Source organism: Pseudarthrobacter sp. NS4 (assembly GCF_024758005.1).
Classification (GTDB): Bacteria; Actinomycetota; Actinomycetes; order Actinomycetales; family Micrococcaceae; genus Arthrobacter.
In genome coordinates, this window is the sequence record NZ_CP103288.1 from 115,191 (window position 1) to 172,541 (window position 57,351).

At 63.3% G+C, this 57,351-nt stretch carries 50 protein-coding genes and 4 pseudogenes (2 of these 54 running past the window's edge); 18 read left to right on the plus strand and 36 right to left on the minus strand.

Going from position 1 to position 57,351, the window contains the following annotated elements; translation table 11 throughout:
- The 6 genes and pseudogenes from NXY83_RS00520 to araA form a co-directional block, all read left to right on the plus strand.
- Window positions 1-514, plus strand: partial view of a glycoside hydrolase family 1 protein gene (locus NXY83_RS00520; RefSeq protein WP_258804181.1) — the end only. The gene continues 917 nt to the left of window position 1, outside the view; the window shows 514 of its 1,431 coding nt (coding positions 918-1,431); its start codon lies off the left edge, out of view; its stop codon occupies window positions 512-514.
- A gap of 116 nt (window positions 515-630) precedes the next feature.
- A complete protein-coding gene (locus NXY83_RS00525) occupies window positions 631-1,473 on the plus strand; it encodes a PRD domain-containing protein (protein ID WP_258804182.1) in 843 nt (280 codons plus the stop codon).
- A 467-nt stretch (window positions 1,474-1,940) separates the two neighbouring features.
- Complete coding sequence (locus tag NXY83_RS00530) at window positions 1,941-3,539, plus strand: xylulokinase (RefSeq protein ID WP_258806376.1); 1,599 nt, start codon at window positions 1,941-1,943, stop codon at window positions 3,537-3,539.
- Window positions 3,536-4,273, plus strand: a complete 738-nt coding sequence (locus NXY83_RS00535) for an L-ribulose-5-phosphate 4-epimerase (RefSeq protein ID WP_258804183.1) — start codon at window positions 3,536-3,538, stop codon at window positions 4,271-4,273. The genes NXY83_RS00530 and NXY83_RS00535 overlap by 4 nt, the downstream gene beginning before the upstream one ends.
- Window positions 4,274-4,357: 84 nt before the next feature.
- The gene (locus tag NXY83_RS00540) at window positions 4,358-5,374 is read left to right on the plus strand and encodes a LacI family DNA-binding transcriptional regulator (protein WP_258804184.1); all 1,017 of its coding nucleotides are present in this window, start codon (window positions 4,358-4,360) and stop codon (window positions 5,372-5,374) included.
- Window positions 5,375-5,599: 225 nt separating this feature from the next.
- Window positions 5,600-7,122: pseudogene (gene araA / locus NXY83_RS00545) on the plus strand (L-arabinose isomerase).
- Here araA and NXY83_RS20955 read toward each other — a convergent pair.
- Complete coding sequence (locus tag NXY83_RS20955) at window positions 7,098-7,370, minus strand: FAD-binding protein (RefSeq protein ID WP_397427542.1); 273 nt, start codon at window positions 7,368-7,370, stop codon at window positions 7,098-7,100. The pseudogene araA and the gene NXY83_RS20955 overlap by 25 nt on opposite strands.
- Before the next feature lie 205 nt (window positions 7,371-7,575).
- Here NXY83_RS20955 and NXY83_RS00555 point away from each other — a divergent pair, with 205 nt between their 5' ends.
- The 6 genes from NXY83_RS00555 (at window position 7,576) to NXY83_RS00580 (ending at window position 14,662) form a co-directional block, all read left to right on the plus strand.
- The gene (locus tag NXY83_RS00555) at window positions 7,576-8,589 is read left to right on the plus strand and encodes a LacI family DNA-binding transcriptional regulator (protein ID WP_258804186.1); all 1,014 of its coding nucleotides are present in this window, start codon (window positions 7,576-7,578) and stop codon (window positions 8,587-8,589) included.
- 278 nt (window positions 8,590-8,867) lie between these two features.
- Window positions 8,868-10,214, plus strand: a complete 1,347-nt coding sequence (locus NXY83_RS00560; RefSeq protein ID WP_258804187.1) for an ABC transporter substrate-binding protein — start codon at window positions 8,868-8,870, stop codon at window positions 10,212-10,214.
- A 102-nt stretch (window positions 10,215-10,316) separates the two neighbouring features.
- The gene (locus NXY83_RS00565) at window positions 10,317-11,267 is read left to right on the plus strand and encodes a carbohydrate ABC transporter permease (protein ID WP_258804188.1); all 951 of its coding nucleotides are present in this window, start codon (window positions 10,317-10,319) and stop codon (window positions 11,265-11,267) included.
- A gap of 3 nt (window positions 11,268-11,270) precedes the next feature.
- Window positions 11,271-12,197 carry a carbohydrate ABC transporter permease gene (locus NXY83_RS00570; protein ID WP_258804189.1) on the plus strand — a complete coding sequence of 309 codons (927 nt, stop codon included), beginning with the start codon at window positions 11,271-11,273 and terminating at the stop codon, window positions 12,195-12,197.
- Window positions 12,198-12,245: 48 nt separating this feature from the next.
- Window positions 12,246-13,757 (plus strand): alpha-N-arabinofuranosidase, encoded by a 1,512-nt coding sequence (locus tag NXY83_RS00575; RefSeq protein WP_258804190.1) that lies wholly within the window; start codon window positions 12,246-12,248, stop codon window positions 13,755-13,757.
- Window positions 13,754-14,662: an aldose 1-epimerase family protein gene (locus tag NXY83_RS00580; protein WP_258804191.1), complete on the plus strand. Its 909-nt coding sequence runs from the start codon at window positions 13,754-13,756 to the stop codon at window positions 14,660-14,662. Before NXY83_RS00575 ends, NXY83_RS00580 begins: the two co-directional genes overlap by 4 nt.
- A gap of 705 nt (window positions 14,663-15,367) precedes the next feature.
- Here NXY83_RS00580 and NXY83_RS00585 read toward each other — a convergent pair.
- From NXY83_RS00585 to NXY83_RS00690, 23 genes and pseudogenes are all read right to left on the minus strand, one after another.
- Window positions 15,368-16,432, minus strand: coding sequence for a HoxN/HupN/NixA family nickel/cobalt transporter (locus tag NXY83_RS00585; protein WP_258804192.1), 1,065 nt, complete (start codon window positions 16,430-16,432; stop codon window positions 15,368-15,370).
- On the minus strand, window positions 16,432-17,334 hold the full coding sequence (locus tag NXY83_RS00590; RefSeq protein WP_258804193.1) for an urease accessory protein UreD: 903 nt from the start codon (window positions 17,332-17,334) through the stop codon (window positions 16,432-16,434). The genes NXY83_RS00585 and NXY83_RS00590 overlap by 1 nt, the downstream gene beginning before the upstream one ends.
- Entirely contained in the window at window positions 17,331-17,948 is a 618-nt protein-coding gene (gene ureG, locus NXY83_RS00595; protein ID WP_258804194.1) for an urease accessory protein UreG, read from the minus strand. Before ureG ends, NXY83_RS00590 begins: the two co-directional genes overlap by 4 nt.
- Window positions 17,949-17,961: 13 nt before the next feature.
- Window positions 17,962-18,627: an urease accessory protein UreF gene (locus NXY83_RS00600; protein ID WP_258804195.1), complete on the minus strand. Its 666-nt coding sequence runs from the start codon at window positions 18,625-18,627 to the stop codon at window positions 17,962-17,964.
- An 18-nt stretch (window positions 18,628-18,645) separates the two neighbouring features.
- Window positions 18,646-19,131 (minus strand): urease accessory protein UreE, encoded by a 486-nt coding sequence (gene ureE, locus NXY83_RS00605; RefSeq protein WP_258804196.1) that lies wholly within the window; start codon window positions 19,129-19,131, stop codon window positions 18,646-18,648.
- Window positions 19,132-19,156: 25 nt separating this feature from the next.
- Window positions 19,157-20,911, minus strand: coding sequence for an urease subunit alpha (ureC, locus tag NXY83_RS00610; protein WP_258804197.1), 1,755 nt, complete (start codon window positions 20,909-20,911; stop codon window positions 19,157-19,159).
- Complete coding sequence (locus NXY83_RS00615; RefSeq protein WP_258804198.1) at window positions 20,908-21,252, minus strand: urease subunit beta; 345 nt, start codon at window positions 21,250-21,252, stop codon at window positions 20,908-20,910. Before NXY83_RS00615 ends, ureC begins: the two co-directional genes overlap by 4 nt.
- Window positions 21,253-21,260: 8 nt before the next feature.
- Window positions 21,261-21,563: an urease subunit gamma gene (locus NXY83_RS00620; protein ID WP_258804199.1), complete on the minus strand. Its 303-nt coding sequence runs from the start codon at window positions 21,561-21,563 to the stop codon at window positions 21,261-21,263.
- A 90-nt stretch (window positions 21,564-21,653) separates the two neighbouring features.
- Window positions 21,654-21,930 (minus strand): annotated as a pseudogene (locus tag NXY83_RS00625) (cupin domain-containing protein); the annotation flags it as partial.
- Between the two features lie 14 nt (window positions 21,931-21,944).
- Window positions 21,945-22,037, minus strand: a pseudogene (locus NXY83_RS20960) (glycerate kinase); the annotation flags it as partial.
- A 23-nt stretch (window positions 22,038-22,060) separates the two neighbouring features.
- The gene (gene gcl / locus NXY83_RS00630) at window positions 22,061-23,851 is read right to left on the minus strand and encodes a glyoxylate carboligase (protein WP_258804200.1); all 1,791 of its coding nucleotides are present in this window, start codon (window positions 23,849-23,851) and stop codon (window positions 22,061-22,063) included.
- Between the two features lie 87 nt (window positions 23,852-23,938).
- Window positions 23,939-24,817 carry a 2-hydroxy-3-oxopropionate reductase gene (locus NXY83_RS00635; protein ID WP_258804201.1) on the minus strand — a complete coding sequence of 293 codons (879 nt, stop codon included), beginning with the start codon at window positions 24,815-24,817 and terminating at the stop codon, window positions 23,939-23,941.
- Between the two features lie 29 nt (window positions 24,818-24,846).
- On the minus strand, window positions 24,847-25,677 hold the full coding sequence (locus NXY83_RS00640) for a hydroxypyruvate isomerase family protein (protein WP_258806378.1): 831 nt from the start codon (window positions 25,675-25,677) through the stop codon (window positions 24,847-24,849).
- A 246-nt stretch (window positions 25,678-25,923) separates the two neighbouring features.
- Window positions 25,924-27,522, minus strand: coding sequence for a malate synthase A (gene aceB, locus NXY83_RS00645; protein ID WP_258804202.1), 1,599 nt, complete (start codon window positions 27,520-27,522; stop codon window positions 25,924-25,926).
- Window positions 27,523-27,534: 12 nt separating this feature from the next.
- Complete coding sequence (locus NXY83_RS00650) at window positions 27,535-28,938, minus strand: NAD-dependent malic enzyme (RefSeq protein ID WP_258804203.1); 1,404 nt, start codon at window positions 28,936-28,938, stop codon at window positions 27,535-27,537.
- Window positions 28,939-29,061: 123 nt separating this feature from the next.
- A complete protein-coding gene (aceE, locus tag NXY83_RS00655) occupies window positions 29,062-31,803 on the minus strand; it encodes a pyruvate dehydrogenase (acetyl-transferring), homodimeric type (RefSeq protein WP_258804204.1) in 2,742 nt (913 codons plus the stop codon).
- 299 nt (window positions 31,804-32,102) lie between these two features.
- Window positions 32,103-33,593: an NCS1 family nucleobase:cation symporter-1 gene (locus tag NXY83_RS00660; RefSeq protein ID WP_258804205.1), complete on the minus strand. Its 1,491-nt coding sequence runs from the start codon at window positions 33,591-33,593 to the stop codon at window positions 32,103-32,105.
- Window positions 33,594-34,204: 611 nt separating this feature from the next.
- On the minus strand, window positions 34,205-35,617 hold the full coding sequence (locus tag NXY83_RS00665; RefSeq protein ID WP_258804206.1) for an NCS1 family transporter: 1,413 nt from the start codon (window positions 35,615-35,617) through the stop codon (window positions 34,205-34,207).
- A 95-nt stretch (window positions 35,618-35,712) separates the two neighbouring features.
- Window positions 35,713-37,083: an allantoinase AllB gene (allB, locus tag NXY83_RS00670; protein WP_258804207.1), complete on the minus strand. Its 1,371-nt coding sequence runs from the start codon at window positions 37,081-37,083 to the stop codon at window positions 35,713-35,715.
- Window positions 37,084-37,261: 178 nt separating this feature from the next.
- Entirely contained in the window at window positions 37,262-38,005 is a 744-nt protein-coding gene (locus NXY83_RS00675) for an aspartate/glutamate racemase family protein (RefSeq protein WP_258804208.1), read from the minus strand.
- 10 nt (window positions 38,006-38,015) lie between these two features.
- Entirely contained in the window at window positions 38,016-39,584 is a 1,569-nt protein-coding gene (locus NXY83_RS00680; RefSeq protein ID WP_258804209.1) for an NCS1 family nucleobase:cation symporter-1, read from the minus strand.
- 124 nt (window positions 39,585-39,708) lie between these two features.
- Window positions 39,709-40,257, minus strand: a pseudogene (locus NXY83_RS21165) (potassium-transporting ATPase subunit B); the annotation flags it as partial.
- Window positions 40,258-40,473: 216 nt separating this feature from the next.
- Window positions 40,474-40,896: a hypothetical protein gene (locus NXY83_RS00690; RefSeq protein WP_258804210.1), complete on the minus strand. Its 423-nt coding sequence runs from the start codon at window positions 40,894-40,896 to the stop codon at window positions 40,474-40,476.
- A 438-nt stretch (window positions 40,897-41,334) separates the two neighbouring features.
- On the opposite strand from NXY83_RS00690, the gene NXY83_RS00695 reads away from it, so the two are divergent.
- Both NXY83_RS00695 and NXY83_RS00700 read left to right on the plus strand, forming a co-directional pair.
- Window positions 41,335-42,027, plus strand: coding sequence for a Helicase associated domain protein (locus NXY83_RS00695; protein ID WP_258804211.1), 693 nt, complete (start codon window positions 41,335-41,337; stop codon window positions 42,025-42,027).
- A gap of 316 nt (window positions 42,028-42,343) precedes the next feature.
- The gene (locus NXY83_RS00700) at window positions 42,344-42,796 is read left to right on the plus strand and encodes a plasmid pRiA4b ORF-3 family protein (RefSeq protein ID WP_258804212.1); all 453 of its coding nucleotides are present in this window, start codon (window positions 42,344-42,346) and stop codon (window positions 42,794-42,796) included.
- Window positions 42,797-43,357: 561 nt separating this feature from the next.
- On the opposite strand, the gene NXY83_RS00705 is transcribed toward NXY83_RS00700, so the two are convergent.
- Together NXY83_RS00705 and NXY83_RS00710 are read right to left on the minus strand one after the other, a co-directional pair.
- Window positions 43,358-44,356: an aldo/keto reductase family protein gene (locus tag NXY83_RS00705; RefSeq protein WP_258804213.1), complete on the minus strand. Its 999-nt coding sequence runs from the start codon at window positions 44,354-44,356 to the stop codon at window positions 43,358-43,360.
- Window positions 44,356-45,420: a LacI family DNA-binding transcriptional regulator gene (locus NXY83_RS00710; RefSeq protein ID WP_258804214.1), complete on the minus strand. Its 1,065-nt coding sequence runs from the start codon at window positions 45,418-45,420 to the stop codon at window positions 44,356-44,358. The genes NXY83_RS00705 and NXY83_RS00710 overlap by 1 nt, the downstream gene beginning before the upstream one ends.
- 986 nt (window positions 45,421-46,406) lie before the next feature.
- Between NXY83_RS00710 and NXY83_RS00715 the strand changes: the two genes are divergently transcribed.
- Window positions 46,407-47,081, plus strand: a complete 675-nt coding sequence (locus NXY83_RS00715) for a metal-dependent transcriptional regulator (RefSeq protein WP_258804215.1) — start codon at window positions 46,407-46,409, stop codon at window positions 47,079-47,081.
- Between the two features lie 251 nt (window positions 47,082-47,332).
- On the plus strand, window positions 47,333-47,941 hold the full coding sequence (locus tag NXY83_RS00720; RefSeq protein WP_258804216.1) for a hypothetical protein: 609 nt from the start codon (window positions 47,333-47,335) through the stop codon (window positions 47,939-47,941).
- Window positions 47,942-48,095: 154 nt separating this feature from the next.
- Here NXY83_RS00720 and NXY83_RS00725 read toward each other — a convergent pair whose 3' ends face one another.
- Together NXY83_RS00725 and NXY83_RS00730 are read right to left on the minus strand one after the other, a co-directional pair.
- Window positions 48,096-49,583, minus strand: coding sequence for a PepSY-associated TM helix domain-containing protein (locus NXY83_RS00725; protein WP_258804217.1), 1,488 nt, complete (start codon window positions 49,581-49,583; stop codon window positions 48,096-48,098).
- A 208-nt stretch (window positions 49,584-49,791) separates the two neighbouring features.
- The gene (locus NXY83_RS00730) at window positions 49,792-50,400 is read right to left on the minus strand and encodes a hypothetical protein (RefSeq protein WP_258804218.1); all 609 of its coding nucleotides are present in this window, start codon (window positions 50,398-50,400) and stop codon (window positions 49,792-49,794) included.
- 395 nt (window positions 50,401-50,795) lie between these two features.
- On the opposite strand from NXY83_RS00730, the gene NXY83_RS00735 reads away from it, so the two are divergent.
- Window positions 50,796-51,380 (plus strand): sigma-70 family RNA polymerase sigma factor, encoded by a 585-nt coding sequence (locus tag NXY83_RS00735; protein WP_258804219.1) that lies wholly within the window; start codon window positions 50,796-50,798, stop codon window positions 51,378-51,380.
- Window positions 51,381-51,409: 29 nt separating this feature from the next.
- On the opposite strand, the gene NXY83_RS00740 is transcribed toward NXY83_RS00735, so the two are convergent.
- The 6 genes from NXY83_RS00740 to NXY83_RS00765 form a co-directional block, all read right to left on the minus strand.
- Window positions 51,410-51,853 carry a cupredoxin domain-containing protein gene (locus NXY83_RS00740; protein WP_258804220.1) on the minus strand — a complete coding sequence of 148 codons (444 nt, stop codon included), beginning with the start codon at window positions 51,851-51,853 and terminating at the stop codon, window positions 51,410-51,412.
- Window positions 51,854-51,914: 61 nt separating this feature from the next.
- A complete protein-coding gene (locus NXY83_RS00745; protein ID WP_258804221.1) occupies window positions 51,915-52,556 on the minus strand; it encodes a hypothetical protein in 642 nt (213 codons plus the stop codon).
- Between the two features lie 48 nt (window positions 52,557-52,604).
- Entirely contained in the window at window positions 52,605-53,306 is a 702-nt protein-coding gene (locus tag NXY83_RS00750; RefSeq protein ID WP_258804222.1) for a class F sortase, read from the minus strand.
- Between the two features lie 24 nt (window positions 53,307-53,330).
- A complete protein-coding gene (locus NXY83_RS00755; protein ID WP_258804223.1) occupies window positions 53,331-54,098 on the minus strand; it encodes a CHRD domain-containing protein in 768 nt (255 codons plus the stop codon).
- 174 nt (window positions 54,099-54,272) lie between these two features.
- The gene (locus NXY83_RS00760) at window positions 54,273-54,731 is read right to left on the minus strand and encodes a hypothetical protein (RefSeq protein ID WP_258804224.1); all 459 of its coding nucleotides are present in this window, start codon (window positions 54,729-54,731) and stop codon (window positions 54,273-54,275) included.
- Between the two features lie 11 nt (window positions 54,732-54,742).
- Complete coding sequence (locus NXY83_RS00765) at window positions 54,743-55,135, minus strand: cupredoxin domain-containing protein (protein WP_258804225.1); 393 nt, start codon at window positions 55,133-55,135, stop codon at window positions 54,743-54,745.
- A 263-nt stretch (window positions 55,136-55,398) separates the two neighbouring features.
- Between NXY83_RS00765 and NXY83_RS00770 the strand changes: the two genes are divergently transcribed.
- Window positions 55,399-55,656, plus strand: coding sequence for a hypothetical protein (locus tag NXY83_RS00770; protein ID WP_258804226.1), 258 nt, complete (start codon window positions 55,399-55,401; stop codon window positions 55,654-55,656).
- A 50-nt stretch (window positions 55,657-55,706) separates the two neighbouring features.
- Here NXY83_RS00770 and NXY83_RS00775 read toward each other — a convergent pair whose 3' ends face one another.
- A complete protein-coding gene (locus NXY83_RS00775) occupies window positions 55,707-55,904 on the minus strand; it encodes a hypothetical protein (protein ID WP_258804227.1) in 198 nt (65 codons plus the stop codon).
- Between the two features lie 1,102 nt (window positions 55,905-57,006).
- Window positions 57,007-57,351 carry the 3' portion of a F510_1955 family glycosylhydrolase gene (locus NXY83_RS00780; protein ID WP_258804228.1) on the minus strand. The gene runs 546 nt beyond the window's last position, so 345 of the gene's 891 nt are visible here — the last part of the coding sequence; its start codon lies off the right edge, out of view; the stop codon is at window positions 57,007-57,009.

Consider the following 57,351-nt stretch of genomic DNA (forward strand, 5'->3'; position numbering starts at 1 on the left):
TTCCTTCAGCTACTACATGAGCATTTGCGAATCTGCGGACCCGTCTGCCGCTGCGGGCGAAGGCAACATTATGGGAGGGGTTCCCAATCCCACCCTGGAATCTTCGGAATGGGGATGGCAGATTGACCCGAAGGGCCTGCGCGTAGTGCTGAACGACTACTGGGAGCGGTGGCAGAAGCCGTTGTTCATCGTGGAGAACGGAATCGGCGCCAAGGACGTGCTGGTGGAGCTCGACGGTGAACTGACCGTGGAGGATGACTACCGCATCGAGTACATGAATGACCACCTGGTCCAGGTCCGGGAGGCCATCGCTGACGGTGTGCAGGTGTTGGGGTACACCTCGTGGGGCTGCATCGACGTCGTCAGTGCCTCCACCGCGCAACTGAGCAAGCGTTACGGTTTCATCTACGTTGACAGGAACGACGACGGTTCCGGCACCTTGGAGCGCTACCGGAAGAAGTCGTTCGGTTGGTACCGGGATGTGATCGCGAGCAATGGCGCCAGCCTTGGCTGACTGATGCTGCAATGATGTGGTGTGTGGCGGGACCCGTTCCCGCCCACACCACCCGTTGAAGGGTTTGAAGCATCGTTAGTCCAAGTTCTCAACACCAAGGCAGGAGAAACAACGACGTGGACATCCTGCGCGTCTTCAACAACAACGTGGTGCTCTCGCGCGATGCAAACGGCCGCGAAGTGATCCTCACCGGCCGCGGGTTGGGCTTCCAGGCCAAGCCGGGACAGGTAATCGACCCGGCAAAAGTGCTGCGGACCTTTGTTCCCGAGGACGGCCGCGATCCGGACAATCTGGGCGCCATGGTTGCGGCCATTCCGCCGGAGCACGTGCTCCTCGCCGAGGAAGCCCTTGATGCCGGTCGCAGCGAAATGCAGATTCCGGCTAGCACGGTGCTGTCGATCGCTCTCGCTGATCACCTGAGCTTTGCTATCAAGCGGCTGCGCCAGGGCGTGGTGTTTGACTACCCGCTACGGGCCGAGGTCTCCCACCTTTACCCGGCAGAGCTGCGCGCCGCGCGGCGCATTCTTGAATTCGTCAATGCCCGGCTGGAGGCTCCTCTGTCCGACGATGAGGCAGTGGCCATTGCGCTGCACCTGGTCAACGCAGGGTTCGCCACCGGGGATCTGTCCTACACCTACCAGATGACGGGAGTGTTTGCGCAGCTGTTCGAGGTGCTTGAGCAGGCATACAGCCGCCCTTTCGACCGGAACACCGTCAACGCCGCCAGATTCATCACGCATCTTAGGTACTTCTTTGTCCGCGCGAATTCCGGCCGGCAGCTCGAAGACGGCGCCGGCAAGCTGGCGGCGGCGATCAAGGGTTCCTACCCGGAGGCCTACTCAACGGCACTGAAGCTCCAGGCAGTCCTCGAGCTCCGGTTGGGCGAACCGCTGACGGAGGACGAAGTCACGTACCTCACCCTCCACGTGGCGCGGATGGTGGATGAGGACCGCGCGTAAACAGCGTGAGCCCGCCAGCCCCGAGTTCGTTCCTCGTCCGACAACCCGGGGCCGATATAACTGATCTTCCGTCAACCTGACTGGGCTCGGACAAGCTCGCTCCGGCGACTCTGATCAGTCCATGGCCGGGGTCAGTTCTGGTTATCCACGGCTGAGAATTGGGAGCCGTTGGGTAGCTCCCTGGCAGCAGTAGCGATGGATAACCTATGAGAACTGTCCCCAGCCATGGGCGGGCGGACCGGACTGCTCGTTAAACGTAGATGAAATCCGGTTGTTCCGAGGACCAGACAAGGAGTCGCGTGTCAGCTTTGGGTGTGCCCCAACTGGTCGGAGGGCTTTAGGAGCCGTCACAGTGCTATTTGGCTGGACCTCCCTAGACGTGGTTGCCGTCATCAAGTACTCTTGGGTAAACCTTGTTAGCGCTAACAAAATTAGGATCATCTGTGAATCTTCCTGGCACCGAAAATATGGCCGATGCCGTCCGCTCCGGACGAGGTCGTCTAGGAATCGAACTGGGCTCTACGCGAATCAAAGCCTGCTTGATCGGGGATGACCCTAGCAAGGTACTGGCGCTTGGGAGTTTTACCTGGGAGAACTCGTTTGAGGACGGGATGTGGACGTACTCGCTGCAGGAGGTCTGGTCCGGAGTGCAGGCGGCCTACGCCGATCTTCTGGACGACTCGGAGCGCCGACACGGTGTGCGACCCACGGCTCTCGAATCCATCGGCATTTCGGCGATGATGCATGGTTACCTCGCATTCGATGGCGAGGGTGACCTACTCGTGCCGTTCCGTACGTGGCGGAACACAACAACCGGGCCGGCAGCCGAAGAACTCACGAGACTTTTCGATGTGAACATCCCCCTTCGCTGGTCCATAGCTCACTTGCACCAGGCAGTTTTGGATCAGGAACCCCATGTTCCGCAGATCGACTTCATGACCACGCTAGCGGGCTACGTCCACTGGCGCCTGACCAGTCGAAAGGTCCTTGGAGTAGGTGACGCCTCCGGCATGTTCCCAATTGATTCAGCGACGCACGACTATGACGCGGCGCTGATGAAGCGCTACAACGCCCTCGTTGCCGAAACCGTTTCCGGAATGGATATCGCCCAGCTGCTTCCTGAAGTGCTCGTCGCAGGTGAGAAGGCTGGAAGGTTGACAGAAGCCGGAGCACGGCTGCTTGACCCCTCGGGTGTTCTGCAGTCCGGCGCGGTATTTTGTCCACCCGAGGGGGATGCGGGCACCGGTATGGTAGCCACGTGTTCGGTAGCTCCCCGGACTGGAAACGTCAGCGCCGGCACAAGCATTTTCGCGATGGTTGTGCTCGAGCGTCCGTTGGCACAGGTGCACCACGAGCTCGATCTCGTGACCACTCCGGCTGGCGCCCCCGTAGCGATGGTCCATTGCAACAACGGTGCCAGTGAACTCGCTGCATGGGTGCACCTTTTCACCCAGTTCGCCATCGCAGCAGGCGTGTCCGTTGATTCCGATACAGCATTCAATGCACTCCTGCAGGAAGCGCTGACGGGTGAAGCAGATGCAGGTGGCCTGCTGGCCTACAACTACCTTGCAGGGGAACCTATCGCAGGGCTCAGCGAGGGGCGCCCTCTATTCGTGCGGGCACCCGACAGCAGCTTTACCCTGGCCAACTTCATGCGGGCTCAACTCTATGGAGCATTCGCCACCCTCATCCTCGGAATGAGGGTGCTCGCCAGCGAAGAAGTCGCCATCGACAGGATGTTTGCCCACGGCGGCATGTTCCGAACCGCCGGCGTTGCCCAGCGCTTCTTGGCCAGCGCCTTGGACGCGCCTGTTTCAGTGGCGGAATCCGCTTCCGAGGGCGGCGCTTGGGGAATCGCCGTTCTGGCCGCCTTCGTTACCGACCCATCCGATGACCTCGATGAGTACCTTCGAAACTCTGTGTTCGGCGGCGCAGCCTTCGAGACCACCAATCCAGACCCGGCCGACACTGCCGGCTTCACGGAATACCTCGACCGCTACAGCGCCGGCCTGAGCATCCAGCGCACCGCTGTTGACACCCTCACCCTTAAAGGAGCAACCCCATGACCGATGTCAAAGAGAACCAGCCCATCAATCCCATTCCTGCCGACGTCGCCGAAGTCATCGACCAAGTCCGCGTCGAGGTCTCCAGGCTGCACGCCGAACTGGTCCGCTACAACCTTGTTGTGTGGACCGGCGGCAACGTGTCTGGCCGCGTTCCAGGCACCAACTATTTCGTGATTAAGCCAAGCGGCGTGCTGTACGACGAGCTGGCACCCGAGAACATGATTCTTTGTACCCTTGACGGCAAAGTCGTGCCAGGGTCCCTGGGCTCGGAAAGATCCCCCTCGAGTGACACGGCCGCCCATGCCTACGTCTATAGGCACATGCCCGATATCGGGGGAGTCGTCCACACCCACTCGCCCTATGCCGTGGCCTGGGCAGCACATGGTGAGCCCATCCCCTGCGTGACAACCGCTATTGCCGACGAATTCGGCGGCGAGATCCCGGTCGGCCCCTTCGCCATCATCGGCGATGATTCAATTGGCCGCGGCATTGTCGAAACCTTGAGAGGGCACCGCTCCCGCGCTGTACTGATGAAGAACCATGGTCCGTTCACCATCGGCAAGGACGCCCGTGATGCCGTCAAAGCAGCCGTTATGGTTGAAGACGTCGCCCGCTCCGTGTTGTTCTCACGGCAGCTCGGGAACCCCCATGAGATTGCCCCCGATGCAGTCGACTCCCTCTTTAACCGGTATCAGAATGTCTACGGACAGGACCCAACGGGAGCCCTGAACTGACACTAACCTTCACAAACGGCAGATCGCTGGCCAGTCTCATCGAGAGTGCCGGTGATTCTTGTGTCCCCTTCTGGGCTTAGTGGCATGACAAGAAGCAGCAATGGGCGAATGCCGCGGCTGAAAGATGTAGCTGATGTTGCCGGAGTTTCGCACCAGACCGTCTCCCGGGTGGTCAATAACCACCCTCATGTCAGTAGGGCGACCCGGGAGAAGGTGGAGTCCGCCATCACAGAACTCGGTTACCGCCGAAACACTGCCGCGCGGAGTCTTGTGACTCGGCGTTCACAGACCATAGGCGTACTGGCCAGCGAACTGTCTCAGTACGGCCCGGCCCACACCCTGTTGGGCATGGAACAGGCAGCCCGCGACGCCGGCTACTTCGTCAGCATCGCGGCGCTGCGTGAGGTGACCAAAGAGGGCATATTCAATGCTGTCAGGCACTTCACAGACCAGTCCGTTGACGGGATAGTGGCGCTGGTGCCGCATGCGGATACCGTCAAGGTGTTGGATGAGATGAACCTGGCCGTGCCTGTGGTGGCGGTCGGGTCCTCTGGAAACAGCAACGTCAGTGGGGCAATGGTTGACCAGCGCCACGGTGCCCGGCTCGCGGTCAGGCACCTGCTAGAGCAGGGCCATCGGCGTATAGCCCATGTGTGCGGTCCACCCGGCTGGACAGACAGCGGTGAACGCGCGGCCGGTTGGCGGGAAGCATTGCGCAACGCTGGCCTGCCTGACGAGCTTCTTCTGGAAGGTGACTGGAGCGCCGGCAGTGGCTACGAGATAGGCCGGAAGCTTGCTGCAGAACGCACGGTCACAGCCCTGTTCGTGGGCAACGACCAAATGGCTTTGGGAGTGCTGCGAGCCTTCGCGGAGATGCATGTCAGGGTCCCCTACGATGTCTCGGTTGTAGGCTTCGATGACCAGCCGGAGTCCGGCTACTTCACCCCGCCGCTCACCACGGTGCGGCAGGATTTTGAAGAGCTGGGTCGCCGATGTGTCGACGTCGTGCTGCGAGGAATCGAGGCAGGAGCGGGCGCAAGCTTCATCGTCGTTACCCCTCGGTTAGTACTGCGGGCAAGCACGGCCCCACCAGAAATTTAGCCACTCAATTCTGTTGGGAGAGAACATGTTGACTTCAGAATTGTTAGCGTTCACAATATATGTAGCTTGAGGCCGTGGCAGCTACGCGGTGTACTTCTACGCAGCTCCCAATGAGCGAGTCAGAGACAGCCGACTCGCCCTGTTGCCCGCTTCCATAACGCCTACGGCCAGAGGAGACACAGGCCACGAAATCGGCCCCGTCTCACAAATCTTCCAGGAGAACCCATGAGCAGCGCAGCAAACACCTCCCTCGACGGCTACGAGGTCTGGTTCCTCACCGGCAGCCAGCACTTGTACGGCGAGGACGTCCTCAAGCAGGTGGCCGCCCAGTCGCAGGAGATCGCCAACCAGCTGAACGCTTCGGCTTCAGTGCCGGTGCGGATTGTCTGGAAGCCGGTCCTGACGGATTCGGACGCGATCCGCCGCACGGCCCTCGAGGCCAACTCGAACGATTCCGTCATTGGCGTCACGGCCTGGATGCACACCTTCAGCCCGGCCAAAATGTGGATCCAGGGCCTGGACCTGCTCCGCAAGCCGCTCCTGCACCTGCACACCCAGGCCAACGTGGAACTGCCCTGGGCGGACATCGACTTCGACTTCATGAACCTTAACCAGGCCGCCCACGGCGACCGGGAGTTCGGCTACATCCAGTCCCGGCTCGGCATCGCCCGCAAGACAGTGGTGGGGCACGTTTCCAACCCCGAGGTGGCCCGCGAGGTGGGCTCGTGGCAGCGCGCCGCCGCCGGTTGGGCCGCCATCCGTACGCTGAAGCTGACCCGGTTCGGCGACAACATGCGCAACGTGGCCGTCACGGAAGGCGACAAGACCGAGGCCGAGCTGCGCTTCGGCGTCGCGGTCAACACCTGGTCCGTGAACGAGCTCGCCGACGCCGTGCACGGGGCCGCAGAGTCCGACGTCGACGCGCTGGTTGCCGAATACCAGGACCTTTACGACGTAGTTCCGGAGCTCCGTCAAGGTGCCGCTCGCCACGATTCACTGCGCTACGGTGCCAGGATCGAACTGGGCCTGCGCAGCTTCCTGGAAGCCAACGGATCCGCCGCCTTCACCACATCCTTCGAGGACCTGGGCGCCCTCCGCCAGCTCCCCGGCCTGGCCGTCCAGCGGCTCATGGCCGCCGGCTATACGGCTTCGGAGCCGAGGGTGACTGGAAGACCGCCATCCTGGTCCGCGCCGCCAAGGTGATGGGTGCTGGACTGCCCGGTGGCGCATCGCTGATGGAGGACTACACGTATCACCTTGAACCAGGGGCCGAAAAGATCCTGGGCGCCCACATGCTGGAGGTCTGCCCGTCCCTGACGGTCATGAAACCCCGCCTGGAAATCCACCCGCTGGGCATCGGCGGCAAGGAAGACCCGGTCCGCCTGGTATTCGACGCCGACGCCTCCCCGGGCGTCGTGGTGGCCCTGTCCGACATGCGGGACCGTTTCCGCCTGGTGGCCAACGCCGTTGACGTGGTTCCGCTGGACCAGCCGCTGCCGAACCTGCCGGTGGCACGCGCGCTGTGGCAGCCCAAGCCGGACTTCGCCACCTCGGCTGCGGCCTGGCTGACGGCCGGAGCCGCTCACCACACCGTATTGTCCACGCAGGTGGGCATGGACGTGTTCGAGGACTTCGCGGAGATCGCCAAAACCGAACTGCTCACCATCGACGACGGGACCACCATCCGCCAGTTCAAGAAGGACCTGAACTGGAACGCTGCCTACTACAAACTCGCGGGAGGACTGTGACCGAGGTTGTGGAGGGCGAAGCTGCGGCGCTGCAGGTGCTCGGCGAGGATTCCGTACCGGACACCCGCGCCAACCGTGACAGTGAGAGCTATCTCGTCAACCTTGCCGGGGTCGAGCATGTCAAGGGATACCAGTATCCCGGGACTGTCCGCAATGTCATTGAAGGAGTGGCGGGAGCCAAGGGCGCTAATACGTGTAGCTCCTGCCACCGAACGCCGAAGGTCGGTGAGTGAGGTCGGGTGCTCCATCGTCCGGGCACGGTACTCGTAATTACCCGCCAGTTTAGCCTGTCCTGTACTTGTTCCTCGATCATGGTCGTCCTTGTCCAGCCGATGTCGCGGCAATTCAATTGAAAGCCGCGGCAGGCGAAAGGGTGCCCTGCCGTCCTACAACGTTATAGACTGTCAACGCACGTGACGTATCGGGCATCACGGCGGGATACCAGGGAGCGGCATGGCGGTCACTATAAAGGACGTTGCGCTGGCGGCCGGCGTCTCGATAAAGACTGTCTCCAACGTCATCAACGATTACCAATACATCCGCGCGGACACCAAGCAGCGGGTCACGGAGGCCATCGCCAACCTCGGCTACAGCCCCAATCTGTCCGCGCGGAGCCTGCGCTTGGGCAAGACCGGCGTGATCGGGCTCGCGGTTCCCGAACTCTCGCTCAGCTACTTCGCCGAACTGGCGGACTCCGTCATCAAGGCCGCCGAACGGCGCGGCCTCAAGGTTCTGATCGAACAGACCGGCGGCGACCGCGCCCGCGAACTCGAGATACTCTCCAGCCCGCGGTTGCAATTGACCGACGGGTTGTTGTTCAGCCCATTAGGCGTGTCCAATGAAGACGCTCACCACCTCAACGTCAACTTCCCGCTCGTCCTCCTCGGCGAGCGAATTTTCGGCGGACCCACCGACCACGTGACCATGAGTAACGTGCAGTCCGCGCGGGCTGCAACAGCCCATCTGCTCTCGAAGGGCCGGACACGTATCGCCGTGGTCGGAGGACACGAAGGGGAGGTCATTGGTTCTGCCGGGCTCCGCCTGCGCGGTTACCAGCAGGCGCTCGAGGAAGCGGGCATCCCGTTCGACCCAAAGCTCGTGGCCTACACCACTTTGTGGCACCGCTCCAACGGCGCCACCTCAATGCGGGAATTGCTCAAGACCGGCGTCAAGTTCGACGCGATGTTCGGCTTGAATGACACGTTGGCACTCGGTGCCATGCGCGTGCTGCAGGAGGCAGGCCTGCGAATTCCCGACGACGTCGCCGTCATCGGTTTTGACGATCTCGACGAGGGCAGGTATTCGTTACCCACGCTGTCGACTATCGATCCGGGTAGGGGCGAAATCGCCGAGACGGCCGTGCGTATCCTGCAGGAGCGGATCTCAGGACATGATGCGGCCCCCCGGGAGTTCGAGGCGCGGTTCCAAGTCATCGAGCGCGAGTCCTCGAGCCTGCCCACCAGCTGAAAACCCCGAGGGGCAAAATTTTTCGAACAACCGCTTGACAGTGACGGGCCTCACTCGGCATGCTTTTTCTACAACGTTTACTTACAACGATGCAATAACGGACCAGGCACTTGCGAAAGCCTCGCTGCGAGGCGTACCTGCAGGAGGACGGACCCGGATCAAGGAAGATCGAGCGGCACAGCACTTGGTGCCCCGGCGATCCTCCTTCAAGCATCGCCCGGACCGGCCGCCTACGGGCGGACCACGGTGGAATGCCACCGCGAGAGGAAGCAAGAGATATGAAAGCCAAGTTCCTGGCATCGGCTGGCATCGTCGCCGCCACTGCCGTAGTACTGACAGGCTGCTCCGGGGGAAGCGGCGGGGGAGGCGGCGCGGCGGCCGCGTCCTGCACCAACACCATTGTTAACGCGGAGGCGCCCCAAGTCACCGTTTGGGCCTGGTACCCCGCGTTCAACGAGGTTGTCGACAACTTCAACAACACCAACAGCGACGTGCAGATCTGCTGGACCAACGCCGGCCAGGGCAACGATGAGTACACGAAGTTCTCGACCTCGATCGAGTCCGGTTCGGGCGCCCCCGACGTGATCCAGCTCGAGTCGGAGGTGCTCGCCAGCTTTACCATCCGCGACGCGCTTGTGGACCTCACCGAGTTCGGCGCCAATGACGTCAAGGACCAGTACGCCGAAGGCGCCTGGGAGGATGCCTCAAGCGGTGACGCCGTGTATGCCATCCCGGTCGACGGCGGCCCCATGGGGATGCTCTACCGCCAGGACATCTTCGACGCAGCAGGCATCCAGGTACCGACAACCTGGAAAGAGTTCGAAGCCGCAGCCCAAAAGTTGAAGGAGTCCGGCAACGGTGCCGTCATCGCCGACTTCCCCACCAACGGGCGTGCGTTCAACCAGGCCTTGTTCGCCCAGGCCGGTTCGGTGCCGTTCGAATATGACTCCGCCAACCCCCAGGAAATCGGGATCAAGGTCAATGACCAGGGTGCCAAGGACGTCCTGAAGTACTGGGACGGACTGGTCAAGAAGGGGCTCGTTGCCACCGATGACGCCTTCACCGCGGACTACAACACCAAGCTCGTCGACGGCTCATACGCCGTCTACCTCGCCGCGGCCTGGGGTCCCGGCTACCTGCAGGGCCTGTCCGACGCCGACCCGGACGCGGTCTGGCGTGCCGCCCCACTCCCGCAGTGGGACGCAGCAAACCCCGTCGACGTCAACTGGGGCGGTTCCACCTTCGCAGTGACCAAGCAGGCCAAGGACAAGAAACTCGCAGCGAAGGTGGCCATGGGCATCTTCGGAAACAAAGAAGCTATGAACCTCGGCGTTGACAAGGGAGCATTGTTCCCCTCGTACTCGCCCGTCCTCGATTCCGAGGAATTTGCCAACAAGGAATACCCGTTCTTTGGCGGACAGCAGATCAACAAGGACGTTTTCCTGAAGGCAGCTGAGGGCTACGAGGGCGCGACCTTTAGTCCGTTCCAGAACTACGCCTACGACCAGTTGACTGTGCAGCTCTACTCGATGGTCCAAGGCGAGAAGGACGCGGGCAAGGCCCTCGACGATCTCCAGGCGTCCCTCGAGCAGTACGCGACCGAGCAGGGATTCACCCTGAAGTAACCGCCGGGGTAGGTGCCCGCGTCCATCGCGGGCACCTACCCGTCCGGCCCTCGTGGACACCTCCACCGCGCCATCCGTCCCATTGCTTGAGGAAAGACCATCATGGCTACGACCACCGCGCCGAGTTCGGCCCCGCAGGCCAAGACCCCGGCCCCCGCAAAGCATCGCCCCGACAAGAACTACCGGCACCGGCAGCGCTGGGGATGGGTCTTCGTTGCGCCCTTCGCGGCAATCTTCCTGACCTTCCTCATCCTCCCCCTGGTCTACGCCTTCAGGATGAGCCTTTTCACCAGCACCCTGGCCACTGGCACCAAGTTCGTCGGCGCGGACAACTACCTCAAGGCCTTCTCCGACCCGATCTTCCTGCAGGGACTGGCGACGGTAGCGAAGTTCGCACTGATCATGATTCCCGCGCAAATGATCGTAGCCCTGCTCGCAGCCCTCGTCCTCGACAACCTTGCCACCTGGGCGTCCAAGTTCTCCCGTTTGATGATCTTCGTCCCGTACGCGGTTCCCGTGGTCATCGGCGCCCTCATGTGGGGCTTCCTGTACAGCCCACGCTTCGGGCCGGCCGGCTCCATCTTCGGCATTTTCGGCATGGCCGCCCCGGAGTTCCTGGCGCAGGACAGTATTTTCGGCAGCCTCGTCAACATCGTGACCTGGCAGTGGGCCGGCTACTACATGATCATCATCTATGCCGCACTGCGCGGTATCGATCCCGGCATCTACGAGGCAGCCGTGCTCGACGGCGCCTCCGACCGGCAGATCGCATGGCGGATAAAGGTCCCCATGATCTCTTCCTCCCTCGTGATGGTGGTCATCTTTGCTCTCATCGGCACCCTGCAGTTCTTCACTGAACCGCAAGTGCTCCGCGGAGTGGCACAGGGCGCCATTCCGACGTCGTATACCCCCAATATGTATGCCTTCTCGCTGGCCTTCTCCTACAGCCAGTTCAACTATGCCTCCGCCATCTCCTTCGCGCTCGGCATCGTCGTGTTCGTTTTCTCCTTCCTCTTCCTCTTCCTGACCCGCAAGCAGAGCGGACTGAAATAAGCCATGGCACTCGTCACCGAAACCCCCCAACTCGAGGGCGGCCGGAAAGGCCGCAGCGCTGCAGGCCGTAACAGGGCCCGCAATGGCGGCCCCCGCATCGGCTCGCATATCTTCCTGCTTATCCTCGTTATCTACTTCATCACCCCCATTTGGTGGTTGACGGTCGCCAGCACCAAGGACACCGCTGGCCTCTTCGGCGGCTCGGGCGGACCCCTCTGGTTCGACGACGAGTTCCACTTCTTCAGCAACATCCAAGGCTTGTTCGAACGGCAGGACGGCATCTACTGGCGTTGGCTCGGGAACTCATTCCTCTACGCCATCTCGGGAGGCGTCGGGGCAACCATCCTCGCCGTGCTTGCAGGCTACGGCTTCGCCAAGTACAACTTTCGCGGGCGGGGGCCCTTCTTTGGGCTCCTGCTGGGTGCAGTCATGGTGCCCCTGACGGCACTGGTCATCCCGACCTTCGTGCTCCTGAGCTCTGTGGGGCTGGTGAACACCATCTGGGCCGTGATCCTGCCCTCGCTCCTCAGCCCGTTCGGTGTGTACCTCATGAGGGTCTTCGCCCAGGAAGCGGTTCCGGATGAATTACTCGACGCCGCCCGGATTGACGGCGCGGGAGAGTTCCGCACGTTCGTCCAGATTGCACTGCCCCTGCTGCGCCCGGCGATCGTGACGGTACTGCTGTTGTCCATCGTCGGGACCTGGAACAACTTCTTCCTGCCGCTGGCAGTCCTCAGTGATCCCCTGTTGCTCCCCGTCACGGTGGGGCTCAACGGATGGCAGGCCCTGTCCAACGCCGGAAGCGGCGGCGAGGCCCTATGGAATCTGATCACCACGGGTGCCTTCGTCTCGATCATCCCGCTGATCATCGCGTTCCTTTCCCTTCAGAAGTACTGGCAGGGCGGGTTGTCGCTGGGCTCGCTCAAATAACCTCCAGACCGCTGCCGGCCCACGCCACCACGCACAGAAAGTAGTTTGATGCAGAACGCACGCCTCACGCTCGACCCCCACTTCACGGTCGGGCGGATCAACCGCAACATCTTCGGCGGGTTCGTCGAACACCTTGGCCGCCACGTCTACGACGGCATCTACGAGCCCGGCCACGAGAGCGCCGATAACGAAGGGTTCCGCCAGGACGTCATCGAACTCGTGAAGGAGATGGGTGTCTCCACCATCCGCTATCCCGGCGGCAACTTCGTCTCCGGGTTCTGCTGGGAAGACAGCGTGGGACCGCGCGAGGAGCGCCCGACCCGCCTCGATCTCGCCTGGCATTCCACCGAGACCAACCAGGTGGGCATGCACGAGTTCGCCTCCTGGCTGCAGAAGGTGGACAGCGATCTCATGATGGCCGTGAACCTAGGAACGCGGGGAACCACCGAAGCGCTCCAGCTTCTTGAGTACTCGAACCTGCCCAAGGGTACAACCCTTGCCGACCGGCGCATGGCCAACGGCCACCCCGACCCGTTCGGCGTCAAGATCTGGTGCCTGGGCAACGAGATGGATGGCCCCTGGCAGATCGGGCACCGCTCAGCCGAGGACTACGGCAAGCTCGCGGCCATTACGGGGCGGGCAATGCGCCAGCTGGACCCGTCGATCGAGCTCGTGGCCTGTGGTTCCTCGAGCGCCCACATGCCAACATTCGCCGAGTGGGAGCGCGTGGTGCTCACCCACACCTATGACGTCGTCGACTACATCTCCTGCCACGCATACTACGAGGAGAAGAACGGTGACCTTGGGTCATTCCTCGCATCCGCCGTCGACATGGATCACTTCATCGAGTCCGTGGTGGCGACCGCCGACCATGTGAAGGCCGTACGCGGGAGCTCGAAGACGATTAATATCTCCTTCGACGAGTGGAACGTCTGGTACATCAGCCGCTTCGAGAACGTCGACAAGATTGAGGGCCTCGACAATTGGCCGGCGGCTCCGCGCCTGCTCGAGGACTGCTACTCAGTGGCGGACGCCGTCGTGTTCGGTAACCTCATGATCTCGCTGCTGAAGCACGCTGACCGCGTCACCTCGGCGTCACTGGCGCAGCTCGTCAATGTTATCGCGCCCATCATGACGGAGCCGGGCGGCCCGGCATGGCGCCAGACCACGTTTTTCCCGTTCTCGATCACGTCGAAGCTCGCGCAGGGCTCGGTACTTGAACTCAAGCTCGACGCCGGGACGTACGAGACCAGCGAGTACGGTACTGTGCCGCTCGTCGACGCTGTGGCCACGCACGACGACGAAACGGGTGCGACCGCCGTCTTCCTCGTCAATCGGTCCCAGACCGAAGAGACCACCGTGACCATCGATATCGCGGCACTCAACGGGTTCAGCTCTGTCGAGGCGCAGTCGCTGTTCGATACGGACGTGTATGCGAAGAACACCCTCGAGGAGCCCGAGCGCGTGACCATGAAGACCAACACCTCCGCCACCCTGGACGGTGGTGCAGTCACTATTACCCTTCCTCCCGTGTCATGGACGGCCGTTTCCCTCGCATGAACCACCGCGAATACAGGATCGAGGGCGGCGGCTACACGGCCGTCGTCCTCGGTTTCGGGGCCACTGTCCGTGAACTGACTTACGAGGGGCGGCCGCTCGTAGTGGGCTTCGGTTCCGACGAGGAAATGCCCAACTTCCGTGGCGCCTTCGTGGCTCCGTGGCCCAACCGCATCGCCGATGGGCGCTATACGTTCGACGGGGAGGACTACCAACTTGCCGTCAATGAGCCGGAGCGGGGCGCCGCACTGCACGGGCTCGTGTTCGGCATCCCTTGGACACTCGTGAAGCACACCCCGAGCACGCTTAAACTGGCCTGCACCATCGAGCCCACGGCGGCCTACCCCTTTAAGCTCTCCCTCCAAGCGCGGTTCAGCCTCGACGGGCAGGGCTTCAGGACAGATGTAGCAGCATCTAATATTGGCCCGCGGCGCGCACCCTACGGCGTCTGCCCTCACCCGTACCTTGTGGGCGGGCCGTCACCGCTCGATGAGTGGGTGCTCGAGCTGCCGGCCTCAACGGTCCTGACAGTAACTCCCGACCGTCTGCTGCCCGTGGCCAAGGAATCAGTCGCCGGTACTCCCTTCGACTTCCGCTCGGCCCGTGCCATCGGTGACGTGCAAATCGACCACGCCTTCACGAACCTCACCCTGGATCGCGACGGGCGCGCCATAGTCCGGGTCATCGATCCCGCGGTCGGGACCGGCACAGCGATGGTGTGGGACGCGAGCTGCCCCTGGGTGCAGATCCACACGGCGGACCTTCCGAGAAGACCAGAGAGCACCCGGCTCGGGCTTGCCGTCGAGCCCATGACATGCCCGCCGGAGGCCTTTAACACGGGCGAGGACCTCGTAATCCTCGAACCGGGGGAATCGCACAGCACGGGCTGGACCATCGCCGCCCTTTAGCTCTGGTCGGGTTTCATAGGCCAACCGCGTCGATGAGCGTGAAGGACGGGGACCCCGAAGACGCTTCGCCAAGAACGCGCCGTCAAGCCGCGCCAGAGGCAGGTGACTCGGCTCGGTGTAAATCCTGGCCGGATGTCCCTGCACAGCCCCTTTTGGGGCCGCTCCCCGCCGCTTCGAACTGCCGACAACGGATATTCCGTCAACCTGCCTCGGCCGGGCAAACCCGTGCTTGCTGATCACGCGGCCGGAAACTGGTGGCGACTCTGATCCGTCCATGGCTGGGGTCAATTCAGGTTGTCCACGGCTGGGATAGGAGCCGTTGGGGTAGCTCCCTGGCAGCAGCAGCGGTGGATAACCCATGAGAATTGTCCCCGGCTGTGGGCAGCGGCACCGTACTGCTACACGGTAGAGCAGAGCGCCAGAATTAATTCCTACTGCTTCTGCAGCCCGGCAAGAGGCGGTTGTCAGGTTGGGGTGTGCCCTAACTGGGCTCAACTATTAGCCCTACAGCCTCGGTTTGCTTGTGGTGTATGTCTTGTCGTGGCGGATGACGGCTTCGTTTTCCTCGCTTCAGCCTGTTTCCCTGGCGCGTCCGGATGGACCTTTTGGTGCGGTACTTGGGGTGCAAGCTGGCAGCGGGGTTTCACCATTGTCGAACAAGCCGACATGTTCAGGGCGAACCTGCAGGCGGCCGCAGTGCGAGGACTATCCTGCTGACCGCCGCCGTAGGGCGGCGGTTCCCCATATGGCCAGCAACCCGCCTATCAGCAGCAGTCCGGCCTGCCCAGTATTCATGCCAGCCAACGATGTGGTCACCGGATCGCCCAGACCGAAGGCTGAATTGAAGAAGCCGCCCAAGGTGATCCCCGCAATGAGTAGCGCAGAGAGTGCAGAGACGCCGGTGACCAGGGCGTTGAAGCCCAATGTATGGCAAGGATGGTGCACAGCTGAGCGGTACAGCCGCGTCATGGCCACTCCGTTGAGCGAATCACAGAGAGTCATGGCAGCGGCGAAGGCAAGCGGCAGGGCCAGCAATGTGAGGGGCGAAACCCCGGCCAGGGACGCCGCGGTCGTCATCATCAGCAACCCAATGGTGGTGGCAGTATCAAAACCCAGCCCGAACAGGAATCCGATGACGTAGATGTGCCGCGGCCGACGGACACGGGAGAGCGGCCTGGCAAGGAGACGCGCCACTAAACCCTGCGCCTCGAGGTCCCGGGAATCAAAGCCACCTCCAGATCGCGCACTCCGGTACGCGCGGGCGGCACGAAAAAAGGCGGAGCCGTTGAATAGACCGATTGACAGCAGGAAGATCCCCGAAACGCCACTGCCGATCAGGCCTAGGACCAGGTTCGCGGCAGAATCCTCCTGCATGAACTGCTCCACCAGGCTCGCACCGGCAATGATCAGCGCGCCGGCCAGGATGACTACGGAACTGTGCCCGAGGCTGAAGGCGAAGCCTACGCTGACGGGGTCCTGCTGCTGTGCTACGAATTTGCGGGTGGCGTTGTCGATTGCGGCCAGGTGGTCCCAGTCGTAGCTGTGCTTTACGCCCGCAAGATACGCGGTGAGCACCAACCCCCACGCGAGCGGCTGCCCTCCGGGGCAGGGGCACCCAGCCATGAATGATGTGAGGGTACCGGTGAGCAGAAGCGCGACGGCGGCGGCATGGAGCGCAGCAACCGCAATGAAGGTGAACAGCACCCGCGTGCGGAACGGCAGGGTCTCCCGCTCGCGGTAGAGCACCGTCAGTTGCGTCAGCACGGTCATCAATATTTCCTCATGTTGAGAGGCTCCTGCCCGTGCCAGCGGTCGCGAAGCAACGCCGTGCAGGCACCCAACAGGCTGTTGAGCTCGCCCGTGGTGTTGGACAGCGATCGCAGCACCAGCCCGGTGGTTCCCGCAACCGTGCGGGTCAGGGAAACCCCGGAGTGGGCATCATGCCCGACGGTCAGGGCGTGAAGGTCATCGGCGAGCTCCTGGCCGACGCGCGGATCCACCACCACCAGGGATCCGAGGTGGCTGAACCCCTCCATGAAGCCCAGGCCGGTGACGTCGTTCAGCGGAGGCCGGATGAGCAGGTTGTCGAGTGCCAGGAGTTCGGTGCGATCACCCACCTGTACGTGGATTTCGTTTCGCAGCCGAAGCTCTTCGTACTTAAACGATGCCCCGTCCGGCGACCAGCCAGGAGTGATGATTTCGGCAATCACGAGGCTCGACGACGGATGCACCGTGATGTGGGCGCGTTGCCTGTAGCTGGCCTCCCGGTAGGCGATGAGCTGGTCAGGCATCAGTTCCAGCCGCGCCCCCTCCCCCAGCAGCAGGCTCATCCGCTGCTCGGCAAAGGACCCCGGAGTCCGGTAAACCTTGGTCGCGGACTGGGTAGTTAAATGTAGGTCAGCCCCGTCCCCCACCTCCACGTCGATGACGAACAGGTCTGCCCCTAGGTAAGCGCCACCAGGATTCACGAGCACATAACAAACCTGCCCGGAGTCGTCCAGATAGTGTGGCCGAAGCACCCGCAAAGCGCCCTGATGGAACTGCCGGGACGCAATGGACCTACCCCCCCGTACGGTGATGACGAGCTCAAGCACACCGCGCGGCGAGCCGACTGCAGAGGCGGCGGAGCCGGTTGCAGCCGCCGGAGTCGCTTCAGCCGCCGTCGTGCTCATGGAGCGAGGTCGAGCATCAGAACGTCGCGGCGCACCCAGTTGATGACAGCGTCCAGCCCTTCGTCAGTCTTCAGGTTGGTGAAGCAGAACGGCTTTTCGCCCCGGAACTCCTTTGAGTCGGCCTCCATAACCGACAAATCGGCGCCAACATGGGGAGCGAGGTCGGTTTTGTTGATGATGAAGAGATCGGACTTGATCATGCCTTGGCCGGCTTTGCGTGGGATCTTTTCGCCTTGGGCCACGTCGATGATGTAGATGGAGAAGTCCACGAGCTCCGGGCTGAAGGTCGCCGAGAGGTTATCGCCGCCGGACTCCACGAAAATGACCTGGAGGTCGGGGTGCCGGGCTTTGAGTTCCTCGATGGCGGCGGTGTTCATCGAGGTGTCTTCGCGGATGGCGGTGTGCGGGCAGCCGCCGGTTTCGACGCCGATGATCCTGTCCTCGGGAAGGATGCCGTTGGCAGCCAGGATTTTGGCGTCCTCGATGGTGTAGATGTCGTTGGTGATCGCGGCCATGGAGATTTCGGGGCTCATGTGGCGCGTGAGCCGCTCCACCAGCTGCGTTTTGCCGGCGCCCACAGGGCCGCCGATGCCGATTTTGATGGGTTCAGTCATGTTTTTCCTCCTGCTAGCTCATGAACATTCGGGCACGTTGGCGCTCGTGCCGCATCTGCGAAATTTCCAGCCCTGGGCTGAGTGCGCCGAAGTCGTCCGGCGTCAGGCGGGCGATCCGCTCGATGGCGGCAGCGACGTCGTCGGCCGCTTTCCGCAGCAGCCGCTGCCCGGCGTTTTGCCCGAGGGGGATGGCCCGGACGGCGTTCTGCGTCAGCGACGTGACGGTGGCGAAAAGGCACGCGGCCAGCGCTTCGGTCAGCGGCACGCCCAAGGAACGGGCGACGACGGCGAACGCCAGCGGCTGATGCCCGGCGGCCCGGCCCGTAGTCACCAGGTCCCGATAAAGTCCCAGCTCGGCCGAGGGAAAAACCTCGGTTCCGATCTCCAGCAGCCGCCCGCCCATCTTGACGCTGGCCTCCCTGACTTGGCGAGACAGCAGTTGCGCCGAAAGCAGGACATCAAGCTCCCCAACATCCCAGCCCTCGTAGAGGAACCGGATCGACAGCCCATCAGAGTAGGAAAGCTGCTGCGAGACAAATACAGAAAGCCAAACCCCAAACGAAGCCTCGTCACAAATGAGCTCCCGTTCGATGTACCCCTCAAACCCAAAAGAGTGAGCAAAAGCCCCGGTTGGAAGCGCGGAATCACAAAGCTGTTGCAGCGCGAGCTGATAAGTCATGACAACCCGCCGGGGGAACTAGTGCGAGTGTTCGGCATGGCGGAAGGGCACGGGCATGACGCGTTCCTGGCGGTCATAGGGCACTCCGGCGTGGACGAGGTAGTCCTCGACGGTGTGGTCGTAGGCGCATACCATGACCTCGGCCCCGTACTCCGAGGAAGCGTCGAAGAACTGGGCCTGGAGGTGCCGGTTGCCGAGCGAGTGTGCCACGACGCCCATGTCGTGGACGGACCGGGGCGCAATGACCAGGACGTCGGTGGGCAGCACCGACACCACGATCATGTTGGTTTCGGCAACGTGCAGGATGTCGCCGTCCCGCAGGTCTGCTGAGCCGGCCGCCAGGCGGATTCCGATTTCCTTGCCGTGGTCCGTGGTGACGCGCTGGATACGCTTGACCAGCTGGGCACTGGGCAGCACCACTTTCTCCCGGTGCAGGCCGGTGTAGGCAGCCAGGTCGGTTGTAGGCAGCTCGTGCAGGTTGCCGAGTACTTTTTCGATGATCACGTCAGGCTCCTGGTTGGCGGCTCGGTCAGAAGAGGAAGTAGCGCTGCGCCATCGGCAGCACGTCGGAGGGCTCACAGGTGACGTCGTCGCCGTCGACCGTCACCTTGTACGTTTCCGGGTCCACCTGGATCTCCGGCGTCGCATCGTTGTATTTGAGGTCCGCCTTGCTCAACGTCCGGATCCCGGAGACGGGACGGATGACCTTTTCCAGGCCCAGCTCCTGGGGCACGCCGGCGTCGATTGCTGCCTGGGACAGGAAGGTGATGGAGGACTGCTGCACGGCCTTGCCGAACGCGGCGAACATGGGGCGCATGGTGCGTGGCTGCGGGGTGGGTATGGAGGCGTTGGCGTCGCCCATCAGTGCGTAGGCGATCTGGCCGCCCTTGAGGACCAGCTCGGGCTTCACGCCGAAGAACGCCGGATCCCAGAGCACCAGGTCGGCAAATTTGCCTTCCTCCACCGAGCCGATGGAGTCCGCCATGCCCTGGGCGATGGCCGGGTTGATGGTGTACTTCGCAACGTAGCGCTTGAGGCGGAAGTTGTCGCTGCCTGCCGAGCCGTGGACACCGCCGTCGGGATCTTCCAAAATCCCGCGCTGTTTCTTCATTTTGTCCGCCACCTGCCAGGTGCGGGTGATGACCTCGCCCACGCGTCCCATTGCCTGGGAGTCGGAGGAGGTGATGGAGAAGATGCCCAGGTCCTGGAGGACGTCCTCGGCGGCGATGGTTTCGGCCCGGATGCGCGAGTCGGCGAAGGCCACGTCCTCGGGGATGTCCGGGTTGAGGTGGTGGCAGACCATGAGCATGTCCAGGTGCTCTTCGATGGTGTTCCGCGTGTACGGGAGCGTGGGGTTGGTGGAGGCGGGCAGGACGTTGGGCAGCCCGGCGATCCTGATGATGTCCGGCGCGTGCCCGCCACCGGCGCCCTCGGTGTGGAATGTATGGATAACCCGGCCGTCGATGGCGCGGATGGTGTCTTCCACGAAGCCGCACTCATTGAGCGTGTCGGTGTGGATGGCCACTTGGACGTCGAACTCGTCGGCCACCTTCAGGGAGGTGTCGATCGAGGACGTGGTGGAGCCCCAGTCCTCGTGGACCTTAAGGCCGATGGCGCCGGCCCGGATCTGTTCAGCCAGGGGCTCGAGGGCGGACGCGTGGCCCTTTCCGAAAAGACCGATGTTGATGGGCAGCCCCTCGGCAGCCTGCAGCATACGCTGGATGTGCCATTTACCGGGAGTGACGGTCGTGGCTTTCGTGCCCTCGGCAGGACCCGTGCCACCGCCCACCATGGTGGTCACGCCGCTGCTGAGGGCCGTGGGAACCTGGTCCGGGGAGATGAAGTGGATGTGGCTGTCAACGCCGCCGGCGGTGAGGATCCTTCGCTCGCCGGCAATGATCTCAGTGCTCGGCCCGATCACGATATCCACGCCGTCGCTGATCTGCGGGTTACCGGCCTTGCCGATCCTGAAGATGTGGCCGTCCCGGAGCGCGACATCGGCCTTGTAGATGCCGGTGTAATCGAGGATCACCGCATTGGTGATGACGGTGTCCGGTACGCCACCTGAACTAACAGCCTGGGGGCCGCCGTCGCGGGTTACCTGTCCGTTCTGGCCCATGCCGTCCCGGATCACCTTGCCGCCGCCGAACACCACTTCCTCCCCGTAGACGGTGAGGTCCTTTTCGATGTCGAGGAACAGTTCGGTGTCCGCCAGGCGGATAGAATCACCGGTGGTGGGTCCGTACAGGTCCGCGTACTGCCGGCGGGGAATCTCGAAGCTCACATGTTTCCTTTCACGGCGGCGTCCGTGCTCTGAGGATCGAGTGGACCGTTGACGGCGTTGCTGAGGCCATACACCTCGCGGCTTCCCGCCAGCTCAATGAGCCGGACGGTCTTGCCGTCCCCCGGCTCAAACCGGGCTGCTGTGCCGGCGGGGATGTCCAGGCGTCGGCCGTGGGCGGCTTTCCGGTCGAACTCCAGGGCAGGATTTGCTTCGGCGAAGTGGAAATGGGAACCCACCTGCACGGGACGGTCACCGCGGTTGGTCACGACGACGTCCACCGCCTTCCGCCCGGCGTTCACCGTCACCGGTTCGGACCTGAGTACATACTCACCTGGGATCATGGCCTGCCCTAGCGGATCGGATCGTGGACTGTGACGAGCTTGGTGCCGTCCGGGAACGTGGCCTCGATCTGGACGTCGTGGACCATTTCCGGAACGCCTTCCATCACCTCGTCGCGGGTCAGCACAGTGGTCCCGTAGCTCATCAGGTCTGCCACTGTGCGGCCGTCCCGGGCACCCTCGATCAGTTCATAACTGATGATGGCCACAGCCTCCGGGAAGTTCAGTTTGAGGCCGCGGGCCTGGCGGCGCCGCGCAAGATCGGCGGCCACCACAATCATGAGCTTTTCCTGCTCACGGGGCATCAGGTGCATTACGAGTCCCTTCTGTAGATGGCCAGGGCCGCGGTCTGATTAATGTACTCAGGTGACGTTTCGTGCAGGTTTCCGTGACAAGGGTGTTGCCTAGGCGTATTGCCGTGAGGGCTGGTGGGTGAGGCGGATCTGGCGGTTGACGTCCTTGTAGAGGAGGTACCGGAACGGTCCGGGGCCGCCAGCGTAGCAGGCCTGCGGGCAGAAGGCGCGGAGCCATGAAGTCGCCTGCCTCCACTTCCACCCAGTCATCGTTCAGCCGGTAGACGGCCTTGCCTTCGAGGACAAACAGGCCGTGCTCCATCACGTGTGTTTCCGCGAACGGGATGGTGCCGCCGGGCTGGAAGGTGACGATGTTGACGTGCATGTTTCGGTGTCACCATCGAAGCCGGCCCTCAGCCCGGCTTCTACATGTCGGGCGACATCCGGGGCGGACAGTGAGCCCTTGAACTTGTCAGAGGCAATCAGCACGCGCATGTCCCGCGACTCCCTTCAATGCCCTAATCCAGCAGCGCGATGATCGCTGTGGGTGCATCCTCGCCCTTGGCGGCCAGATCTTCGAACTCGGTTATGGCGTTGATTTCCACACCCATGGAGATGTTGGTGATCTTTTCCAGGATCACTTCGACCACCACGGGCACCTGGAACTCGCCCATCATTGTTTTGGCCTTGTCGAAGGCGGCGGCGAGGTCGTTGGGGTCCTCCACGCGCACGGCTTTGCAGCCCAGGCCTTCGGCCACCTTGAGGTGGTCCACGCCGTAGCCGCGGGTGTCCTCGGACAGGTGCGTGCTGTTGATGTTGTCGAATGCCAGGGACACGTTCTGTTCCATGTTGAAGCCGCGCTGGGACTGGCGGATCAGGCCCAGGTAGGAGTTGTTCACCACCACGTGGATGTAGGGGAGGTTGAACTGCGCGCCCACAGCGAGTTCCTCGATCATGAACTGGAAGTCGTAGTCCCCGGACAGGGCTACAACGGTCTCATCCGGCTTGCCGCGCACGACGCCCAAGGCGGCCGGGCCGGTCCAGCCCAGGGGGCCTGCCTGGCCGGCGTTGATCCACTTGCGCGGGCCGAACACGTGCAGCATCTGGGCGCCGGCGATCTGGGACAGGCCGATGGTGGACACGTAGGTGGTGTCGCGGCCGAAGGACTTGTTGATCTCCTCGTACACGCGCTGCGGCTTGATGGGAATGTTCTCGAAGTGGGTCTTGCGCTGCAGCGAACCCTTGCGGTCCTGGCATTCGGCAACCCACGCCGTGTAGTCCGGCAGGGACCCTGCAGCCTTGCGCTCTTTGGCGAGCTCAACCAGCCCGGCCAGCGCCGCGCCGGCGTCGGACGCGATGCCCAGGTCCGGTGAGAACACGCGGCCGATCTGGGTGGGCTCAATGTCGATGTGCACGAACTTCCGGCCTGCCGTGTAGGTCTCCAGGCCGCCGGTGTGGCGGTTGGCCCAGCGGTTGCCGATGCCGATCACGAAGTCGCTCTGCAGGTAGTTCTCGTTGCCGTAGCGGTGGCTGGTCTGCAGGCCCACCATGCCGGCCATGAGCTGGTGGTCGTCCGGGATGGTGCCCCAGCCCATCAGGGTGGGGATGACCGGAACGTTGAGGATTTCGGCCAGTTCCACCAGTTGCGCGGAGGCGCCGGCGTTGATGATGCCGCCGCCGGCCACGATCAGCGGGTGCTGCGCAGCGGTGAGCATGTCCAGGGCCTTTTCCAGCTGCTTGCGGGAGGCCTTGGGCTTCTCGACGGGCAGGGGCTCGTAGGTGTCGATGTCGAATTCGATCTCGGCCTGCTGCACGTCGATGGGCAGGTCCAGCAGGACGGGGCCGGGGCGGCCGGAGCGCATCAGCTGGAAGGCCTTCTGGAAGGCGCCGGGAACCTGGCCGGGCTCCAGGACGGTCATGGCCATCTTGGTGACGGGCTTGGCGATGGACTCGATGTCCACGGCCTGGAAGTCTTCCTTGTGCAGCTTGGCCACGGGGGCCTGGCCGGTGATGCAGAGCATGGGGATGGAGTCGGCCCAGGCGGCGTACAGGCCGGTGATCATGTCGGTGCCGGCGGGGCCGGAGGTGCCGATGCAGATGCCAATGTTGCCGTCCTTGGCCCGGCTGTAGCCGTCGGCCATGTGGCTGGCGCCTTCAACGTGGCGGGCCAGGGTGTGGCGGATGCCGCCGTGGGCGCGCATGGCGGAGTAGAAGGGGTTGATTGCCGCGCCTGGCAGGCCGAACGCCTCGATGGCGCCTTCCTTTTCCAGGATGGCAACCGCTGCATCAACGGTACGCATCTTGCTCATGGTGTGCTCCTACTTAAGTCTGGTGGGAAAACCTGTTTTTGGGTGTGCTGAAGGAAAGCCAACGGTCGAGCCCGGCGGAACCGAAACCTACTTCCGGCCGGAGAGCTGGAGGACCTGCTTGAAGAGTCCGGAGTGGTCCAGTGCGCCGTCGCCCTGGTTGACGGTGGCGGCGACGAGTTGTGCGACGACGGCGCCGAGGGGGACGGCGACGTTGGCTTCGCGGGCGGCGGAGGTGACGATGCCGAGGTCCTTGTGGTGGAGGGCGAGGCGGAAGCCGGGCTCGAAGTTGCGGTCGAGCATCTTCTGGCCCTTCTGGTCCAGGACCTTTGAGCCGGCCAGGCCGCCGCCGAGGACCTTGAGGGCGGCGTCGGTGTCCACGCCGTAGGCCTCGAGGAAGGCGATGGCTTCGCCGAGGACTTCGATGTTGACGGCGACGATGAGCTGGTTGGCTGCCTTGACGGTCTGGCCGGAGCCGGAGGGGCCAACGTGGACGATGGTCTTGCCGACGGCGTTCAGGACATCGGAGGCTGCGTCGAAGTCCTCCTTGTCGCCGCCGACCATGATGGAAAGGACGGCGTCGATGGCGCCCTGCTCACCGCCGCTCACCGGTGCATCAAGCGGCCGGATGCCAGCCTCTTTCGCGTCGTCGGCGAGGCGCTTGGCGACGTCGGGGCGGATGCTGGACGCTTCAATCCACAAGGTACCCTTCTTCGCGTTGGCGAAGAGACCGTCCTCGCCGCTGACCACACCCTCAACGTCGGGGGAATCCGGGACCATGGTGATCACGACGTCGGCGTCCTTGACGGCGTCAGCGATGCTGCTGGCGCCCTTGCCGCCTTCGGAAACGAGCTCGTCGATCTTGTCCTGGCTGCGGTTGAAGCCGGTGACGGTGTGGCCGGCCTTAACCAGGTTGATGGCCATGGGCAGGCCCATAATTCCAAGCCCGATAACTGCAACGTTGCTCATGATGGTTCCTTTTCTGGAGTGTTTCTAACTCAGAGGCTGTGGGGTGCCGTGGGATTGTTCGTCGTGACAGGGCGTTCCGGGACGACCCAACTGAAGGCCGTTTCCTGCGGTTCCTTGTATTCGAGGCCGATGTAGCCCTCGTAGCCGAGTTCGCGGCTGCGGGCGATCCACTCACGCAGGGGGAGGGTGCCGGTACCGGGTGCGCCTCGGCCCGGGTTGTCGGCAATCTGGATGTGGCCGAAGTCCCTGGCGTGGTTTTCGATCACGGAGTCCACATCGTCGCCATTGACTGCAAGATGGTAGAAGTCCGCCAAAAGCTTGATGTTGCCGACGCCGGCCTCGGCCTTGACGCGGGCGATGACCTTGAGTGCGTCTTCAGCGGTGAGGAGCGGATACCTGGGTGCCCCGCTGACGGGTTCGAGGAGGACGGTGCCGCCGATACGGGCGACACCTTCGGCTGCAGCGGCCAGGTTCTCGGCGCCGATGGCATCCTGCTTCTCAACCGATTCGCCGTCGATCCGGTTTCCGTAGAGGGCGTTGAAGGCCTTGCAGCCCAGGCGCTCACCGATGCCGGCCACGACGTCGATGTTGTCCTGGAACTCTGCGGAGCGCGCGGGCCAGGAAACCAGACCGCGGTCCCCGCCGGGCATGTTGCCGGCGTTGAAGTTCAGGCCCGTGAGCTGAACGCCGGCGTCCTTGATGGCGCGCTCGAACTCGGTGACCTGGGCATCGGTGGGGACGGAGGACTCAAAGGGCCACCAGAACTCAACAGCGTCAAAACCGGCAGCCTTCGCTGCGGCGGGGCGTTCCAGGAGCGGCAGTTCGGTCAAGAGGATGGAGCAGTTCACGGTGTACGTCATCACATTTCTCTCCTGATTCAATCCACTTTCAAAGTCAAAGGTGCTCCGACTCTAGCCAGTCATTAGGTAGTTATCGATGGCCTGGTCCAAGCTCTCGGGCCGGGCTGATTTTGGATGAAGGGTCAGGCTTCTGGGTCAGGCGGATCTGGGCGGTTGACCTCTTTGTAAAGCAGGTAGCGGAGCGCCGGACTGGAACGTCACGGTGTTCACATGCATGTCGTGGGCGGGGTCGTCCGGGTCCACGGCTCAGTCCACCAGTTCGTAAGCCGGAGTGGTGAGGAAGTCCATGTAGTCCTCGGAAAGACAGATGTCCGCGATCAGGCTGCTCGCCGGCTGATAGTAGCGCTCGAAGGCTTCCTCGCCCACCTCGCCGCGCAGCTTTTGGGTTTCCTCGGTCAGGATCTGCGAGACCAGTTCGCGGGTGACCTTATTGCCGGTATCGGCCAGCACCACGCCGTTGCGGATCTGCTGCCAGACCTGGGACCGTGAGATTTCGGCAGTGGCCGCGTCCTCCATCAGGTTGTGGATTGCCACGGCACCGTTTCCGGAGAGCCACACGGCGGTGTAGGCCACGGCCACGTAGAGGTTCAGGCGCAGGCCTGATTCGGTAACCTGCCCTTCCGCGGATGCCACGTCCAGCAGCTGGTCAGCGGTGACGTTCACTTCCGGCCGCTGCCTGTCGAGCTGGTTCGGCTTGTCACCGAGGACTGCGTCGAAGACTTCGCGGCAGGTGGGCACCAGGTCCGGGTGGGCAACCCAGGAGCCGTCGAACCCGTCGTTGGCTTCGCGGGTCTTGTCCGCGCGGACCTTGGCAAAGGCTGCCTCGGTCACCTCCGGGTGGCGGCGGTTGGGGATCACGGCGGCCATGCCGCCCATGGCGAAGGCGCCGCGCTTGTGGCATGTCTTGACCAGCAGTTCGGTGTAGGCGCGCATGAACGGCGCCGTCATTGCCACCGAGGCACGGTCCGGCAGGACGAATTCCTCGCCGGCGTCCCGGAAGTACTTGATGATGCTGAACAGGTAGTCCCAGCGCCCGGCGTTCAGGCCGGAGGCGTGGTCACGGAGTTCGTAGAGGATCTCGTCCATTTCGAACGCGGCCGGGATGGTTTCAATCAGCACGGTGGCGCGGATGGTGCCCTGGTTCAGCCCGAGGTAGTCCTGGGCGAACACAAAGACGTCGTTCCACAACCGTGCCTCGAGGTGGCTCTCCATCTTGGGCAGGTAGTAGTACGGGCCCTGGCCGTTGAGGACCAGCTGCTTGGCCACATGGAAGAAGTGCAGGCCGAAGTCCACCAGGGCACCCACGGCCGGCTGGCCGTCGATGATCATGTGCTTTTCCTGCATGTGCCAGCCGCGGGGACGGGCCACGACAACGGCGAGCGGCGCGTCCGTGCGGAGGCGGTATTCCTTGCCCTCCCCGGAGGTGTAGCCCAGGGTGCCCTGCGCGGCATCGCGGAGGTTCAGGATGGCGTCGATGACGTTCCCCCAAGTGGGTGTGCTGGCGTCCTCAAGGTCCGCCAGCCACACCTTGGCGCCGGAGTTGAGGGCGTTGATGGCCATCTTTGCCGGGGAAGCGGGGCCGGTCATCTCAACGCGGCGGTCCTGCAGGGCTGCGGGCGCCGGTGCGACCTTCCAGTCGCCGTCGCGCACATCCTGCGTTTCCGGCAGGAAGTCCAGCTTTCCGGTCTCGGCCACCCGCCGGCGCCTGACGGCGCGGGCCGCCAGGAGTTCATTGCGGGTGCCGGCAAAGCGCGTGTGAAGTTCCTCCACGAAAGCAAGCGCCTTGGGGGTGAGGATCTCCTCCGCACGCTCGATTGGCCGCGGGTTTGGAACAGCTATGGGCATTTCTGTTCCTCCTTAGACAGTCCGGGCTGTGCTTGCGGCGGCAGCGGCGCCTGCCACTGCGGAGGCGACGTCTGCGGCCACATGGGGGTCAAAGACGCTGGGGATAATGTAGCTGGCATTCAGCTCGTCGTCAGCCACCCGGTTGGCGATGGCATCCGCGGCGGCCACCAGCATCTCCGGGATGATGTCGGATGCGCCGGCGTCCAGCAGCCCGCGGAAGAAACCGGGGAAGGCCAGCACGTTGTTGATCTGGTTGGGGAAGTCGCTGCGGCCGGTGGCCACCACGGTCGCGTGCCTTGACGCGATAACGGGGTCGATCTCCGGTGTGGGGTTGGCCATGGCAAAGACGATGGCGTCCGCCGCCATGGAGGCCACCTGTTCCTCGCCGATCACATGCGGGGCGCTGACGCCGATGAACACGTCGGCTCCCTTGAGGGCCTCGTGCAGCGTGCCGGAGAAGCCTTCCCCGTTGGTGTTGGCGGCAATCCAGCTGCGGTGTTCGTCGCCGTATTCTTCACCCGAGTGGATGGCGCCGGAGCGGCCGGCCGCGACGATGTGCCGGGCGCCCTGGGCTTTCAGGAGCTGGATGATGGCGGAACCGGCGGCGCCGACACCGGAGACGACGATTTTCACCTCGGAGAGCTTCTTGTCGACGACGCGGAGGGCGTTAACCAGGGCGGCGAGGGTGACGATGGCGGTGCCGTGCTGATCGTCGTGGAACACCGGGATGTCCAGTTCCTCGCGAAGCCGGTTTTCGATCTCGAAGCAACGCGGGGCGGCGATGTCCTCGAGGTTGACGCCGCCGTAGACAGGGGCCAGTGCCTTGACGATGCTGATGATTTCCTCGGTGTCCTGGGTGTCCAGGCAGACCGGCCACGCGTCGACGTTCGCAAACTGCTTAAACAGCGCCGCCTTGCCTTCCATCACCGGAAGCGCGGCGGCAGGGCCAATGTTGCCCAGGCCCAGCACGGCCGAACCGTCCGTGACCACGGCGATCGTGTTGCGCTTGACCGTAAGGTTCCGGGCGGCGTCAGGGTTTTCGGCGATGGCCAGACACACGCGGGCGACGCCAGGAGTGTAGGCGCGGGAGAGATCGTCGCGGTTGCGCAGAGCCACCTTGGGAATAACCTCAAGCTTGCCGCCCAGGTGCATCAGGAAGGTGCGGTCCGAAACGTTGCGGACCTTAACTCCCTCAAGCGCGTTGAGGGCGTCCTTGACCCGGTTGGCGTGCTCGTCATCCGTGGTGTTGCAGGTGACGTCCACCACCAGGGTCTCGTGGTGGGACTCGGTGACGTCCAGCGCCGTGATGGCCGCCCCGGCCGCACCAACGGCCGCAGCGAGCTCGCTGGTGGCGCTGAAGCTGGACGGCGCCTCAACGCGCAGGGTGATCGAATTTCCGGGGCTGGGGTTCGCCATTGCAGGTCCTTCTGGTAGTGCCCGGTGCTTGGGCTGCTTAATTCGGTCGTCTTAATTCAGGAATTCATGTGAGTATCTGGACTACAAAGACTTGGATTGTTTCGTTCCGCCCGTATCACCGCATCAGGCCTCTCCTCCGGCGTTGCCGGTGGTCCCGGCATTGACGTTGTGCAGCCGGTACTTCTCGATCGCCTTGATGGGAGCCTGTGCGTCCACCTCACCGCGGCGGGCCAGCATCTCCAGGGAACGCACCACGATGGAGTGGGTGTCGTTTTTGAAGTAGCGGCGGGCTGCTGCGCGGGTGTCGGAGAAGCCGAAGCCGTCGGCGCCGAGGGTGGCGAATTCGTTGGGGACGAATTGGCGGATTTGGTCGGGGACGGCTTTCATGTAGTCGGACACGGCGACGACGGGTCCGGTGGCGCCTTCGAGTTGTTGGGTGACGAAGGGTACGCGTGTGGGTTCGCCGGGGTTGAGGAAGGCTTCTTCTTCGGCGGCGAGGCCGTCGCGTCGGAGTTCGTTCCAGGAGGTGACGGACCAGACGTCGGCGGAGACGGACCAGTCTTCGGCGAGGATCCGCTGGGCTTCGAGGGCCCAGGGGACGGAGACGCCGGAGGCCAGGATCTGGGTGCGGGGGCCGTCGATTTTGGCGGGGGCGAGCAGGTAGATGCCCTTGATGACGCCTTCGGTGTCCAGTTCTTCGGGTTCGGCGGGCTGGGTGATCGGTTCGTTGTACACGGTGAGGTAGTACATCAGGTTCCGGTCGGTGGAGTCCGGTCCGTACATCCGTTCCAGGCCGTCGCGGATGATGTGGCCCATTTCGTAGCCGTAGGCGGGGTCGTAGGTGACCACGGCGGGGTTGGTGGAGGCCAGCAGGGGGGAGTGGCCGTCGGCGTGCTGGAGGCCTTCGCCGGTGAGGGTGGTCCGGCCTGCGGTGGCGCCGATGATGAAGCCGCGGGTCATTTGGTCCGCGGCTGCCCAGAAGGCGTCGCCGGTGCGCTGGAAGCCGAACATGGAGTAGAACACGTAGACCGGGACCAGGGGCACGCCGTGGGTGGCGTACGCGGTTCCGGCGGCGGTGAACGCTGCCACGGCGCCGGCTTCGTTGATCCCGGGGTGGATCAGTTGGCCCTGGGCGGATTCCTTGTAGGCCAGGACCAGGTCCCGGTCCACGGACAGGTAGTTCTGCCCGCCCGGGTTGTAGATCTTCGCCGTCGGGAAGAACGCGTCCATGCCGAACGTGCGCGCCTCGTCCGGGATGATCGGAGCGATGTGCTTGCCGAAGTTCTTATCCCGCATCAGGTCCTTGAGCAGGCGGACGAAGGCCATGGTGGTGGCAGCCTGCTGCTTGCCGGAGCCCCGCTTGGCAACGTCAAAAGTCTTGGACTCAGGCAGCTCAACGGCCTGGTGGTTCGGCCGGCGTTCGGGGACGGCGCCCCCGAGTGCCCTGCGCCGCTCGTGGAGATAAACAATCTCCGGGGCGTCATGGCCGGGATGGAAATACGGCGGGCTGTAGGGATCCTCCTCCAGGCGGGCATCGGAAATCGGAATTCGAAGGTAGTCCCTGAATTCCTTCAGGTCATCCAGGGTGAGTTTTTTCATCTGGTGGGTGGCGTTGCGGCCTTCGAAGTGGGGTCCGAGTCCGTAGCCCTTGACGGTTTTGGCGAGGATGACGGTGGGTTTGCCCTTGAATTCGGTGGCTGCCTTGTACGCGGCGTAGACCTTGCGGTAGTCGTGGCCGCCGCGTTTGAGGTTCCAGATCTGGTCATCGGTCAGGTCAGCGACCAGGTCCTTGGTGGCCGGGTCCTTGCCGAAGAAGTGTTCGCGGACGAACCCGCCGGATTCGGCCTTGTAGGTCTGGTAGTCCCCGTCGGGGGTTTCGTTCATGATCTTCACCAGCGGGCCGTCGGCGTCGCGGGAGAGCAGTTCGTCCCATTCCCGGCCCCAGACGACCTTGATCACGTTCCAGCCCGCGCCGCGGAAGAACGCTTCGAGTTCCTGCATGATCTTGCCGTTGCCGCGCACCGGCCCGTCCAGGCGCTGGAGGTTGCAGTTGATCACGAAGTTCAGGTTGTCCAGGTTCTCGTTCGCGGCGAGCTGGAGCAGGCCGCGGGACTCGGGCTCGTCCATTTCCCCGTCACCCAAAAACGCCCAGACCTGCTGGTCCGAGGTGTCTTTCAGGCCCCGGTTGTGCAGGTACCGGTTGGACTGGGCCTGGTAGATCGCGTTCATCGGCCCGATACCCATCGAGACCGTGGGGAATTCCCAGAACTCCGGCATCAACCGTGGGTGCGGGTAGGAGGAGAGGGCATGGCCCTGGCGGGACTTTTCCTGCCGGAACCCGTCCAGGTCCTCCTCGGACAGGCGGCCTTCCATGAACGCCCTGGCGTACATGCCCGGGGACGCGTGGCCCTGGAAAAACACCTGGTCCCCGCCGCCGGGATGGTCCTTGCCGCGGAAGAAGTGGTTGAAACCCACCTCGTACAGCGTCGCCGCGCCGGCGTAAGTGGAAATGTGCCCGCCGACCCCGATGTTGGCCCGCTGCGCCCGGTGCACCATCACCGCGGCGTTCCACCGCATGTACGCCCGGTACCGGCGCTCGTACTCCTCATTGCCCGGGAACTCCGCTTCCTGGTCCACCGGGATCGTGTTCACGTAATCGGTAGTGGTCACCATCGGCACCCCGACACTCTGCGCACCCGCACGCTGCAGCAGGCTCCGCATGATGTATTGGGCACGCTCGGTGCCCTGTTCCCTGATCAACGAATCCAGGGACTCAACCCACTCGGCAGTCTCTTCCGGATCACGATCAGGCAGCTGGTTAGTCAACCCGCTGAGGATATGGGAGCTATCTTCGCCTGCAGCCACATCCAACCTCTCTTAGATACTTGTTGCGCACTTTGTCCGGTGGTCAGGGCGGAAAACAACCCTCTGTAGTTGGAGCTCCCCGGTTTGCCCCTCACCTAATGTCCCCTGACGTTTATGTCTCCCGCCCGTGGACCTTTGTGTCTGCCGCCGGTTAGGTGCCCGCCGGGGCTGGCCGGTGACAGTGTTGGCCTGCAGGTGCTTACCTTGGAGGGTGGACAGGCCGACCCTGGCCAATGATCCTACGAACCCGAGATTCTCTTATTGGCTCAAGTCTTGCCAGCCAGGCGGTTTTGATACATCTACCGGTCATGATGGGAGGTCTGTACGACAAATTTCCGCATCGCCAGCCAGTGGAAGAGCCCGCCCAACGCGGCGCCGAGGATCCAGGCGAAACCGCTGAGCTGCGCCATTTGCGGCAGCCACACGGCCAGGATTGAGAACACCGCTGCAATGGCGAATGCCACGAGCGCTTTGCGGTTCCATCCGCCGCTGAAGTGGTAAGCGCCTTGGGGGTCGGTTGAGTACAGATCGTGGAGGTTCAGGCGTTGCTTCCGGACGAAGTAGTAGTCGGCGATGATGATGCCATAGAGCGGGGCGAGCACAGCGCCGAGGGTGTCGACGAACTTGGGCAGGCCGATGGTGGAGATGACTGCCACCCAGAGTGCACCGATGATGAACCCGGCGACCGCTGTGATCATCCCTGCTTTGTGGAACGAAATCTTGGCCGGGTTGATGTTGGAGAGCGAGTAGGACGGCGGAATGAAGTTCGCCACCACATTGATACCAAGCGTTGCCACCAGGAACGTCACGGCGGCCAGGACGGTAAGGGGAACATTGTCCACGAGACCCACGATGTCCGCCGGATTCGTTAGCGGTTCTCCCTGGCCGTTCTGGTACAGGATGTAGGCACCGGCTGTGATGAAAACAGAGAGAAAAGTGAACAGTGCCAGGCTGAGGGGCAAGCCGGTGAGGTTGCCAAGGCGCATAGCCCGTTCCGTACGGACGTTCCTCGCGAAGTCCCCGAAGTTGATGACCACGGCGGCGAAGTAGGCAACCATGGTTCCGGTCACTCCGATAAAGGCCGAGACGGCAGCCCAGCCTGTCACCTCGTCGTTGGAGAAAATCGTGCCGACAGCCGCAGGCAGACCAGCACCCACCTGAACCCAGATCGCAACGAGCAGCGCGATCATCACGAGATAAACAGCCGGGCCGGCGATGTTAAGGAAATGTGCGATCCGCTCAATGCCGCCGAGGAAGAGCATCACCTGAAGGCCTGAGGCGAGCAGGTAGGACAGCCAGGACACCCAGTTCATGCCCAGGAATTCGTCGCCGCCGGGCGAGCCCAGCAGGGCGTTGAGAGCCAGCGAAATGGCGGTTGAGGCAAAGTAAGTCTGCGCGCCGTACCAAAAGATCGCGACGACAGCGCGGACGATTGCCGGGAACTGGGCCCCGCGGACTCCCATCGACGCCCGGGCAAGCACGGGGTAAGGAAATCCGTACTTCACACTGGGGCGTCCGCTCAGATCCACGAGGAACTTAATGATGAACCCGGAGAGAAGAATGGCGGCGAAAACGAACCAGCCGTTGATGCCGGCCGTGATGAACAGGCTCGCTGCCAGAGTGTACCCAGCAAGGCTCTGGATGTCGTTTGACCATACGTTGAAGATGGCAAACCACCCCCAGGTACGTTTCGACGCCGGCAGCGGGGCGAGATCCTCGTTGTACAGGGAGGGATCCGCACCCGTTACCGTCAGGTCGGCATCCCCAAGGTCGTTGTTTCGGATGGTCATTGCAGCCTCTATCCGCGTTCCGAAGTGGGAGTGTTTTTGTATGGTGGAATTTTTCTTCCACTAGAAGGATATGACGTATATCACTTTCCAGTCAATGGGCAATTTGGGCGGCTCAGGACTGACGCCCCCGACGTGTAGCCGCAAACGGCAGTCGGCCTGTTCGAAGACCGTTTCCCACCAGCAAGACCAACTCGCCCGGTAGGTGAGGTTCAATGCCCTAAACAGGCCAGCCGCGAGCTGGACAACTACGGCGCCGGCCAGGTTCTGCACATCGACATCGAGTACGCAGGTCGGCAGCGTTTTCCCGCCGGACCTGGGGTGTCGCGTCCGACCCCGGTGCGATGCTGTCGGGCTGGTTGAGCTCGCCTAAAGGGCAAGGCGGCTGGATTGGGCTTGAATTACGGCCCACTGCCTCCGTTAGCGTCCAACGGCGCACAGTTCACGGTGAGAAGCTGCTGGGAGGTCGCCCAGCGCTAGAAAAGAGCCGGTCGACGTCGGGCTGAAAACGTGCCCGCGACGAGAGACGACCGGCGGCCGCACACGGGTGCGCCGTGTGCCGCCACCGGTCGTGGGACTGGCTGGTAGGGCGCCCAGTGGCGCGGTGCGTACGGCTACTCTGTGGCCACCCCTTGGTTCTTGGTCAGGGTCGGTTCCGGCCGGAACCGCCTGGATGGTGCCCAGTGCTGCATCAAAAGGTAGTAACTGACTCCGGCGGGGATGAGGCCGGCGTACCAAGAGAAGTCGGTAAACATGAAGGCTGCTATCACTCCGATGATGACGGCGAGGAGGGCCGAGGGGTTCATGCCTCGATAGGGGCCGTCGGCGTCGTACAGCTTGTCGAGGTCGAGGACGCGGCGGCGGATGACGTAGTAGTCAACGACCATGACCGCGAAAATGGGGCCCAAGAACGCCGAGTATGTCTGCACGAAGATCTGCAGGCCGTTCGCGGATTCCTCCCGCACCAGGAGCCAGGGGAAAGTCGCGAAGGCCAGCAAGCCGACGATCACGGTCGAAGTCCGGAACGACAGCTTGAAGATGTCCATCAGGACGTAGGTGGGTGGGACAACGTTGTTCAGCACGTTCGTCGTGACCTGGGCAAAAGCGATGAACAGTAGCGTGATCACGAGCAGTGACGGGTTGTCGACGGCGTTCGAGAAGACCTCGATGGGATCGACGACCCCGGTCGCAGAGGAGACCATCAGCCCGATCATGCCCATGAAGACTGTGACCGGAAGGATGGCGGCCGTGTAGATGCCGGTGAGCAGTGTCGGACCCGTTCCGCGAGTGTGCTCGCGGGAGTAGTCGCTGACGTTGATCATCATCGTCGCGTAGATGCCCAGGAAGAGCATGGTTGCGCCCCAGAATGGAGCCCCCCATGTACCCTCCGTCTCAACGAGATTCGTCTGGATCTCCGCACCGTAACGGTCGAACACGCTGAAGAACATGTAAACCAGCGAGGCCACGATGAAGACCGCCCCGATGTTCTCGAGCCACTTGATGCCCTTGAAGCCGAAGACGGACAGGCCGATCTGCAGGAACTGGAAGAGAATGAAGAACAGGACCAGGTTGCTGAAGCCGAAGAGCACTGCTGAGACCTGGTTGAGGGCAGCCGCCCCGATCCAGCTCTGGAAGCCGTACCAGACGAGAGCCGGCACGGCGCGGATTACACCGGGAATGCGGGTGCCGGTGAAACCGAATGCGTTACGAGCCTGCACCATGAAGGGAATGCCGAACTTGTAGCCTCCCGCCCCGTTAATGACAAGGCCGACGCTGATGACCAGGCACCCTATCGAGATGGCGATGAGTAGCTGCACCAGGTTCAGCGTCCCCACCAGGCTGGAGCCCATCGTGAAGGTTCCGATCGAGACGCAGCCCCCCATCCACATCAGGAGGTAGGAAAACTTGCCGACGATGCGCACCTGCTGCGGTGCCAGTGATTCCTGGCCGGCGGCCTTGGACTGAACCGGCGCGGGCGCGGACGCCGGCGCGGCACTGCGAGGGGTTTTACTGCTGGGTGTGGACATGGGTGTTCACCTTCTGAGTCGGAGAGGAATCGGTGGTTGTGGCTGTCCTGGTTCGCGCACGGCGGGAATCCGGGGCGGTTCGTGGGCCTCCTGCTTCAGGCTCCGCCGCGGCGGATCAGCTTGCCCGTGGGGGTCTGGCCGTCCACCACGGCACCGCGAAGGAACGTCTTGCGGACCACTCCGGAGAGGGTTCTGCCGTCGTACGGGGTGATGGGGTTTTTGTGCTTGAGCTTGGAGACGTCCACCACGAAGGCCTCGTCCGGGGCGAAGACGGCGAAGTCGGCGTCGTAACCCAGCGCCAGTTGGCCCTTGTTGGTGAGCCGGGCGAGGCCCGCGGGCTTCTCCGCCATCCAGCTGACAACCTGCTCCAGGGGGATGCCGCGGTGCCGCGCTTCGCTCCAGATCAGGGACAGTCCCAGCTGCAGCGACGAGACGCCTCCCCAGGCCACCGCGAAGTCCCCGTTTTCCAGGTCCTTCAGGTCCAGGGTGGAGGGGGAGTGGTCCGAGACGATGCAGTCGATGGTGCCGTCCTGCAGACCCTGCCACAGCAGCTCCCGGTTGGAGGCCTCGCGGATGGGCGGGCAACACTTGTAGGCGGTGGCGCCGTCCGGGATCTCCTCGGCCATCAGCGTGAGGTAGTGCGGGCACGTCTCCACGGTGAGCTTGACGCCGTCGCGCTTGGCGGAGGCAATCATGGGCAGGGCGTCCGACGAGGACAGGTGCAGGATGTGCGCACGCGCACCGGTCCAGCGGGCCCGTTCGATGACCTCAGCGATGGCCTTGTTCTCGGCACCGCGCGGGCGGGAAGCGAGAAAGGTTTCGTAGTGGTCGCCGCCGGGATGGGGTGCGCGGTCGATGGCGTGGGAGTCCTCGGCGTGGACGATCATGAGGGAGTCGAAGGACTTCAGCTCGGCCATATCCTCCTCCATCTCGTCCGCGTCCAGGTGCGGGAACTCGTCCACGCCCGAGTGCAGGAGGAAACACTTGAAACCGAACACGCCCTCATCGTGCAGGGGCCGGAGGTGGGCCTTGTTGCCGGGGATGGCGCCGCCCCAGAACCCGACATCGATGAACGCCTGGTCCTCGGCCACCTCGCGCTTGAGCTTGAGATTTTCCACCGTGGTGGTGGGCGGGACGGAGTTCAGCGGCATGTCGATGATGGTGGTCACGCCGCCGGCTGCGGCGGCACGGGTGGCAGAGGCGAAGCCCTCCCACTCGGTGCGGCCCGGCTCGTTGACGTGGACATGGGTGTCCACCAGGCCAGGGATCAGGGTTTCATCGTCTGCAAGTTCTACCACCTGGGCGCCTTGCAGGCTGTTGCCGAGGGGCTCGAGGGCGACGATCTTGCCGCCGCGCACGCCCACCTCACGCGGGGCGATCCCGGCGGTGGTCAGAACGCGCCGGCCCCGGATGACCAGGTCATAGCGGGCGAGGTCTTGAGTCAGTGTCGGAGACTTGTCAGTCATGGAGATTCTCCTTGTTTTCGATACTAAAGGCATGGGGGCCAATGACGTCGATGCCCGGCTTGCGTGCGGCCAATGCGCGGAGGACTGCATAGGCAACCCCAGTCGCCCTCTCGCTTGGCTTCCCCAAGGGTTGAAAGGGGGCCCTGCTGGCTCTTTTCCCAGTCTTCCGGGGCTGGTCCTAAAGGGACACGTGCACGCCCGTGCTGTTCAGCGGCCAGCCTATGACGGTCTTGGGCCGCGGCGCAGCGTAGGTCCGGACTTTGGAGGTGGACAGGCCCATCCGGACCAGGGATTCGGCGATGGTCACCGCGGACGCCACGCCGTCCACCACGGGGACGCCGGCCCGCTGCCGGATTTGCTCGTCCAGGCCCGCCATGCCTCCGCAGCCGAGCACAATTACTTCGGCTTTGTCCTGGCTGACGGCCTGCAGGGCCTGGTTGATGATGGCTTCCACGGCACGCTCCGGTTCCTCCTCGAGTTCAAGGACGGCCATGCCGCTGGCCCGCACGGACGCGCACCGGGCGTCCAGACCCGCAAGCTTGAGCCTGTCTTCGATCAGCGGGACGGTCCGGTCGAGGGTGGTGACCACGGAGTATTTGTGGCCGAGGAACATGGCGGTGCTGGCCGCGGCCTCGGTCATGTCCACTACGGGAACGTCAAGCAGTTCCTGCAGTCCCTCCCGACCGTGCTCGCCGTAGCCGGCCTGAACGACGGCGTCGAAGGGCTCGGCGTAGGAGGTCACGGCGTCCATCACGGCGATGGCCGCCAGGTAGCTTTCGAAGTTGCCTTCGCAGGAATCGGCACCGAACCGGGGCGTGATGCCCACGATTTCCGTTCCCGGCGCCGCGATGCTGCGGGCTTGGGCGGCTATGGAGTCCGTCATGGACGTGGTGGTGTTGACGTTGGCGACGAGTATGCGCATTGAGGTGTCCTTAGTGGGTGCTGGCGATGGCGATGGTCTCGCCGTCGCGGTCTTCCAGCCGCTGGGTGCGGTCTGCGATGAAGAAATACACCACCGCTGCGATGCCTGCTGCGAAGAACCAGGCAAAGGGTGCTGCGGATGCCAGGGTGGGGACGAACGCGATCAGCAGTGCCACAGCGGCGGCGGGGACCATGGCGGTGATCGCCTTGGGGTTGACGCCGTTTTTGTAGTAGTAGGCTCCGGCCGGGGAGGCGGTGTAGAGCTGGGGGACGTTGACCTTGCCGCGGCGGATGAGCCAGTAGTCGGCCATGACGACGCCGAACAGGGGGCCGAGCAGGGCGCCGAGGCCGCCGAGGAAGTACACGATGACCAGCGGGTTGTTGTAGAGGTTCCAGGGCAGGATGACCAGGCCGATGATGCCGCTGACCCACGCGGCCTTGCGGAAGTTCAGGTGCTTGGGGAACAAGTTGGTCAGGGCGTAGACGGGAGCCACGAAGTTGGCCATGAGGTTCACGGCGATGGTCAGGATCAGCAGCGCCAGGCAGGCCAGCACCAGGAACAGAGTGTTGGGGATCGTCTGGACAATGTCCGAGGGGCTTTGGATGATGGTGCCGTTGATTTTGAATTGCCCGCCGGCCATGACGACGACGATGGCGCCGAAGACCAGCATGTTGATGGGGATGCCCCAGAAGTTGCCCCGGACCACGGCCTTCTTCGAGACGGCGGAGCGGGTGAAGTCACAGAAGTTCAGGACGAAGGTGCCGTAGATGGAGACCCACAGTGCACCGCCGGCGAAGATGGTGAGCCACATTTGGGGCCCCTCCAGCGCGTTGTCCGAGGACCATGCGATGGCGCCGCCGGCCTCGATGAAGATCCAGATGGCGATGGCCGCCATGGTTACCAGGATGACGGGTCCGGCGAATGCTTCGTACTTGCGGATCATTTCCATGCCGAAGCTGACGATGACCAGTTGGACAACCCAGAGGATGATGAAGGCGATCCAGCCCAGCGTGGACAGCCCCAGGGTGGAGTCTTTGTCCATTGCAGCGAGGGCAGGGAACATTGCCACGAGCATGACGCGGAAGACGACGGAGGCGAGGTAGGTCTGGATGCCGAACCAGGCCACTGCGACGGCGCCGCGGAGCAGGCTGGCGATCTGGGCGCCCCTGATTCCGAAGCTGATCCGGCTCATGACAGGGAAGGGAACGCCCGTCTTGACGCCCATGAAGCCGGAGAGGTTGAGGAGGCCGAAGAGGAGCGCCGCCCCGATGCCGAGTGCAAGAAGGATCTGCCAGCCGCCAAGCCCCAGGGCGAACAGCCCGATGGCGAAGGCATAGTTGCCCAGGCTGTGCACATCGTTGGCCCAGAGGGTGAAGATGCTGTAGCCGGACCAGCGGCGGCCCTCCCGTTTAGTGGGGGCAAGGTCGACGTTGTAAAGGCTGGGACTGATGTCCTCTCCGGAAGTGGTGCTTGCGGTCGCGCAGATAGCGTCAGGGCCGGTGGTCGGGTGAAGGGGCTGGCCCGACGACGGTGTCGGGGACAGAGCCGAGTCCAAACCGGCAGGGGGAGTTGCGTGCATCTGTAAATCTCCAGTTCTAGGAGTATTCGTGGTGGTTAGCCGGGAGATCTGCAGAAGATCTAACGCTGTTATTCCACATCGCGAGATTCAGTTTTTGTATAGTGGAACAATAGTATGACCCCCGTCACTTCAGGTCAAGAGTGCAGCCTTTTCCCGCAGGCCGACTACAGGGGTGACCCAGCCCGCCGGGTCCGTGGGTCAGCAAGGGTCCAGGACAGGGCTGTATCAGCGGACACGGCAGGGTATTTAATGCCTGCTCAGGGCCAGAGGGACCAGGGCGATGATTATCAGGGCGTTGAAGATCACCGCGGACAGGATCGCCGGAGGCGGGGTCGAGAGTCCCATGGTCTTCAACAGCCCGACCCCGGAACGCCGCGGTCAACAGTGCCGGGACGATTGCGAAGTACTTGGCGACGTCGCTGGCTACCGAGAAGGTGGTCAGTTCCCCGCGGGTGATGAGCAACTGTTGGCCGATGCCGAGAATGTTGATGAGTTTAGTGGGCCGGAATCGAACTCCACCATGTAGTCGGCTTCCTTGGGGGTGCAGAATTCAATTCATCACGAGTCTGGCCTCAGCCGTTGCCAGGTCTGGGGCGTCGTTGGTGCCGTCGCCGGTCATCACCACGAGCCGGCCCGCGGCCTGTCCCTTCTTGAGGACAGCGAACTTGTCCTCCGTGTCCGGCAAGCCTACTAATTTGCTGCAGCGGCCCTCATATTGCAGGGCCGGGCCGGCCCTAGTCGGGCGGCCCTGCCTGCGCCGGTCTAGGTTTCCTGGTCCTTCCGGACCTTGGAGATGGCGCGGTAGGCGGTGATGGAAGTGCCAACGCTGCCAGCGAGAGCACGAAGTTCACGATCGTCAATGGTTCTATGAGGGGCCTGTTGCCTCACGTCAATAGGTTCGGGAAGACTGCTTCGTTGCCTCACTGGAAAAGGTCCGTTTCGGGTGCCGGTTGAACCAGGTGTTGATCTTGTAGTCGCGGGGAGCAGCTTTCGCTTGGGCAAGAGCTTTAAGCTGTCCGGTCAGGGCCAGGATCTGCCGGGACAGTGCCGCTGGTTTGAGGTGTTTGAACTGCGCATCCATGGTGATGACGGGCCGCTTGCGGACGCTCCGATGCCCGGCGGCGCGCTGATGCGGGGTGAGGGCGGCATCATGTTTCCTGACCACCTTGGCCCCATGGCGTTCTTTCGAGAGCAGCTTCTGCTGGGGCAGCAGGTAGTTCGTGAAGAGGGCATCGAGTTCCCGGATGGCGTTGAGTTTTTCCAGCTCCACGGCGGTGTCGTAACGGTAACCCGCTAAAGGAGCGCGGTCCACTACCGTTGGCAACGCTGGACTGCGGAGGGGGGTGCGTGGATTTGTCAGGTGCCGGGCAAGGACAAATAACGCGCCCGTTACGGCTCGGCGATTTCTAGTGGTGGCAGGTCCGCCACAATCCGGTTCGTTTCGAGCGACACCGTCACTATCCTTTTCAGCAGTTCTAGGACGTATCGGGGATCACCCACTTCTCGGCAGTAGTCGTTCGGGTCGTTGACGATCAGTGAGTCCTTGTGCGGGGTTACCTGGTAGCGGTAGAAATTCCACTCCAGCGCCGAGACGCAGCACCAGTTGCTCAGTCAGCGCACTGGAGTGCTTCGGAATTCACCTGTCAGGAATTGCGGGAACAAATACGCTAATTGGGTGAAAGTCATCGGCACAATCCAGACAGCTGACGGCACGGAACTGACTATCACGGGCCCTGCCCGTTAAGTTGGCATGCCTGAATACAAGCGTCCGGCGCCGCACCAGGAGTGGGTGCAGCTGTACCGGCAAGGCCTAACCATCACTAAAATAGCAGCCGCGGCCAGAGTCGGCGAAAGCACCGTCCGCTATCACCTGACTCTTGCCGCCGCCAAGGACCCGTCCCTTAGAGAGGACCACCGCAGCGCCATCATGGCAGCGCCGACTACTCGGGTCACCTCCGATGGTTTACAAAACCTCGAAGACACCCTCGACCTGTATCGAACCGAAGGCCGGCTTCCGTCGACCAAGTCGCCCCGTGCGCGGGAGCGTGCACTAGCTATGTGGCTGTCGAGGCGGCGTAAGGACCTCGACCGGGGGACACTCCCACGCATCTACAGAAATGGCCTGCAGGAAATCCCCGGTTGGGAACGGCGAGCCCGCAAAGATGACGACGAGGCACAGTGGAACCTGCGTCTCATTCAACTCTCACGTTACATAGCTGCCGGGAACGACTGGCCACGCCACGAGAAAACGGACACGGAAGAAGAACGGCTGCTGGGCATATGGTTGCACCGCCAACGCATCAAGTTCCGCAAGGGCAAACTGCCCCAACATAGGGAAATCCAGTTGAACAAGCTCCTTCACGGTTGGCGAGGTGGGCGACTCCGCGGCGGTGCGCAGGGATCTCCAAACATCGGAAAGGACGGATCGACAGCCAAGCCTTGACCTACCGTTGTCTTGTCCCCGTACTATCACCTGGGGTGTCCCGCTTCCTCAGCAACAAGGCATAACTCGCCAAGCAAACAACCAGGGCCGGAAATACCTTCAGAACAATCAGTTCTCCTATACCGCAAACTCTGCTTCCAACCACAGAACGGCCACTCCGTAGCTCCTCATATGGATGTTCCAGAACCTTGCAACCGGGACAGGACCTTTGAAACACTCCGCCTACTGATGAGTCGGCTGTCCCGCATGTTGTGCCAAAAGTCCCGGAGAAAGTACAAGGGTGAGGCCGGCTCCGGAGCTCATAGAGGGGCGCGCTATGGAAAAGAAGAGTGAGGCCGCGCTGGATCAAGCGTCCAGCAAGGGTACGTTGGCCCACCAGATTGAGGGGGCGTATCAGCGCATCGGGGTGACCGGGGCACACCGTCAAATTGTTTTGATGATTCTGCTGGGCGTCTTCTTCGACGCACTGGAACAGAACGCTGTCGGCATCACCGGACCGGTCCTGCTCAACGCCGTCTGCTCCGGACTGGGCATCAGGCAGTCCCTTCCGCCGGCCCGGCTGATTGACGGCGCCCGGCGCGGCCCGCTGGAAGACTCCAGAGGTTTTGCCGGGTACGAGGAGATCATGGATGCCTTGGCCGACCCGTCACATCCTGACCATGCCGAACACTCTGCATGGGTTGCCGACATAACCGGCTCCGATGCGCCTTTTGACCCTGCCTTCCTGGACATCCCCGCCGTAAACCGGGTGCTGGCTGAGCACTTCTGACCTCCTAAATCTGGGGAGAATTCGCCATCAAGTGCCGCTAGGAAACAGCCCCTTTTGGAGGCACTCCCCCGCCTGTTTTAAAGAGCCGATAACGGATATTCCCTCAACTGGACTCGGACAAGCACGCCCCGGTGACTCTGGTCCGTCCACAGCTGGGGTCAATTCGGGTTATCCATGGATGGGTGTTGAGGGAGCCTTTGGGGTAGCTCCCCTTGCAGCAGTAGCGGTGGATAACCCATAAGAATTGTCCCCGGGTGTGGGCGGTGGGACGGCTTCTGCATGGATCGCAGGTTCTAGCCCGTCGTTTCGGAGGGCCAGGCATGGCATCTGTCAGGCTTGGGTGTACTTCAACCAAGAATGGCCGGAGGCGCAGAAAAAAGTCGCCGAGCAGATTGCTCTCCAAGTATGGCGCGGCAAGTGTGGCAGTGTCCCCTGAGTGAAGGTGCTGCGTACCGCCTCTGGGGGCACCCGGGCTTGGCACTGCTCCCTTCAGTAGCGCCAGGGCCGGCATCTGTCTGGGGCTATTGGGCTCCTGCGCGGATTATCCGGCCAGCTGGTGGTTTAGGCGCGTTCCTTGAAGGACTCGACCTTGGAGGGGTCACGTTCGGTGACAGGGGCGAGCAGTTCGTCGATGCGGGTCATGAGCGCGTGCTCCAGTTTCACCCCGGCGGCCTTGGCGTTGTCCTCGAGTTGGTCGGGCCGGGAGGCGCCCACGATCGCTGCGGAGACGTTGTTGTTCTGCAACACCCAGGCGACGGCCAGGGCGGGCATGGAGAGCCCGGCCTCCTTGGCGAGGGGTTTGAGCTGTTGGACGCGGGTGAGGATGTCCTCGTCCAGGAAGCGGTGTTCTGTTTTGAGGTTTCCGTCTTCGTCACGGAAGCGTGAGCCTTCGGGAGCAGTCTGCCCGGGAAGGTATTTGCCGGTCAGCACGCCCTGGGCGAGCGGGGACCAGCAGATCTGGCCGATGCCGAGCTCGATGCTGGTGGGGACGACCTCTTCCTCGATGACCCGCCACAGCATGGAGTACTGGGGCTGGTTGGAGATCAGTTGGATGCCCAGGTCTTTGGCGAGGGCGGCGCCAGCGCGGATCTCATTGACGGTCCACTCGGAAACGCCGATGTAGTGGGCCTTGCCGGCGCGCACGATGTCGGCGAACGCCTGCATGGTTTCTTCCAGCGGCGTTTCGTAGTCGTAGCGGTGGGCTTGGTAGAGGTCCACATAGTCGGTGTCCAGACGCTTCAGGGAGCCGTTGATCGATTCCATGATGTGTTTGCGGGACAGACCGCGGTCGTTCTTGCCGTCTCCTGTGGGGAAGTAAACCTTGGTGAAGATTTCCAGGCTCTCGCGGCGTGTGCCGCGCAGCGCCTCGCCCAGCGCGGTTTCGGCGCGGGTGCCGGCATAGGCGTCTGCGGTGTCGAAGGTGGTGATGCCCAGATCAAGTGCCTTCCGGACGCAGGCGGTCGCTGCGCCCTGATCGATCTGTTCACCATGGGTAACCCAGTTGCCGTACGCGATTTCGCTGATGTACATGCCTGATGATCCGAGTTTGCGGTATTCCATTAGTTCTCTTCCTTGTCGGGCTCTGCAGTGAAATGAGTCTGGTTCCCCCGGGGGGGCCTGGTGCTGTGCCGAAGGACCAGGTGCGTATCGACGGTCCGCGTTGTCTGTGGGGGCCGGGTTGGGGAACTGCTGTTCAGGGCCTCAAGCAGCAGCCCGGCCGCCGCTCGCCCCTGCCCTTGGACGTCCTGGTCGATGGTGGTGAGGCCAAGGACGGGGGAGAGGTCGTGGTTGTCGAACCCCACGATGGAGATGTCCCCAGGCACACTCATGCCCGCGGCGCGGACGACGCCCAGGGCACCAAAGGCCATCTCATCGGAGGCGGCGAAAACCGCCGTCGGCAGTACCGGCGCGGACAGCATCCGGGTCATCGCGGCTGCGCCGCCGGCCACCGAATTCGTGTCGAACTGCTGCCACCCGTCCACCTCGTCAATGCCCGCGCCCATGAGGCATTGCCGGTAGCCGGCAACGCGCGACGGCGGCGCCAGACTTCCGGTGGTGACCTCGGCGTCATCGTTGATCCCAAGCAACCCGATGCGTCGATGGCCCAAGTTAAGCAGGTGACGGACTGCGGTCCGGGCAGCGGCCCGGTCATCGACGAACACGCTGCCGAAGTACTCCGAACGCCGGCCCAGTACGACGACGGGAATCTCCAGATCCCGTAGCGTCCGGGTTTCAGCCTCGGTCAGCCGGAGCGAGAGCACCAGCACCCCATCAGCCCGGCCGCGCAGCCGCTGTTCAGCGAAAAAGCGGAGGCGGCCCTCCTCATCGCCGAGCTCGTAGAGCAGGACGTCCCGGCCGGAAGCCCGGAGCACGGCACCTGCCCCAGCGATGACCTGTCCGAAGAACCATTTGGTCGCATCCGGAACGATGACCGCCACGGTGCCGGTAACTCCGGTGGCCAAGCGCGCAGCACTGGGCGACGCCACGTATCCCATCTCCACCGCGATGTCCTTAATCCGCTGGCGGGTGCCCGTGGAGACCCCGGGCAGGTCGCGCAGGGCACGGGACACCGTCGACACGGCAACGCGGGCGCGTTCGGCAACCTCTTCTATCCTTACAGTCACGGAGAACAAGGCTACGGGCAGTCCACCCCTTAACACAAGCGCTTGCGTAGAAGGATACTCGCTGGGGCTTGACGGGTTAGCGCCGCTGGCTCTGGCCCGGCCGTGTGGTCAGAGCGTCCTTTTGGTGTGTGTTAGAAGAACCAGGGCGCCAGCGATAAGGGCTCCGCTCTTCGCGACAAACTCACCTTCAATCGTCAGTAGGACCGCGTTTGCCTCGCTGAACGTGAAGCCGGGGACCAGAAGGGAAGTCGAGGGGGCTCCGATTAGAGGTGGCGACCAGAACGAACAAGCGGGACCCGGAAGAGCGCGCCGCTGATGATAAGGACGCCAAGCGTTACTTCTGCCGTGCCAGAACCAGAAGAACGGACATCCACCCGTGGGAGTGGAAGCGCTTGCTCAATGAGGGCTGCGACGGGTGAGCGGTCAAGGACTTTCAGCAGGCCGAACCACAGGAACAGCACGCCAGGCATCATGCGCAGCGCCGGCAGCGTAACCTGCCGCAGCCTCGGAGACGGCGTCATCTGAGGACCGGCCCCGCACAGGAGGGACGCACGAATGTTTTACTCCGAAGCGCGCCGGCGTCAAGGACAGTTTCAGCCTGGGAAGACTCCACCATGACGAATTAACGTTCAGAAGCGGCTCGCCCTGCACTTAATAGACAAGCTCTCCACTGCTGCGACCGGGCGATGCGGCCCACTAGGTCTACACAAGGCAGCTGGTCGTGTTGTCATGGAGCGCGGTCATCCTCTTGTTCAAACACACGAGGGAGGGTTAGCGGCCGGAACCCAGGAGCCGCCGCTGGGGGTATCGCTGGGCTTGGGGGAGCATTCGTGCTTGGCAAGGGTCAAACTCCACGTCACTCCGCTCCGTCGTCGCTGTCGCCGCCTTGCGGGCCCCGGTTCCCGTAATCCCATAAAAACATCTGGCGCCACGAAAACAAATGTTAGACGTGGCTAACATTTTAGTTTTGCTGCTAACATCTCAGCATGACCGTTTCCGATCTGACCGCCCCAGCACAGGATTACCTGAAGATGATTTGGTCTGCCACGGAATGGTCGCAGTCCCCGATCACCGTCAGTGCGATGGCTGAACGCATGGGAGTGAAGCCCTCCACCGTCTCGGACGGGATCCGGCGGCTTGCTAAACAGGGGATGGTCACCCACGCCCCGTACGGCAGCATCGAACTCACGGCGGCCGGGCGCGAACACGCCGTGGAAATGGTGCGCCGGCACCGCCTCCTGGAGACCTTCCTCGTCCAAGTCCTGAGTTATGGCTGGGACGAAGTGCACGATGAGGCCGAAATACTCGAACATGCTGTCTCTGACACGATGATCCGGCGCGTCGACGAGCTGCTCGGACACCCCACGCGGGATCCTCACGGGGACCCCATTCCTGCCCCGGGAGGTCTCCCTGATCCGCCCGAGGGTGTCCGCCTGGCCGCAATTGACCCGGAGCGGCCCGTCACTATCACCAGGATTTCGGATGCCGATCCGAACATGCTGCGCTACTTTGCCGAGCTCGGGCTGGCACCTGACATCCAGCTCACGGTCCGGGCCCACCGTCCCTACGCCGATATCACCACGATTCACCTGGATGACCGCGCAGTGGATATTGACCTGGGGTCCGCAGCCGCTGAAGCCATCTGGGTAGTCGCAACTTAACTCCCGCCACCACGTGCCCCGACCCTCCGTGCGACTCCTCACGCGTGCGGCGGGTACACGCCGGCGGTACGCGCGGCTTCAGGGGCGGGAAGGCCAAGGGCTGCCTACCCGGAAAAGTAGGGCAAGGCTTATGGAATTTCCGGGTGGCACCGGCCGTCGGCCCATCGCACCAAGTCCTGCGCTTTCACCCAGTGAAGCAGACAGCACCCACCGCTCCCGATCACCGGGAAGCTCCCAGAAAGGCCGGCCACATGAGAGCCGATTACCCGACCAGGCCCGGCACGGCTATCGATCCGCCCGGCCCGTCCCGGATGGAAGGCGCTAACCTCCGGCTGGTCCTACTCGGCGTGCTGTGCACGGCAGGGTGGCTGGCATCCATCCTTGTCGGACACAACATGGACGCCGGGCCCGAACTGCACCGCGTCGGCCTCGCCGTGCACATCCTTGCCCTGGTGCTCTCCTTCGGAACGATTCTCGTCGTTGACTGGCTGGGCCTGCTCTGGCTCTTAGGCAAGGTCCGGATGCACGAATCAGGAAGGCTCGAAGCAGCCGCGAAACCGCTGATCTGGGGAGGCCTCGCCCTGCTCCTGGCCTCCGGCGCCCTCATCGACCCTGACCTGACCAGCCCCGTCACGGCCGTCAAACTCTGCGCGGTGCTGATCCTGATGCTCAATGGCCTGAGCATCGCTCCGGCCATGCACCAGCTGCTTGCCTTGCCCTCTCAAACCCGCTTCAGCGACCTCGGCCGAAAGCTGAGGCTCCGGCTGATGACCGCCCTGAGCGTGTCACAGGCATGCTGGTGGACGGCGGTGCTGATCGGCCTGATCAACAGCACCCTTCGGCGCTGGTCGGGTACCTAAGCATCAAAAGCACCAAAACACCTGTGCCAGGGCGACTTTCACCCCCGACAACCCTGACCATAGGCAGGTCGGTGCAAACGCGTCTTCACCTCCCTAAAAGGTAATTGCCCGGGCCAAGACTGTGGCGGTGAGGACTGAGTTGGCCCTCCCGGCTTTAAAGGTTGTTTGCTGCTGCCGTTCTGCGGTGGTGCAGGTATCCGGCGGTGGTGTCGATCAGGAGGAAAGCCAGGAGACTGATTCCGAGAAGCGGCAGGAAGTACCCGACAGCAGCCGTGGCGGTGATCAGAGCCAGAGCTGCCACCGGCGGGGTGCGTCGAAGTGCCCCGCGGTTGGGTGCCCGTCCGAAGGCTGCCGGTTTGCCGGGAGGGTTGAGGGCTGGGCGGTTCAGTGTGGGGCGGCGTTTGATCCACATGATGTAGCCCCAGATGATCATTGCCGCCAAGCCCAGGGCGATGGCGGCGAGGATGATCTGGTTGGCCAGGCCGAAGAGGACGCCCATGTGCGCGTCGATGCCCCAGCGGGCCAGTTTGGCTGCGAAAGGGTAGTCGCTGAAAAGGACCTTGTCTGACACGGCCATGGTTCCCGGATCAATGGCGACGGCGTCGACCTGGGTGGGCCATGAGCGGTCGATCTCTGCGACGGTCCAGGTTTTCCCGTCAGTGGCGGGAGGTTTGATTTCGGTTTTGACGCCGTCGATCCCTTCAGCGCGGGCCGCTGCGAGGGCAGCGTCAAACCCCTCAGGAGGGGCCACGGCCTGCTGACCGGCAATATATTCTGCATGTTCCGCGGCTGTGTGTTCTGCGTGGTCGGTATGCTCCTCATGCCCTGCGCCGGTGCCGAGGGTTCGGGTGTTTAGGTCAGTGGTGAGGGCGGGGGTGGACCAGCCGACCGCTGCCCGCAGGTTGGTGACGTTCGCCCCGGCAAAGGCGGACCAGGTCAGTCCTGTTGCTGAGAGGAAGAAGAAACCGGCGGCGAGCCAGATCCCGGCGGAGGCGTGCAGGGACGCGGTCCCGGCCCGGCCTTTGGTCGTCTTGTCCGGGTAGAGGTTGCCCTTGGCGCGGGGTTTGCGTTTCCAGCGCTGTACCCACAGGATCACTCCGCCCAGGGCGATGACCCAGAGCCATGAGGCTGCGAGTTCGCTGTAGATCCGGCCGGTCTCCCCGAGATGGAGGTTGCGGTGCAGCTGCCCGATCCAGGTGTGCACGGGCAGGGATCCGCTGGTTCCGTAGGCGGTCATGTCGCCTTTGACCGCTGCGGTGCCCGGGTCAACGAAGATGGCCCGGGTCTCTGATTCACCCAGGGCCGGATCGATGAACATCACCCGCGTCGTTGTTCCGTCTGTTCCAGGGCGGACGGCGGCCGGCATCTGGTTGGTGCCCAGGTGGGCCCGGGCGGCGTCTATTTGGGCGGCCAGGGGAACTGCCGGGCCACCGGTGCTGGCACTGAGTTCGTTGGCGTAGATGGCTTTTTCCAGCTGGGGTGTCAGGGCGTAGAGTGCTCCGCTGAGCGCTGCGATGAGCAGGAACGGGCCGACGAGGACGGCGGCGTAGAAGTGGATCCGCATGGCCAGGGCGCCAGCCCATACCTTCGAAGATCCTTCAGCAACGCCGGGCCGGGACGGCGGAATGGTTTTCAATGTCATGGTCTTCTGCTTTCGTGCAGGAACAGCTCATAGGCTCTTTGAGCCATGAAGGGAGTTTGGTGTGTCCGATCTAGCGCGCTGGGAGGCGGGACACGGGTAGTGCACAACGGGGGTGCAACCTGAAGTCAGACGCAGCCGTGCGCCACCAAATGTGAATCCTCAGCCGATCAGGGCCTTAGCCGATCAATCGGTTGGACGGGGAGCAGTCTCAGGCGGGGACAGGGGGTCCCCGGAGCCGGTGGACGCAGGCGTCCGTGCTGCTGGCAGGGGCATGAAAGTGTGAGGAAGTAAGAAGGCATGGCGTTGGTGCCGGCAGTCTGGCGGGGACCGGAATCCGGACCAGGGGGCGCAGCCATGCCAGCAGGTGCCAGAGCGCTGTTTCGCCGCGGGCCAGCAGCAGTGCGGTGAAGAGAACTGCCACGGCATGGGCCACGGTCATGGGCCAGCCGTGGCCGGCAGCTTCTGCCAGTCGTTCCCCTGCCGTGGCCCCCGGTGCGCATGTTGTTGCGGCGACGGTGTGGTGGATATGACCGGCAGGGCCTGGTGCGGCGCAGGCTGTTTCGGGAAGGAACAGCGAAAAAGCTCCATGAAGGAGCAGTTGTCCTGTGCTCAGGACGGATGTCAGCACTGGTAAGGACAGCTGCCGCCGGGACAGGAGCACCACCGGGGGCAACAGGAGGGCTGTCAGGGCGGCAAGCAGTGTCGGAGGAGGCGTTCCGCCGCCTCCCGCGACGTGCGCGCCCGAGGCCAGGAACACCGCTATCCCTGTTACCAGGAGCGACCGGGAAAAGAGCAGGACGCCGCGCGCGGTAGCCATCGTCCCCTCCTATCCTGCCCCTAAGACGCAGACTCGTACGTGTTCGCCCTGTAGTCATGGTTCGTCACTGAATGCCCTGCGGATGTCCCGCCCGCAGCTTATAGCGCTCAGAAGGACACCTCACGCAGAGTTTGGACGAGGAAGCCGTGACATCCTCCGAAGCGCTGGGAGGAAGGCGAGCGTGACAACCTTCCGTACTCTTTGTCATTTGCTGGAGACTTCATTGACGTTTCTGTGGTTTTCGGCTGGTTCCCGGGATACGTTCGGGGGGATGTGAAGTGCTTTCCCCTTTTTGAACAGTACGGAGCTAAAAACGTGAATACCCCCAAAACTGAAATAGATTCCGTTATTGGTCTGGTGGGGCCGCTGGCCCAACCTTGCAGGTAAACGCGGCAATGGCCGCAATTGGGGGCAGCACCCTGGCTGGTCCGGATCCGCTGCTGGCGCTTCTGAACGGGGTTGCCCGGGGCGAGACGGAAGCCTTCAGGGACTTGTATACGCGCACCGCCCGACGTTTGTTCGGCCTTGCGATGAAGGTGGTCCAAAGGCCGGAGCTGGCCGAGGAGGTCGTGCAGGAAGTCTTCGTCCAGGTGTGGTCATCGGCGGGCCGGTTTGATCCTTCCCGGGGTGAGCCCCTGGTGTGGCTGTTCACGATGACCCACCGCCGTGCGGTCGAGGTTGTCCGGCGGGAGCAGGCCTGTCTTGAGCGTGATTCCCGGCATCACCGCGAGACAACGGCGCTGGGCCAGTATTCTGTCGAAGAGCTGATTCTGCGCAGGGTGGAGGATGAGAAAATTCGCGCCAGCCTGTCCACGCTAAGTCGCGCCCAGTCCGAAGCGATCACCCTCGCATATTTGGACGGGCAGACGTACGCGGAGGTGGCAGGCACCCTGAACCTGAGTCTGCCGGCGGTCAAGTCCCGCATCCGTGACGGCTTCCGCAACATGCGCCAGTGCCTGGGCCGGGAAGGTGCCGGATAAGAGTAACCGTGCTGGGCATCCCCAGGGCGTTATTTCACCGTGAGGGTGCCTTTCATGTTGCCGTGGAAGTTGCAGTGGTAGGGGTACGTCCCGGGCTCGGTGGGGGCGGTGAAGGTGCCGGTGCCGACTTGGATGTTGGCGTCGAACGCGTTGCCGGTGTCAGCGGTGATGGTGTGCGCCTCAGCGTCTTCGTTGATGACGGTGATCTCTGCTCCGGGGCTCGCCGTTTCCGCTCCCTGGTATTTGAAGCCCTTGATCAGTATTTCGGCCGGGGCCGCCGCAGGTGTTGAACCCGTACCGGAAGCTGTAGGAGCAGGTTCTGTGGTGGCGGCAGGAGCTGAGGGGAATTGTTCGGTCAGTGTGGGGGCCGCTGTGGTGCCGGACCCGGACATACCCCCGCAGCCGGACAGGGGCAGCAGCACTGCTGCTGCCGCGAGTCCAAGCGCGCTGCCGGTTCTGGTGTTTGCTTTCATGGGTGAACCTTTCATGGGAACTGCGGCGGGCGGGCTGGGTTGGTGGGCGGGATCCTGTATGTCAGGGGTGTTCGATCCAGCAGGCGAGGATGGTGGTGGAGAGCTGGTAGGCCAGGGCGTTCCTGGTGATGTTGTCCGGTCCCAAAGTGGCAGGCAGGTCTGTGGCGTCCACCTGGAGCACGAAACTGTCCTTCTGGAAGACCGCTGACCCGTCAGCGGTTTCGTAAGCCGGGAAGCCGAGGTTCGCGAGGCCTTCGATGGGTGTGGCGTCTTTTGCGAGGGCCTGCATCGCATCGAAGTAGGTCAGTGCCGTGGCTTGGTTCTTGGCTTCCTTGACGGAGATGACCAGGTCCCCTTCGTCCAGGTGGTACGTGCAGGTGAACGTGCTGTCGGCCCAGTCGTTGATGGTGTGCGGGTCCTGCTCAAGGTCCAGAATCGCTGTCAGCCGGTCCATGGGCTGATCACCGCAGACCATCAGGGCAGCCTCGCTGGGCCCGTCGATCGTGGTGGCGCCGGGTGATGATGTTCCGCCGTGGTGCCCGCCGCCGTGGCTGTCCGTGTGCCCGGCCTCGGGTGAAGTCACGGCAGGGGCCGATGTCGGGAGGGCTGATGGTGCGGTAACGGATCCGGCCGCTGTGGCGCAGCCCGAGAGCAGCAGGGCCGAGACTGCCAAGGAAGCCAGCAAAGGCTTGTGCTGTTTCATCGCTCTTTCCATCCTGACCGCCCCCGCACCTGGGGTTCGCGGCCGTTGTCAGGCTTTGAGGGTGGCGTAGATGACGTAGTTGTCATCAAATTCCCCGGTGGCGGCGTCATAGCCGTCGCAGGTGATGAGCCGCAGCTCGGACCCGGGAGTGTTGCCGTAGACCTTCAGGGTGGGGAACTCGTCTTTGGGGTAGAGCTCGCCGCGGTCAACGATGAACACGGCAGTGCTGCCATCAGCCCGGGAAACGGTCATTTCAGCGCCGGGGGTGAGTTTGCGCAGGTCCGCGAAAACACCACCACGGCCGTTCGGTGAGTTCACGTGGCCCAGCAGCACTGAAGGTCCGCGTTCCCCCGGGGTGGGGGAACCGTCGTACCAGCTCGCGGGTGCGCCGTTGCCGTCGTCCTGGGGCACCTGAAGGGAGCCGTTCTCCTCCAGTCCCAGGTGGATCAGGTCCGTGCGGACCGAGATCGAGGGAATGGTCAGGGTGACGGGAGCCGAAGCGGCCATGACCGACGGAAGCTGCTGTCCGGGCGGGGCCGCCGCGGGGGCCGGTGCCGGGACGGACGCAGGCGGGGGAGCGCTGGGAGTGCCAGGCGCAGCAGAAGCTGAGACCGAGGCCGAAGGTGCCGATCCGGCATCCGGGGTGGCGGCGGACCCGCCGCCGCAGCCGGCCAGGGTGAGCAGGAGCAGAACCCCGGCCGCCGTGGAGGCCAAGGGGCCTGCGCGGTGGCCGGGGTTCTTGGGTGTCACTGTAGTGATCCGATCAGCTCGTGCTTAGGCTGCTGCGGAGGTGCGGCGGCGGACAACGTAGGCTCCGCCGGCGAGGGCGACAAGTACCAGGCCGCCACCGAGAGCGAGGGCTCCGGTGTCGGTACCGGTTTCGGTGACAATGCCGGTCGCAGCGCCGCCTGCGGGCATTTTCATCTGCCCGGCCGTCAAGGTCCCGCACAGGGCGGGGGAGGTGGCGGCAAGCGGAAGGCTCGGAACGATATCGCTCTTCGCCGCCTGCGCGGCAGGGCTCAACGTGGCCGGGTCAAGGCCGTGGACAACCACCACTGCGGTGCCTGCTTCCAGGGAAGCCTTGGTCTCGGCGTTCAGTTCGAACGTGCGGTCAATGGTGTAGGCAGCGCCCTGGCCGGCGAGCTTGAGGTCAGTACCGGCTGCCGGGCTGGTGTCCCCGCTGGTGGACAAGGTGGTGAGGATGGGGCCGTAGGCCGGGTCACCCTCGGTGGTGTTGATGACGCCGTCACCGTCCTTGTCAGCGGACGGGTCCGGGCAGGTGCCCTGCTTGCCGCCGTGGATGTGCTGGACGTGCGGGTACGGGGCGTCCATGAACGTTGCCGGCAGGCCGGAAACGTTCAGGACGACGTGGGCCTGGTTGCCCGTGACGTCAACGGTGACGGTGCCAGAGGCTGAGCTGCCGTTCAGCTGGCCCAGGGTGGTCTGGTAGGACTGGTCAGCGGCCATGGCCGGGGAACCGGAAAGGGCAAGGACGCCCAAAGCGAGAGTGGGAACTGCCATAAAGCGGAGTGTCTTATTCATTGGAAAGATCTCCTCATACACGCGCGTGTGATGTTGATGCCCCCAAGAGGGGACAACAGTACTTCGCAACCGCTCCGGAAAAGGATGGGTGCCCATGTGGCTCAATTCACATTTTTTGGGCATGCTGCCGCTTAACGGCTCCAGGCACACTTCAAATGTCCTGATCTGGCTGGTTTAAGCAGCCGAGGCGCCGCGGCCCCGGCCCCGGGCAACCCGCCCTGATCCAGCCTGGCTCCTGTGCAGCAGGGCGTACCCGGCCACCGCAAGTGCCCCGGCGGCCGCTTCCGCGACGGCAGTGATGACCTTGGCCGTGTACCAGACCGGTTCATACATCGAAGGCAACGGCCCGATAGCCGGGACCTGGACATACCGGTAAAGGATGACCCCAGCCAGGGACGACAACGCCACCACGGCAGCAGCAGCGAAAGCCGTACGGGAGCCTTTGAGCAGCACGAACACCGCTGCCAGGGCAGCGGCTCCGGCCTGGACCAAAAACAAGGTGCCCTGGCCGACGCCACCGGGGGCCGCCTGCTGGTAGCCCGGGGCGAGCTGGACATGGATCACGGCGCTGACCACCAGACCCGCCGCGACACCGGCACGCAACACCCACAGGGACCGGTCATGCGCTTTCACTCCAGGGTGGTTCATTTCACGACCAGCCTCCCGGTCATCTGCGGATGGAAGGTGCAAATGATCTCGTACTCACCCGGGGCATCAGGCGCCTGGACGATCGCCGTTCCGCCTCCCGGGACCTCCACATCGAACCCGCCCTCGTCCTTGGCAGTGACGGTGTGCGGGGCGCTGTCAGCGTTCGTCACCGTCACCATCGACCCCGGCTTCACCGAGCCCGGAACCTCATACTTGAAATCCTTAACAGTGATGACCGCTGCGCCGGCCTGTGCCGATCCATTCGCTGACGGGGCAGCGGAACCGGCTCCGGGCGGGGCGGAATAGTCCCCGCCCTGTCCGGCGCACCCGGTAATGGCCACCAACGACACGGCGGTGACCAGGGTCAGACTCCGGTTGATCCTTTTCATGACAAACCCCTTCGAAGGGGATGTGTCCTCCACCCGCCGGTCGGCGCGCCCATCAGGAAACTACCCCACAGGCTATTCGTCACGCCTACGCGCATGGACTGCCGGTCACGATGAGAACCCCTTCCCGGGATTGTTGTTCCCGGGGCAACTGCTTCCGGCGCCGGGCTAGGCGCGTGGCCGGTTCCCGCTGTAGATTTCCTGCATCGGTGCGACTGGCTCGAAAGCGCATCGCTCCTGACATGCGTTGATGAAAGAGAGCTGCCATGAGTCATCCTCACTTTGAGGTTTTTCTCGCCCAGGCCATTGACGAAGAACGGCACAAGGAGGATGGCCTTAGCCCGGATGAGCTGTACGGGCTTTACACGAGCTGGTGTCTGCTGAACAGGGAGGAAGCCCAGGCTCCCGAGGCCCTCTGGGAGGCTCTGAAGGCCCACCGGATCAAACCCGGGCACAACCATGTGGGGATGAAAGGCCCGGCAGCCGCGAACTACATCATCGCCAGCGCACCCGACCTGGTCTGACCGAACAGAGCGACCGCCGCAAACCCTAGCAACCGGTAGCGGTGCCCGGGTCAGGCGGATATTTCTTCGAGTACCCAGGTGAGGATTTTCAGGTCGAAGGGGCTCCGTTCGTACACCCCGTACAGGTAGGCCTGGAACTCGAAGAACTGGGCATCGCCGCCGTTGGCCCAGTACCTTACCCACAGCTCGTGGAGGTACCCCGCGTCCTGTTCAATAAGCTTTCGCGCCGTCAGTCGTGGATCTTCCATAACAAGTGCTCCGTAAAGCCCGCGGCTTGGTGGCGCGGCGTATAGTCTCCCACCCTTTGCCGCCACTGCTGGAGCTAGCATCCATGATGTCAGGTCCCGCCGCCCAAATCATTCGGTCCCGGAGGGGTTGTGGCATGCCTTCCCCAAAAAGGCGTTACCTACTTCCCCCATAAAAGTAGGTAACGCCCCCACAGCAGCCCCTAACGGGAGAGGACAATCCTGGGAACAGATCGGCAAGAGAACCTTCGTCCGCAACGGAAGAACCCTGCCCGCGCCGCTGCACCGGCTGTACTACCCGGAATGGTCCGGCAGGCTCAGCAGGAAGAAGGCCGCCCACCGTCATTGTCTGCAGCCCGGCGGATCCCCATACGCCTTCTGGACTTCCGGTGCAATGACCGGATCCGATGCATCCACTGAACATCCACTCGATGTCGTAATCAGTCACCTGTAGCGTCTTTCAAGGAAAGCCCATCGGTCCCCCCATCGGTGGGCTTTCTTGCGTTTATCGGCAAGTGCCGGACGGAAACCGAGGACCGTACCGTCGCGGGCCCGGTCATCCCATCGAGGAGGTCCTTGAAAGGACCGAGCGGAATACCGGGTAAATCTATGCATCATCGACCAGAAACCCCAGCCTTCCCCAGCCGAGCAGCAAGTACTCCGGACACCCGCCACAAACGGCCGAAAACGACATCGACACAACGGAGCTGTCGCCGTACTATCCACTTTCTCAAAGACCATGAGTTCCAAGAACAGTTCGAATGGAGCGCAGCATTTGGCTGCGGCCCACATCCTGGTCCTGCCCCGCCCCGTCAGCCCTGTTTATGAAACTGGAGGCTCTGCCTGCGAAACCGGGTGAGGCTAGGGCACGGCCGGTCTGCAGCACTGAATTGTGCCGGCTGTCGAAGCAGTTGCGCGCAGACGGGATCAAGCTCCCCGTGCCTGCGGTGCAGACGCTGCAGGCACGAGCGGATGTACTTCCTGGGGAAGGAAAGCCGTGGACGACAGGTGCCCCTGCGCCCCACCACTGGGCTTGGATGGCTGGCTTAGCCAACCAGGGAGGCCGGGCGACCGTCCGAGCAGACAATGGGCTGACGCTCATCTTTTAGTTGGTGTCTGCAGGCCGGAATGTGGCCCCTGCATCGCTGGACAGGACCAGCCCTTCGGTGGTCGCGGCCCAGATCCACGGTTTGCCTTCGGTTTGTTTGACGGCGGTCACCGCCTGGACCTTTCCCTCGATCTGTCCGGTGCGGGACCAGGTGCTTCCGGCGTCGGCTGAGTAGTGGACGGAACCGTCCGGTTCGATGCCGACGACTTCGGTGCCGCCGGCGAACGTGGCGAACTGGATGATGGGGGCCGTGGTGTTCAGTTCCCAGGTTTTCCCGCCGTCGGTGGAGCGTTGGAGCCCTTCACGGGTGGTGGCAAGAACGGTGTCGGTTTCCGGGGTTCC

Coding starts and splice junctions, on each gene's coding strand:
- NXY83_RS00585 (WP_258804192.1), bottom strand. CDS start 16,432: ATGACCGTGCTGACGCAACTGACGGTGCTCTACCGCGAGCGGGAGACC.
- NXY83_RS00695 (WP_258804211.1), top strand. CDS start 41,335: ATGCCTGAATACAAGCGTCCGGCGCCGCACCAGGAGTGGGTGCAGCTG.
- NXY83_RS00660 (WP_258804205.1), bottom strand. CDS start 33,593: ATGACCATCCGAAACAACGACCTTGGGGATGCCGACCTGACGGTAACG.
- NXY83_RS00640 (WP_258806378.1), bottom strand. CDS start 25,677: ATGACGTACACCGTGAACTGCTCCATCCTCTTGACCGAACTGCCGCTC.
- NXY83_RS00705 (WP_258804213.1), bottom strand. CDS start 44,356: ATGGAATACCGCAAACTCGGATCATCAGGCATGTACATCAGCGAAATC.
- NXY83_RS00620 (WP_258804199.1), bottom strand. CDS start 21,563: ATGCACCTGATGCCCCGTGAGCAGGAAAAGCTCATGATTGTGGTGGCC.
- NXY83_RS00650 (WP_258804203.1), bottom strand. CDS start 28,938: ATGGCGAACCCCAGCCCCGGAAATTCGATCACCCTGCGCGTTGAGGCG.
- aceB (WP_258804202.1), bottom strand. CDS start 27,522: ATGCCCATAGCTGTTCCAAACCCGCGGCCAATCGAGCGTGCGGAGGAG.
- NXY83_RS00680 (WP_258804209.1), bottom strand. CDS start 39,584: ATGCACGCAACTCCCCCTGCCGGTTTGGACTCGGCTCTGTCCCCGACA.
- NXY83_RS00725 (WP_258804217.1), bottom strand. CDS start 49,583: ATGACATTGAAAACCATTCCGCCGTCCCGGCCCGGCGTTGCTGAAGGA.
- NXY83_RS00570 (WP_258804189.1), top strand. CDS start 11,271: ATGGCACTCGTCACCGAAACCCCCCAACTCGAGGGCGGCCGGAAAGGC.
- NXY83_RS00715 (WP_258804215.1), top strand. CDS start 46,407: ATGACCGTTTCCGATCTGACCGCCCCAGCACAGGATTACCTGAAGATG.
- NXY83_RS00730 (WP_258804218.1), bottom strand. CDS start 50,400: ATGGCTACCGCGCGCGGCGTCCTGCTCTTTTCCCGGTCGCTCCTGGTA.
- NXY83_RS00635 (WP_258804201.1), bottom strand. CDS start 24,817: ATGAGCAACGTTGCAGTTATCGGGCTTGGAATTATGGGCCTGCCCATG.
- NXY83_RS00535 (WP_258804183.1), top strand. CDS start 3,536: ATGACCGATGTCAAAGAGAACCAGCCCATCAATCCCATTCCTGCCGAC.
- NXY83_RS00590 (WP_258804193.1), bottom strand. CDS start 17,334: ATGAGCACGACGGCGGCTGAAGCGACTCCGGCGGCTGCAACCGGCTCC.
- NXY83_RS00770 (WP_258804226.1), top strand. CDS start 55,399: ATGAGTCATCCTCACTTTGAGGTTTTTCTCGCCCAGGCCATTGACGAA.
- NXY83_RS00700 (WP_258804212.1), top strand. CDS start 42,344: ATGGAAAAGAAGAGTGAGGCCGCGCTGGATCAAGCGTCCAGCAAGGGT.
- NXY83_RS00540 (WP_258804184.1), top strand. CDS start 4,358: ATGACAAGAAGCAGCAATGGGCGAATGCCGCGGCTGAAAGATGTAGCT.
- NXY83_RS00740 (WP_258804220.1), bottom strand. CDS start 51,853: ATGAAAGCAAACACCAGAACCGGCAGCGCGCTTGGACTCGCGGCAGCA.
- NXY83_RS00555 (WP_258804186.1), top strand. CDS start 7,576: ATGGCGGTCACTATAAAGGACGTTGCGCTGGCGGCCGGCGTCTCGATA.
- NXY83_RS00720 (WP_258804216.1), top strand. CDS start 47,333: ATGAGAGCCGATTACCCGACCAGGCCCGGCACGGCTATCGATCCGCCC.
- NXY83_RS00530 (WP_258806376.1), top strand. CDS start 1,941: ATGGCCGATGCCGTCCGCTCCGGACGAGGTCGTCTAGGAATCGAACTG.
- NXY83_RS00575 (WP_258804190.1), top strand. CDS start 12,246: ATGCAGAACGCACGCCTCACGCTCGACCCCCACTTCACGGTCGGGCGG.
- NXY83_RS00615 (WP_258804198.1), bottom strand. CDS start 21,252: ATGATCCCAGGTGAGTATGTACTCAGGTCCGAACCGGTGACGGTGAAC.
- gcl (WP_258804200.1), bottom strand. CDS start 23,851: ATGAGCAAGATGCGTACCGTTGATGCAGCGGTTGCCATCCTGGAAAAG.
- NXY83_RS00775 (WP_258804227.1), bottom strand. CDS start 55,904: ATGGAAGATCCACGACTGACGGCGCGAAAGCTTATTGAACAGGACGCG.
- allB (WP_258804207.1), bottom strand. CDS start 37,083: ATGACTGACAAGTCTCCGACACTGACTCAAGACCTCGCCCGCTATGAC.
- NXY83_RS00755 (WP_258804223.1), bottom strand. CDS start 54,098: ATGAATAAGACACTCCGCTTTATGGCAGTTCCCACTCTCGCTTTGGGC.
- NXY83_RS00565 (WP_258804188.1), top strand. CDS start 10,317: ATGGCTACGACCACCGCGCCGAGTTCGGCCCCGCAGGCCAAGACCCCG.
- NXY83_RS00665 (WP_258804206.1), bottom strand. CDS start 35,617: ATGTCCACACCCAGCAGTAAAACCCCTCGCAGTGCCGCGCCGGCGTCC.
- NXY83_RS00745 (WP_258804221.1), bottom strand. CDS start 52,556: ATGAAACAGCACAAGCCTTTGCTGGCTTCCTTGGCAGTCTCGGCCCTG.
- NXY83_RS00735 (WP_258804219.1), top strand. CDS start 50,796: ATGGCCGCAATTGGGGGCAGCACCCTGGCTGGTCCGGATCCGCTGCTG.
- ureG (WP_258804194.1), bottom strand. CDS start 17,948: ATGACTGAACCCATCAAAATCGGCATCGGCGGCCCTGTGGGCGCCGGC.
- NXY83_RS00560 (WP_258804187.1), top strand. CDS start 8,868: ATGAAAGCCAAGTTCCTGGCATCGGCTGGCATCGTCGCCGCCACTGCC.
- NXY83_RS00600 (WP_258804195.1), bottom strand. CDS start 18,627: ATGACTTATCAGCTCGCGCTGCAACAGCTTTGTGATTCCGCGCTTCCA.
- NXY83_RS00675 (WP_258804208.1), bottom strand. CDS start 38,005: ATGCGCATACTCGTCGCCAACGTCAACACCACCACGTCCATGACGGAC.
- NXY83_RS00765 (WP_258804225.1), bottom strand. CDS start 55,135: ATGAAAAGGATCAACCGGAGTCTGACCCTGGTCACCGCCGTGTCGTTG.
- NXY83_RS20955 (WP_397427542.1), bottom strand. CDS start 7,370: ATGGAGCACCCGACCTCACTCACCGACCTTCGGCGTTCGGTGGCAGGA.
- NXY83_RS00580 (WP_258804191.1), top strand. CDS start 13,754: ATGAACCACCGCGAATACAGGATCGAGGGCGGCGGCTACACGGCCGTC.